Origin of the sequence: Elongatibacter sediminis, from assembly GCF_037892215.1 — a bacterium.
In the GTDB taxonomy this organism is placed as follows: Bacteria; Pseudomonadota; Gammaproteobacteria; order Xanthomonadales; family SZUA-36; genus Elongatibacter; species Elongatibacter sediminis.
Genome location: NZ_JAZHOG010000001.1, coordinates 403700 through 461370, shown reverse-complemented (window position 1 = coordinate 461370; position 57671 = coordinate 403700). Strand labels below are relative to the sequence as shown.

General features: G+C 64.4%; 48 protein-coding genes (2 of these 48 running past the window's edge). 23 read left to right on the top strand and 25 right to left on the bottom strand.

From position 1 onward, the window contains the following. The 3 genes in view from V3330_RS01790 to V3330_RS01780 are tightly spaced (at most 26 nt apart) and all read left to right on the top strand, a layout consistent with a single transcriptional unit that may run on beyond the window. Positions 1-688, top strand: partial view of a replication-associated recombination protein A gene (locus V3330_RS01790; protein WP_354693663.1) — the 3' portion only. Its footprint begins 614 nt before the window's first position; 688 of the gene's 1302 nt are visible here — the last part of the coding sequence; the start codon falls outside the window, past its left edge; the stop codon is at positions 686-688. A 26-nt stretch (positions 689-714) separates the two neighbouring features. Then, the gene (locus V3330_RS01785; protein WP_354693662.1) at positions 715-1218 is read left to right on the top strand and encodes a cupin domain-containing protein; all 504 of its coding nucleotides are present in this window, start codon (positions 715-717) and stop codon (positions 1216-1218) included. Next, a complete protein-coding gene (locus tag V3330_RS01780; protein WP_354693661.1) occupies positions 1215-2246 on the top strand; it encodes a TauD/TfdA family dioxygenase in 1032 nt (343 codons plus the stop codon). Before V3330_RS01785 ends, V3330_RS01780 begins: the two co-directional genes overlap by 4 nt. Before the next feature lie 9 nt (positions 2247-2255). On the opposite strand, the gene V3330_RS01775 is transcribed toward V3330_RS01780, so the two are convergent. Further along, positions 2256-3623 (bottom strand): LbetaH domain-containing protein, encoded by a 1368-nt coding sequence (locus V3330_RS01775; RefSeq protein WP_354693660.1) that lies wholly within the window; start codon positions 3621-3623, stop codon positions 2256-2258. 131 nt (positions 3624-3754) lie between these two features. Here V3330_RS01775 and V3330_RS01770 point away from each other — a divergent pair, with 131 nt between their 5' ends. The 11 genes from V3330_RS01770 (at position 3755) to V3330_RS01720 (ending at position 25369) form a co-directional block, all read left to right on the top strand. Next, positions 3755-4822, top strand: a complete 1068-nt coding sequence (locus tag V3330_RS01770; protein WP_354693659.1) for a sulfotransferase family protein — start codon at positions 3755-3757, stop codon at positions 4820-4822. 79 nt (positions 4823-4901) lie between these two features. Beyond that, the gene (locus V3330_RS01765; RefSeq protein ID WP_354693658.1) at positions 4902-6113 is read left to right on the top strand and encodes an efflux RND transporter periplasmic adaptor subunit; all 1212 of its coding nucleotides are present in this window, start codon (positions 4902-4904) and stop codon (positions 6111-6113) included. After that, the gene (locus tag V3330_RS01760; RefSeq protein ID WP_354693657.1) at positions 6110-6820 is read left to right on the top strand and encodes an ABC transporter ATP-binding protein; all 711 of its coding nucleotides are present in this window, start codon (positions 6110-6112) and stop codon (positions 6818-6820) included. Before V3330_RS01765 ends, V3330_RS01760 begins: the two co-directional genes overlap by 4 nt. Beyond that, a complete protein-coding gene (locus tag V3330_RS01755; RefSeq protein WP_354693656.1) occupies positions 6817-7968 on the top strand; it encodes an ABC transporter permease in 1152 nt (383 codons plus the stop codon). Before V3330_RS01760 ends, V3330_RS01755 begins: the two co-directional genes overlap by 4 nt. A gap of 10 nt (positions 7969-7978) precedes the next feature. Then, positions 7979-9175 (top strand): ABC transporter permease, encoded by a 1197-nt coding sequence (locus tag V3330_RS01750; RefSeq protein WP_354693655.1) that lies wholly within the window; start codon positions 7979-7981, stop codon positions 9173-9175. 135 nt (positions 9176-9310) lie between these two features. Continuing rightward, positions 9311-16231 carry an SDR family NAD(P)-dependent oxidoreductase gene (locus tag V3330_RS01745; RefSeq protein WP_354693654.1) on the top strand — a complete coding sequence of 2307 codons (6921 nt, stop codon included), beginning with the start codon at positions 9311-9313 and terminating at the stop codon, positions 16229-16231. Further along, a complete protein-coding gene (locus V3330_RS01740; protein ID WP_354693653.1) occupies positions 16224-20558 on the top strand; it encodes a beta-ketoacyl synthase N-terminal-like domain-containing protein in 4335 nt (1444 codons plus the stop codon). The genes V3330_RS01745 and V3330_RS01740 overlap by 8 nt, the downstream gene beginning before the upstream one ends. Then, positions 20555-20842, top strand: coding sequence for an acyl carrier protein (locus V3330_RS01735; RefSeq protein ID WP_354693652.1), 288 nt, complete (start codon positions 20555-20557; stop codon positions 20840-20842). Before V3330_RS01740 ends, V3330_RS01735 begins: the two co-directional genes overlap by 4 nt. After that, a complete protein-coding gene (locus tag V3330_RS01730; RefSeq protein ID WP_354693651.1) occupies positions 20830-21582 on the top strand; it encodes an alpha/beta fold hydrolase in 753 nt (250 codons plus the stop codon). Before V3330_RS01735 ends, V3330_RS01730 begins: the two co-directional genes overlap by 13 nt. Then, positions 21575-23497, top strand: a complete 1923-nt coding sequence (locus V3330_RS01725; RefSeq protein WP_354693650.1) for an alpha/beta fold hydrolase — start codon at positions 21575-21577, stop codon at positions 23495-23497. The genes V3330_RS01730 and V3330_RS01725 overlap by 8 nt, the downstream gene beginning before the upstream one ends. A 144-nt stretch (positions 23498-23641) precedes the next feature. Then, positions 23642-25369: an NAD-dependent epimerase/dehydratase family protein gene (locus V3330_RS01720; RefSeq protein WP_354693649.1), complete on the top strand. Its 1728-nt coding sequence runs from the start codon at positions 23642-23644 to the stop codon at positions 25367-25369. A gap of 40 nt (positions 25370-25409) precedes the next feature. On the opposite strand, the gene V3330_RS01715 is transcribed toward V3330_RS01720, so the two are convergent. The 3 genes from V3330_RS01715 to V3330_RS01705 form a co-directional block, all read right to left on the bottom strand. After that, positions 25410-25694 (bottom strand): hypothetical protein, encoded by a 285-nt coding sequence (locus V3330_RS01715; protein WP_354693648.1) that lies wholly within the window; start codon positions 25692-25694, stop codon positions 25410-25412. 128 nt (positions 25695-25822) lie between these two features. Then, the gene (locus V3330_RS01710) at positions 25823-26935 is read right to left on the bottom strand and encodes a mechanosensitive ion channel family protein (RefSeq protein ID WP_354693647.1); all 1113 of its coding nucleotides are present in this window, start codon (positions 26933-26935) and stop codon (positions 25823-25825) included. A 97-nt stretch (positions 26936-27032) separates the two neighbouring features. Beyond that, complete coding sequence (locus V3330_RS01705; protein ID WP_354693646.1) at positions 27033-30020, bottom strand: hypothetical protein; 2988 nt, start codon at positions 30018-30020, stop codon at positions 27033-27035. 439 nt (positions 30021-30459) lie between these two features. Between V3330_RS01705 and V3330_RS01700 the strand changes: the two genes are divergently transcribed. Further along, on the top strand, positions 30460-34005 hold the full coding sequence (locus tag V3330_RS01700) for a hypothetical protein (protein ID WP_354693645.1): 3546 nt from the start codon (positions 30460-30462) through the stop codon (positions 34003-34005). Positions 34006-34216: 211 nt separating this feature from the next. On the opposite strand, the gene V3330_RS01695 is transcribed toward V3330_RS01700, so the two are convergent. The 3 genes from V3330_RS01695 to V3330_RS01685 are packed head-to-tail and all read right to left on the bottom strand — an operon-like array spanning position 34217 to position 37159. After that, positions 34217-34528: a cupin domain-containing protein gene (locus tag V3330_RS01695; RefSeq protein ID WP_354693644.1), complete on the bottom strand. Its 312-nt coding sequence runs from the start codon at positions 34526-34528 to the stop codon at positions 34217-34219. A gap of 42 nt (positions 34529-34570) precedes the next feature. Next, positions 34571-35512, bottom strand: coding sequence for an alpha/beta hydrolase (locus tag V3330_RS01690; RefSeq protein WP_354693643.1), 942 nt, complete (start codon positions 35510-35512; stop codon positions 34571-34573). 51 nt (positions 35513-35563) lie between these two features. After that, positions 35564-37159: a thiamine pyrophosphate-binding protein gene (locus V3330_RS01685; protein ID WP_354693881.1), complete on the bottom strand. Its 1596-nt coding sequence runs from the start codon at positions 37157-37159 to the stop codon at positions 35564-35566. Here V3330_RS01685 and V3330_RS01680 point away from each other — a divergent pair. Continuing rightward, entirely contained in the window at positions 37079-37366 is a 288-nt protein-coding gene (locus V3330_RS01680; RefSeq protein ID WP_354693885.1) for a hypothetical protein, read from the top strand. The genes V3330_RS01685 and V3330_RS01680 overlap by 81 nt on opposite strands. 420 nt (positions 37367-37786) lie before the next feature. Here the strand turns inward: V3330_RS01680 and V3330_RS01675 are convergent, their stop codons facing one another. Both V3330_RS01675 and V3330_RS01670 read right to left on the bottom strand, forming a co-directional pair. Beyond that, positions 37787-39838: a prealbumin-like fold domain-containing protein gene (locus V3330_RS01675; RefSeq protein WP_354693642.1), complete on the bottom strand. Its 2052-nt coding sequence runs from the start codon at positions 39836-39838 to the stop codon at positions 37787-37789. A 195-nt stretch (positions 39839-40033) separates the two neighbouring features. Continuing rightward, positions 40034-40258 (bottom strand): hypothetical protein, encoded by a 225-nt coding sequence (locus V3330_RS01670; protein WP_354693641.1) that lies wholly within the window; start codon positions 40256-40258, stop codon positions 40034-40036. A gap of 214 nt (positions 40259-40472) precedes the next feature. Here V3330_RS01670 and V3330_RS01665 point away from each other — a divergent pair, with 214 nt between their 5' ends. Further along, a complete protein-coding gene (locus V3330_RS01665; RefSeq protein ID WP_354693640.1) occupies positions 40473-41450 on the top strand; it encodes a quinone oxidoreductase family protein in 978 nt (325 codons plus the stop codon). 6 nt (positions 41451-41456) lie between these two features. Here the strand turns inward: V3330_RS01665 and V3330_RS01660 are convergent, their stop codons facing one another. The 4 genes from V3330_RS01660 to V3330_RS01645 all read right to left on the bottom strand — a co-directional run bounded on the left by V3330_RS01660 (position 41457) and on the right by V3330_RS01645 (position 44921). Continuing rightward, positions 41457-41888, bottom strand: a complete 432-nt coding sequence (locus tag V3330_RS01660) for a hypothetical protein (protein WP_354693639.1) — start codon at positions 41886-41888, stop codon at positions 41457-41459. A 90-nt stretch (positions 41889-41978) separates the two neighbouring features. Further along, a complete protein-coding gene (locus tag V3330_RS01655; RefSeq protein ID WP_354693638.1) occupies positions 41979-42566 on the bottom strand; it encodes a P-loop nucleotide/nucleoside kinase family protein in 588 nt (195 codons plus the stop codon). A gap of 241 nt (positions 42567-42807) precedes the next feature. Continuing rightward, positions 42808-44487 carry a pyridoxamine 5'-phosphate oxidase family protein gene (locus V3330_RS01650; RefSeq protein ID WP_354693637.1) on the bottom strand — a complete coding sequence of 560 codons (1680 nt, stop codon included), beginning with the start codon at positions 44485-44487 and terminating at the stop codon, positions 42808-42810. A 26-nt stretch (positions 44488-44513) separates the two neighbouring features. Beyond that, positions 44514-44921 carry a VOC family protein gene (locus tag V3330_RS01645; RefSeq protein WP_354693636.1) on the bottom strand — a complete coding sequence of 136 codons (408 nt, stop codon included), beginning with the start codon at positions 44919-44921 and terminating at the stop codon, positions 44514-44516. Positions 44922-45036: 115 nt separating this feature from the next. On the opposite strand from V3330_RS01645, the gene V3330_RS01640 reads away from it, so the two are divergent. After that, the gene (locus V3330_RS01640) at positions 45037-45945 is read left to right on the top strand and encodes a LysR family transcriptional regulator (RefSeq protein WP_354693635.1); all 909 of its coding nucleotides are present in this window, start codon (positions 45037-45039) and stop codon (positions 45943-45945) included. A gap of 297 nt (positions 45946-46242) precedes the next feature. On the opposite strand, the gene V3330_RS01635 is transcribed toward V3330_RS01640, so the two are convergent. The 5 genes from V3330_RS01635 to V3330_RS01615 all read right to left on the bottom strand — a co-directional run bounded on the left by V3330_RS01635 (position 46243) and on the right by V3330_RS01615 (position 49256). Further along, positions 46243-46539 carry a hypothetical protein gene (locus V3330_RS01635; RefSeq protein ID WP_354693634.1) on the bottom strand — a complete coding sequence of 99 codons (297 nt, stop codon included), beginning with the start codon at positions 46537-46539 and terminating at the stop codon, positions 46243-46245. A 75-nt stretch (positions 46540-46614) separates the two neighbouring features. Then, entirely contained in the window at positions 46615-47274 is a 660-nt protein-coding gene (locus tag V3330_RS01630; protein ID WP_354693633.1) for a class I SAM-dependent methyltransferase, read from the bottom strand. 14 nt (positions 47275-47288) lie between these two features. Beyond that, complete coding sequence (locus V3330_RS01625; protein ID WP_354693632.1) at positions 47289-47801, bottom strand: hypothetical protein; 513 nt, start codon at positions 47799-47801, stop codon at positions 47289-47291. Between the two features lie 74 nt (positions 47802-47875). Then, positions 47876-48349 carry a DUF6152 family protein gene (locus V3330_RS01620; protein ID WP_354693631.1) on the bottom strand — a complete coding sequence of 158 codons (474 nt, stop codon included), beginning with the start codon at positions 48347-48349 and terminating at the stop codon, positions 47876-47878. Between the two features lie 43 nt (positions 48350-48392). Further along, positions 48393-49256: a hypothetical protein gene (locus tag V3330_RS01615; RefSeq protein WP_354693630.1), complete on the bottom strand. Its 864-nt coding sequence runs from the start codon at positions 49254-49256 to the stop codon at positions 48393-48395. A gap of 143 nt (positions 49257-49399) precedes the next feature. Here V3330_RS01615 and V3330_RS01610 point away from each other — a divergent pair, with 143 nt between their 5' ends. Then, positions 49400-49708 carry a DUF1244 domain-containing protein gene (locus V3330_RS01610; protein WP_354693880.1) on the top strand — a complete coding sequence of 103 codons (309 nt, stop codon included), beginning with the start codon at positions 49400-49402 and terminating at the stop codon, positions 49706-49708. 40 nt (positions 49709-49748) lie between these two features. On the opposite strand, the gene mtnC is transcribed toward V3330_RS01610, so the two are convergent. Genes mtnC through V3330_RS01595 form a run of 3 tightly spaced genes read right to left on the bottom strand, consistent with a single transcriptional unit; the run spans position 49749 to position 51621 of the window. Beyond that, positions 49749-50435: an acireductone synthase gene (gene mtnC / locus V3330_RS01605; protein WP_354693629.1), complete on the bottom strand. Its 687-nt coding sequence runs from the start codon at positions 50433-50435 to the stop codon at positions 49749-49751. Further along, a complete protein-coding gene (locus tag V3330_RS01600) occupies positions 50432-50992 on the bottom strand; it encodes a 1,2-dihydroxy-3-keto-5-methylthiopentene dioxygenase (RefSeq protein WP_354693628.1) in 561 nt (186 codons plus the stop codon). Before V3330_RS01600 ends, mtnC begins: the two co-directional genes overlap by 4 nt. Continuing rightward, the gene (locus V3330_RS01595; protein WP_354693627.1) at positions 50989-51621 is read right to left on the bottom strand and encodes a methylthioribulose 1-phosphate dehydratase; all 633 of its coding nucleotides are present in this window, start codon (positions 51619-51621) and stop codon (positions 50989-50991) included. Before V3330_RS01595 ends, V3330_RS01600 begins: the two co-directional genes overlap by 4 nt. 172 nt (positions 51622-51793) lie before the next feature. On the opposite strand from V3330_RS01595, the gene V3330_RS01590 reads away from it, so the two are divergent. After that, positions 51794-53038, top strand: a complete 1245-nt coding sequence (locus tag V3330_RS01590) for a NupC/NupG family nucleoside CNT transporter (RefSeq protein ID WP_354693626.1) — start codon at positions 51794-51796, stop codon at positions 53036-53038. 93 nt (positions 53039-53131) lie between these two features. On the opposite strand, the gene V3330_RS01585 is transcribed toward V3330_RS01590, so the two are convergent. Together V3330_RS01585 and V3330_RS01580 are read right to left on the bottom strand one after the other, a co-directional pair. After that, entirely contained in the window at positions 53132-53734 is a 603-nt protein-coding gene (locus V3330_RS01585) for a hypothetical protein (RefSeq protein ID WP_354693625.1), read from the bottom strand. A 12-nt stretch (positions 53735-53746) separates the two neighbouring features. Next, positions 53747-54196 carry a pyridoxamine 5'-phosphate oxidase family protein gene (locus tag V3330_RS01580; RefSeq protein WP_354693624.1) on the bottom strand — a complete coding sequence of 150 codons (450 nt, stop codon included), beginning with the start codon at positions 54194-54196 and terminating at the stop codon, positions 53747-53749. Positions 54197-54325: 129 nt separating this feature from the next. Between V3330_RS01580 and V3330_RS01575 the strand changes: the two genes are divergently transcribed. From V3330_RS01575 to V3330_RS01565, 3 genes are all read left to right on the top strand, one after another. Next, complete coding sequence (locus V3330_RS01575; RefSeq protein ID WP_354693623.1) at positions 54326-54772, top strand: cupin domain-containing protein; 447 nt, start codon at positions 54326-54328, stop codon at positions 54770-54772. A gap of 139 nt (positions 54773-54911) precedes the next feature. Beyond that, complete coding sequence (locus V3330_RS01570) at positions 54912-55334, top strand: hypothetical protein (RefSeq protein ID WP_354693622.1); 423 nt, start codon at positions 54912-54914, stop codon at positions 55332-55334. Between the two features lie 47 nt (positions 55335-55381). Continuing rightward, positions 55382-56119: a prolyl hydroxylase family protein gene (locus V3330_RS01565; RefSeq protein WP_354693621.1), complete on the top strand. Its 738-nt coding sequence runs from the start codon at positions 55382-55384 to the stop codon at positions 56117-56119. Positions 56120-56186: 67 nt separating this feature from the next. Here the strand turns inward: V3330_RS01565 and V3330_RS01560 are convergent, their stop codons facing one another. Continuing rightward, positions 56187-57176, bottom strand: coding sequence for a metal-dependent hydrolase (locus tag V3330_RS01560; RefSeq protein WP_354693620.1), 990 nt, complete (start codon positions 57174-57176; stop codon positions 56187-56189). A 134-nt stretch (positions 57177-57310) separates the two neighbouring features. Further along, positions 57311-57671: the end of a pseudouridine-5'-phosphate glycosidase gene (locus tag V3330_RS01555; protein WP_354693619.1), read on the bottom strand. Its footprint extends 581 nt past the window's final position; 361 of the gene's 942 nt are visible here — the last part of the coding sequence; its start codon lies off the right edge, out of view; the stop codon is at positions 57311-57313.

Genomic DNA, 57671 nt, shown 5'->3' with positions numbered 1-57671 from the left:
CGGACGGTATGTGTTGTCGATGGCGGAGTTGCTGATCTCCCAGACCGGCCCCCTGGATACCGAGGCGATGCTGCGCCTGGTACAGCGCCGGGCACCGCTCTACGACAAGAACGACGACGCTCATTTCAATCTCATTTCGGCCTTGCATAAATCGGTGCGCGGTTCCGATGCCGATGCGGCCCTGTACTGGCTGGCGCGCATGCTGGCCGGGGGTGAACAGCCGGAATACATCGCCCGCCGGGTGGTGCGGATGGCCGTGGAGGACATCGGGCTGGCCGATCCTCAGGCCCTGCCGCACTGCCTTGCCGCCTGGGATGCCTATGAACGGCTCGGCAGCCCGGAAGGCGAACTGGCGTTGGCGCAGGCGGTGGTCTATCTCGCCACCGCGCCGAAATCGAATGCCGCCTACACCGCATACGCAGAGGCCCGGCGCACGGCGGCGAAAACCGGTTCACTGATGCCGCCCCGGCACATCCTGAACGCGCCTACCGAACTGATGAAAGCGCAGGGTTATGGCTCCGGTTACCGCTACGATCACGACACGGACGAGGGCTTTTCCGGGCAGGATTACTTTCCCGAAGAACTGCCCCGGGAACAGTTCTACGACCCGCCGGAACGCGGTTTCGAACGCGAAATCCGCAAACGGCTTCACTACTGGCAGAAACTGCGCGAACAGGCGCCGTCCTGAACCGCGGTGCCGCACGGAGGGATTTAATGAGCAAGAAACCCACGGTAAACCTGGACGAACTCGAGTACATGGACTTCGGCGACGGCGGTCGCTTCGAGGCGAGGCTCGGCCGCATTTCGTCCCTGATCGGTGCTCGCAAGCTGGGCTACAACATCACCCGGGTGCCGGCCGGCAAGCGGGCGTTCCCCTGCCATCTGCATCACGCCATCGAGGAAATGTGCTTCATTCTCGAGGGCGAGGGCAGCCTGCGCCTCGGTGACGATGAGTACCCGCTGCGCCAGGGCGACTTCGTCGCCTTTCCGCCGGGTCCCCACGGCGGGCATCAGATCACCAACAGTGGCGACGCCGAACTGGTCTATCTTGCCGTTTCAACCCTCGACAGCCCTGACGTGGTCGAATATCCGGACTCGGACAAGGTCCTGGCGGTGGCCGGAGATCTCTCCGGCCATGAACGCGATCTGCGGCTCATGGTGCGCAAGTCGTCCGGTGTCGACTATTTCGACGGCGAAAGCGACGAATCGAAGTCTTGAAAACCGCTGAAGCCGAATTCCCCAGCATTCTGCACCCGGCCGATTTCGGCCTGGCCGGCGGCGTCGATGCGGTCGAATTCGGTCATGCCGAACGCGACCGCCTGGTGCGGGAGGTCTGCCGGCATGGCGCTGTTGTGCTGCGGGGATTCGAGTGGCAGGACGCCACCGCATTCAATGCCCTGGTCAGATCCGTGGCTCCCGAATCCATGGAGTACGAGGGCGGGATCACGCCGCGCCGACGGGTACAGGGCGTTGTCCACACGTCGACCGATGCGCCGGCTTTCGTGCCGATTCCGCTGCATGCGGAAATGTCGTACCTCGACCGGATTCCGCGCTGGGTGTTTTTCTTCTGCGAAACCCCGGCCCGCCGGGGTGGTGAAACACCCGTCGTGAATCTGACCCGGGTTTTTCACGCGCTGCGTCCCGAGGTGCGCGAGCCCCTGGTGCAACGGGGGATTCGCCTGATCCAGAACCTGTCCGGCAAGAAGTCACTTCTCGCGCCCCGGACCTGGCGCGACATGTTTCCGGATTCCGACCCCGGCCAGGTGCGGGAAGTCTGCGAACGGCGTGGGATCGAAGCGGTTTTCAGCGGTGATCGCCTGACTCTCGTCTCACAGCGTCCCGCCGCCCGGGTGCATCCGCAGACCGGTGAACCGGTGTGGCTCAACGCCGTCACCTTGCACGATTCGTTTTCCTGGGAACTGGGTCATGGCGGGCGAAAACTGCTCGCCGCCGGTCTCGCGGCGCTCGAATCCCGCCGGGATGAGCGGGTGAGTGCGGAGGATCGGCCGGCCCATGCGTTATACGGCGATGGCGGTGAAATACCCCGTGATCATGTGCTGCATATTCGCGAAACCCTCTGGGACTGTAGCGTTTCCCGTGCCTGGGAACGCGGCGATGTGATGATGCTGGACAATACCCGGGTCGGTCACGGGCGCAACCCGTTCTCGGGGCCGCGGTGCATTCTGGCCGCCTTGGCTGAGCCGTGCATTCCGGCGGCCTGGCCGGGAGCGGTCCGTTCAGCCTGACCGCTGCCGTTAATTGTCCGCAGAGTCCGGCGGGTTTCTTCCCGCTTCGTCCACCAGACACGCTTCGGAATTGCGTACCGCGGCCGCGCGTCCTGGCGGCAGGTCGGCGGGTATTTTCGAAAGGATGTCCCCGGGCGGTTTGACCAGCAGCGCCCCGTTGGGGATTTCACGGCCCGCGGCCACCCAGACATCCGCACCGACTACTGCTTCGTGGCCGATGCAGGCCCCGAGGAAATTCATGCCCGTGTCGACGATTTCGCCCTGGTGCGTGACCTTGATCGTGCCCTGGAACTTGAGGTCGATGAAATGGGCCGGCGAGGCGAGGAAAGCCTTGTGTCCCACCATGCAGGCCTGGATCTTGCCGGCCACCGCAGCGGGATAAATCACGCAGGCCTTGGCCCAGCCCCGCGGGGAGCAGGTCGCGGCTTCTCCGAATACCGACCCGGTGACAATGCTCTGTTCATTGATCCGCACACCATCGCCCAGAATGCACCCGCGCACAATGCTGTAAGCGCCGATGGAGACGCGATCGCCGAGAACACAGCCTTCGACAGTCGCCGTCGGGTGAATCCTGCAGCCCTTGCCCTTGATGACGAAGCGCCGGGCGATCTTCTGGCGGTTGAAGGACAGGGCCGACAGCACGCGCCATACCAGGGCCAGCCGGTTTGCGGTGAATCGCCGGAGCAGGGTGGTGCCCATGACCAGCAGATTGATGAGCCACAGGTGCGTCCAGTGCCTGACGTGCATCACCATGGCGTCGGAAATCGCCGGCGTGAAGCTGATGCCAACCGACGTGGGAACGAAGTCCCCCGGTGCGATCTCATGCGCCCGTTGCCGGGCCGGAATCTTCAGCGGCCGGTACGACCCCGGCAGGGTTCGGCTGCCCGCCGGTGCGCGGCAGAAGTACATGCCGTAAAGGACGAGTGGATCGCCGCTGTCCGGATCGGTGTCCCCATCCAGGTTTTGCAGAAAGGCCGTGAATTCCGTGAAAGGGCCCTGTTCCAGGGCGCAGACGACGGACTCGTCAGCCTCGCGCGCCCGATCCAGAAATCGCTTCGCGGCCGTCTGGTTGAAGTAGAGGTCGTCGCGAACGAGCAGAAACTCGCGATCCGTGATGGCGTCCGGATCTTCGGTCTCGTGGACTGTCAGACCCAGTTTTTCGAGCGTGCGGCGTTGTCGCTCCCGCAGCGTTTCATTGGCGATGAGTACGTCGGATACGGCGTCGCCGAAGGGGGCGATGACCGAGTTGGATTTCCACAGGTAGGCATTCATGGGCTCATCGTAGGGGCGGCCGGGTGTCGTTGACAACACATCATGGTCCGGCAACGCACTTGCGGCCATGGGGGCGCGGGCAACCCGCCCCACGATTGTGGGCACTTGTCGCTATAATCGTCGGTTCGTCTGCCGTTGACGTAGCCGTAGCCGTTCCGCGCCTGATGGATTCGGCATCCGGACTGCACGAACTGCACACGGAAACATGCGGACCGATTGCTGCCAGGGAGTAAGTCATGCAAGGAGCGAAGCACACCGATCCGGATCGCTCTCCGATCTTCATCGTTGGTTGCGGCCGGTCGGGCACGACCCTGCTGCGCCAGATTCTCAGTTCGCACCCGCGCATCCACCTGACCCACGAAGCGTTCTTTTACGCTTACGAGCAGTACACGCCCAAGGCGTTGTCGTCCCGGCAGTGGCTGGAGCGTTATTTCGATACGTTCTCCTTTCGCTGGCTCGGATTGAAGGCCGACGAACTCAGGGAAGCGGTACCCGAAGACCTGCCGCGAGACCAGATACACGAAGTGTTCCGCACCATCATGAAACGGTGTGCGGCGCGGCACGGCAAGGTGCGTTACGGGGAAAAATCTCCGCTGGACTCCAAGAACATCGAGCGGATTCTTAAGGATTTTCCGGATGCCAAACTGCTGTATATCGCTCGCGATCCCCGGGCGATCGTCGTTTCCTTCACACGCATGCCGTGGGGTTCGAACAGCTTGCTGTTGAGCGGTATCGGGTGTGCCGGCCAGCATGAAGCGGTGGCTCCGCACCTGAACCGCATTCATACGCTGACCCTCGAAGAACTGATCGCCGACCCCGAGTCGACCCTGCGCGGCGTTCTGGACCACATTGGTGAGCCCTGGGACGATGCGGTGCTCGATCACGTGGCCAATGGCCCGCAGGACGATGTGCCGCCATTTCCCTGGTTTGAATCGGCCACCCGGCGGAAGCTGGCGGCGCCATCCGGTCGCGAGCCGCTGTGGCGAAAGACCCTGTCGCCGGCCTGGATCCGGCTCCTGGAACGGCGCAATGCGGATTACATGGCCTACTTCGGTTACGAGCCCGCCCGGCTGGAACGGGAGCCGTCGGCATGGGCCCGCGCCGGCGCGTTGATGGGCGATTTGCCGGCTGCCCTGCGTATCATCGGACGTCGCATTCGAACCATGCCACTGATGTGGAATTTCCGGTCCAGCGAGAAACGCCGCACCGATCCCCAGCTCGCACTCGAAGCGCATCTCGAGGTCAATCCGCAGGCCTGGGAGCACTATCCCGAATTCAGCGTGCCCCGGGTGCCCGACGCGTGATTTCGTTCGCCATGAGTTTGAACCTATACTTCCGTCGGCATTCCATTCCCGAACACCAACGAGTATCCAATACCTGCCCATGAGCAAAGCCGCGCTGGACCAATTGCGAATCGAACGTGAGCCGGAGGGCTCTGAAACGCGCTCGCGCGCCTGGATCTGGCTGATTGCCGTGCTGGTCGTCGCTGGCGCCGCGGCCGCCTGGTACGGATTGGGGCGGGATCAGACCACTTCGGTCACCACCGCTTTGGTGCAGGAGCTGGAGGGAACGGCTGCCGACACGGTTCTGAATGCTTCCGGATACGTGAATGCCCGGCGGCAGGCGACGGTTTCTTCCAAGGTCACCGGCAAAGTCGTCGACATTCCCATCGAGGAGGGCATGGCGGTCGAGGAGGGTCAGGTGCTGGCGCGCCTGGACGACACCAATGCGCGGGCCGCCCTGGCGCTGTCGATCGCCCAGGTGGAAACCGCGCGGACGGCGGAGAAAGAAACCCAGGCTCTGCTCGAAGAGGCTCGGCTGAATCTCGAGCGTGCCGCCAACCTGGCGCAACGCAACCTCGCCAGCGACGCCGAACTCGACCGCAACCGGGCACAGACGCAATCGCTGGAAGCGCGGTTGGAGCGTAACCGGGCCGACGTCAAGGTGGCGCAGCGGCAGGTTGAGATCTACCGTCAACAGCTCGAAGACACCATTATCCGGGCGCCGTTCACCGGCGTCGTCGTGGGCAAGAACGCCCAGCCGGGTGAAATGATTTCGCCGGTATCGGCGGGTGGCGGGTTCACCCGCACCGGGATCGGCACCATTGTCGACATGTCCTCGCTGGAAATCGAAATCGACGTCAATGAGGCATACATCAACCGGGTCACCGCAGGGCAGGAAGTGGTGGCTACCCTTGATGCCTACCCGGACTGGCAGATTCCGGGGCACGTCATCGCCATCATCCCCACCGCCGACCGCCAGCGCGCGACTGTCGGAGTGCGGGTGGGGTTTGATGAACTCGATCCGCGCATCCTGCCCGACATGGGCGTGAATGTCGGTTTCCGGAACCCGGGCGGAGAAGTGAAAGCGGTGCGGAAAATGGCCGTTCCGGTGGCGGCCGTGCGCGATCCGGATAATCGTCCTTATGTGCTGGTCGTCAACGACGGCGTGATCGAACGGCGAGCGGTGAACACGGGTGGACGGCGTGGTGACAAGATATTGATCGATGCCGGTCTGGCGGCCGGTGAACGGGTGGTCGTGGACGGCCCGGATGATTTGGCCGAGGGAATGAAGGTCGTGGAGGCAGCATCGTGAATTCGCCGGAAGAGGCTGGGGCGGATCCACTGGTTCGACTGCGGGGCGTGGACAAGGTCTTCACCCGTGGTTCGGAACGCATCCACGTGCTGGGCGGCCTGGACCTGGAGATCCCCCGCGGTGAATTCCTCGCCCTGATGGGGCCGTCCGGTTCGGGCAAGTCGACCCTCCTGAATCTGATCGGTGGTCTCGATCGGCCGACCACGGGCACGGTGGAAGTGGACGGACGGGAAATCAGTTCGCTGTCCGACCGGCGGCTGGCCGCCTGGCGTGCCCGGCACATCGGCCTGGTGTTTCAGCTCTACTACCTGATTCCTGTCCTGTCCGCGCAGCGGAACGTGGAACTGCCTTTGTTACTGACCCGGCTGTCCCGGGCCGAGCGGCGCAAACGGGCCAGACTGGCGCTGGAAATCGTCGGGCTGGGTCACCGCACCGACCACTATCCGCGCACCCTGTCCGGCGGCGAGCAGCAGCGTACCGGCATCGCGCGGGCCATCGTCACCGATCCCAGCCTGTTGTTGTGCGACGAACCCACGGGTGACCTCGACCGCAAGTCCGGCGATGAAGTGCTGGATCTGTTGCAGGCGCTGAACCGGGAACAGGGCAAGACCATCATCATGGTGACCCACGACATGCATGCGGCGGAGCGGGCGACGCGCACCCTGCATCTGAACAAGGGGCGGCTGGAACTGGAAGCGGTCACGTGAAATACCTCGCCTTCATCTGGAGCAACCTGCGGCGCAGCAAGACCCGCACCGCACTGACCATGCTCTCGGTGATGGCGGCTTTCGTCCTGTTCGGCTATCTGACCGCGATTCGCACCGCGTTCGGCCAGGGTATCGAGGTGGCGGGGCTGGACCGGCTGATCGTGCGCCACCGGGTGTCGATCATCCAGTTGCTGAACGAGACCATGGAGCGGGATATCGAGCGCATCGAAGGAGTGGCTGACGCCACCCACCTGACCTGGTTTGGCGGCGTGTATCAGAAGCCGTCGAATTTCTTCGCGCAGATTCCGGTCAAGCCGGAAGAATACCTGCGCATGTTTCCCGAATTGCTGCTCGACGATGCGGAAAAACAGGCCTGGCTGAAGACGCGCGCCGGTGCCGTCATCGGCCGTGGCCTGGCTGAGCGCTTCGGCTGGAAGGTCGGTGACCGGGTACCCATCCGTTCCGGCATCTGGAGCCGCAAGGACGGCAGCGATGTGTGGGAATTCGACATCGTGGGCATTTACGACGTCGCGGAAAAAGGTGTTGATGACACCCAGATGCTGTTCCACTACGATTTTCTCGAGGAATCCCGCCAATGGGGTTCGGGGCTGGTCGGATGGTACGTCGTTCGTATCGAAGACCCGCAACACGCGGCGGAAATCGCGGCGGCGATCGATGATGAGTTCGCCAATGCGCCCATCCAGACGAAAACGGAACCGGAAGGAGCGTTCGCGCAAGGCTTCGCCAACCAGATCGGCGACATCGGTCTGATCATGGCGGGAATCGTCTCGGCCGTGTTTTTCACGATTCTGCTGGTAACGGGCAATACCATGGCGCACGCGGTGCGGGAACGGACCAATGAATTTGCAGTGCTCAAGGCCATCGGCTTCACCGACCGCGCGGTGCTGGGGCTGGTGCTCGGGGAGTCGGTGTTCCTGGCCGTAATGGGAGGCGGAATGGGTTTGGCGCTGGCGTGGTTCGTGGTCTCCCTGGGGGACCCGTCGGGTGGAGCCCTGCCCGGTTTCTACATTCCGGGTCGCGACCTGGTGGTGGGATTGGTGCTGGTTTTGGCGCTGGCCTTGGCCGCCGGGATCGTGCCGGCGCTGCAGGCCCGGCGGCTGCGCATCGCGGACGCACTCAGGCGCTGAGGGAGATCGGATGAGGGGATTCGGAGCATTTTCCCAGGTGGTCGCGGTCGCCGTGTTCAACCTGCGCAACATTCCCCGGCGGCTGGGCTCGTCGCTGACGGCGGTGGTGGGCATCGCCGGCGTCGTGGCGGTGATGGTGGGTGTGTTGTCGATCGCCGAAGGCATCATGCGCACCATGGAACGTTCGGCGGCGCCCAACAATGTCATCGTGCTGCGCAGCGGCGCCACCACCGAAATGATGAGTGGTTTCGGCGGGGATTCCGTACGCCTGATCAACGAAGCGCCGGGCATCGCGCGCACGGAGCAGGGCTTGTTGTCGTCGCCTGAACTGTTCGTCATCATCAACCTGCCGAAGAAGTCCACCGGTACCGATGCCAACGTACCGCTGCGGGGCGTGACGCCCACCGCTTTCGCCGTGCGCGATCGTTTTTCCATGGTCGAGGGCCGTCGGTTCCGCCCGGGACTCAACGAGGTCATTGTCGGGGTGGGCGCGGCCGATGAATTCGCCGGACTGGACGTGGGGTCGTCGGTCACCGTGAGTCGCGAGCAGTGGCCTGTCGTGGGCATTTTCGAAGCGGGGGGCGGCCTGGCGGAATCGGAAATCTGGGTGGACGCCGCGGTATTGCAGCAGGCCTATCGCCGAGGTAACTCCTACCAGTCCGTGGTGGCGCGGCTGGATTCCGGCAGCGAATTCCAGGACTTCAAGGACGCACTCACCACCAACCCCCAACTGAATGTGAAGCCGATGCGCGAGGCGGACTACTACATCGCGCAGTCCTCGACCCTGTATCGGGTGATTACCGGAATCGGGACCGCCATCGCCATCGTCATGGGGTTGGGCGCGGTGTTCGGGGCCCTGAATACGATGTATACCGCGGTTTCGGAGCGGCGGCAGGAAATCGCGACCTTGCGGGCGCTGGGTTTCAGTTCCGGTCCGGTGGTGTGTTCGGTTCTGCTCGAATCCCTGGTGCTGGCCTTGATCGGAGGTGCGATCGGAGCACTGCTGGCGTGGTTGGCGTTCGACGGATTTCGCGCCGCGACGATGAACTGGGGCAGCTTCAGTCAGGTCACGTTCGCCTTCGACGTGAATTTTCCACTGCTGGTCCGCGGGATCACGTTCGCCACGGTCATCGGATTGATCGGCGGCCTGTTCCCGGCGATTCACGCGGCCCGGCAGCCCATTGCCAATGCGTTGCGAGCGCTCTAGACCATGTCAGGCCGCTCGCAGCCCCGTCTGGTACCCGGTGGCCGCGCATGATTTATACTCAAACCACTCCCGTTTTGGCGCACTCCGGGCCTGGGGTAAAGGAATTACCCGGAAACAATTGCTAGGCCGAGTCCAATGCCGAAAATCATAGCCTGTACGCCTTTCGATAAGCCCGACCCGGCGCTGGTCGCCGCGCTTGCGGCCACGCCCGCCATGCCCGTGCTGGATCTCGGGCGTGACCGGGAAAAAGCGCTCGCGGTGCTGGCGCGGGCGCGTTCACTGGTACCCGGGGCTTTCGCGGTGCGGGTCACCGACGACGCGATCGTGCGGCCGGGCGAGTTGCCGGCGATTGTCGACACCGTGGTGCTCGAAGCGGGTTGTACGGTTTCCCGGTGGCGCCCACGCCAGGTGCTGGTTCAGGTGACGTCGATGGAAGAAGCCGCTGAAGCCATCGCGGCGGGCGCCAACGGTTTGATCGCACGCGGCAACGAGGCCGGCGGACGTGTCGGGGATGAAACCGCCTTCCTGCTGACCCAGCGATTGGCTGCGGCCAGTCTGGATGTTCCTTTCTGGGTGCAAGGCGGAATCGGGCGGCACACGGCCGCGGCCTGCGTGGCCGGTGGAGCGGCGGGTGTCTACCTCGACGAACAACTGGCGCTGGTGCAGGAATCGCAGCTCGAATCGTCCATCGCGCGTGCCGTCGCCGGCATGGACGGGTCGGAAACAGTCGTTATCCACGGCCATCGTGTTTTCAGCCGGCCGGATTTGCCGGTCGCGCGCCACCTGGCGGACTACAGCCCCGATGAAGTCGCCGGCCTGCTCGGGGCTTCGAGTCTGCAGGACAGCCTGATACCGATGGGGCAGGCTGCCGCTTTCGCCGGACCGCTGGCCCGTCATTACCGCACCGCCGCCGGTCTGGTTCGCGGCTTCGAGTCCGCCATGCGCGCCTTGCCAGCCGCGGCGGCCGCCGCGCCGGCCCTGGTTCGGAACGGCGATCTGGCACGTGAATTCGCAACCGAGTTTCCGGTAGCGCAGGGCCCGATGACCCGGGTCAGCGACCAGGCCGGCTTCGCCGCCGCGGTCGCCGAGGGCGGCGGCCTGCCATTCCTCGCCCTGTCCCTGATGCGCGGTCCGCAGGTCGAAGAACTGCTGAGCGAAACCTCGCAACGGCTGGGCTCGAACAGTTGGGGCGTGGGTGTTCTGGGTTTCGTTCCTCCCGAATTGCGCGAAGAGCAACTGGATGTGATCCGGCGATTCAAACCACCGTTCGCGCTGATCGCGGGTGGGCGGCCGTCGCAGTCACGGGTGCTCGAAGACGAGGGCATCCGCACCTTCCTGCACGTGCCATCACCGCGATTGCTCGAAATGTTTCTCAAGGAAGGCGCGCGCCGATTCGTATTCGAAGGGCGTGAATGCGGGGGTCACGTGGGGCCGCGCAGCAGCTTCGCCCTGTGGGAAGCGCAGATTCAACAGTTGCTGGCCTGCGATGCGGTCGCCGAAGTTCAGGCGCTGTTCGCCGGTGGCATCCACGATGCCCGCTCCGCGGCCATGGTGAGTGCGATGGCGGCACCGCTCGCGGACCGTGGTGCGGCCGTGGGTGTCCTGATGGGCACTGCCTATCTCCTCACCCGGGAAGCCACGGAGACCGGTGCCATCCAGCCCGGATTCCAGCAGGCGGCCCGGGACTGCACCCGAACCGTGTTGCTCGAGACCTCGCCCGGACACGCGACCCGTTGCGTGGATTCGGAATACGTGCGCACGTTCGAACGGCGGCGGGATGAGCTGGTGGCCGATGGCGTACCGCAGGACCAGGCGTGGATGGAACTGGAGTCGCTCAACCTCGGCCGGCTGCGTATCGCCTCCAAGGGCCTGCAGCGCGAGGGTGACGAGCTGGTGTCCGTGGACGCGCAGACCCAGGTCCGGGAAGGCATGTACATGATCGGTCAGGCCGCAGTGCTGCACGATGAGGTCTGTACCATCGCGCAACTGCACGACGATGTGGTCAACGGCAGCGAAGCCCTGCTGCGGGCCGGGACGGACACGCGCATTGCGGGTGGTCCGCGCATCGAGGCCGGCCGGCCCCGGCCGGCCCCGGCGGACGTCGCAATCGTCGGCCTGGCCGGCATTTTTCCCGGCGCGCGGGATCTCGCGGAATACTGGTCCAACATCATCGATGGCAGAAACCTGATCACGGAGGTGCCGGCCGAACGCTGGAACACGGACTTGTACTACGACCCCGAGGCTGTCGGTGAGTCGGCGGGTGCGAAAACGCCCTCCAAATGGGGGGGCTTCCTGCCCACTGTCGCGTTCGACCCCCTGAAATGGGGCATTCCCCCGAATTCGCTGGCGGCGATCGAACCGGTCCAGTTGCTCAGCCTGGAAGTCGCCGCCCGGGCCCTGGCGGATGCGCGGGTGGACGAGCTGAATTTCGACCGCGAACGCGCGTCGGTGATTTTTGGCGCCGAGGCCGGGGCCGACATGTCCGGTGCCTACGGCTTTCGGGCCCTGTTCCAGCAGTATGTGGGCGAGATACCACCGGAACTCGACGCGGTGCTGCCGTCTCTGACCGAAGACTCGTTTCCCGGCGTGCTGGCCAACGTCATCGCCGGCCGTATCGCCAACCGTCTGGACCTGGGGGGGGTGAACTACACGGTCGATGCCGCCTGCGCCTCCTCGCTCGCCGCGGTCGATGCCGCGGTCAAGGAACTGAACCGGGGGGGCAGTGATCTGGTGCTGTGCGGTGGCGCCGATCTGCACAACACGATTTACGACTACCTGCTGTTTTCCAGTGTTCACGCGCTGTCGCCGACCGGACAGTGCCGCACGTTCGATGCCACCGCCGACGGAATCGTGCTTGGCGAGGGAATCGCCTGCATGGCGCTCAAGCGCCTGGCCGACGCGGAACGTGACGGTGATCGGGTTTACGCGGTGATCAAGGCGGTCTCCGGCTCCAGCGACGGGCGCAGCCTGGGTCTGACCGCACCGCGCAAGGAAGGACAGAAACGGGCGCTGGAACGGGCCTACGGACAATGTGGCGTGTCGCCGGCGGAAGTGGGCCTGATCGAAGCACACGGTACCGGAACCGTGGTCGGAGATCGCACCGAACTGGCCACCCTGACCGAGGTTTTCAGGGAAGCCGGCGCCGAACCCGGTCGATGCTCGCTGGGATCGGTTAAATCCCAGATCGGCCACACAAAGTGCACGGCCGGGGTCGCCGGGCTTATCAAGGCCGCGCTGTCGATCCATCACGGCGTTCGTCCGCCGACCCTGCATGTCGACCAGCCCAATTCGGCTTGGGACCCGGCGCAGAATCCGTTCGAATTCCGCCGCGAAGCGCGGCCCTGGCTGGAATCGCGCCGCATGGCCGGTGTCAGCGCGCTGGGGTTTGGTGGAACCAATTTCCACGTGGTGCTGGCCGGACAGGAATCCGCGGCACTGCCGCTGCGTGCCGCCGACGAATGGCCCGCCGAGCTGCTGCTGTTCCGTGGAGACGCCGATGAGGCACGGTCGCGAGTGGCGCAGGCGCGCACCTGGCTGAACGGCAACGGCCGGATTCGCCTGCGTGACCTTGCGCGCACGCTGGCGGCGTCCGGCGACGGGCCGGTGCATGTGGCCATCGTGGCCCATGGGGCCGAGGATGCGAAAGCCCGTCTGGACGACCTGTTGGACGGTCGGGAACACGCCCGGGTGTTCATCACCGATCGTGAAGTCACGGGCGGCAAACTCGCCTTCGTTTTTCCCGGCCAGGGCAGTCAGCGCGTGGGCATGTTGTCCGATCTGTTCGTGCGAATGCCTCCGCTGCGGCGCGTGCTTGGCCTGGGCGAAGCCTACCTCGACCGGATTTATCCGCCGCAGGTGCATACGGCGGAACAGCGTGCGGCACAGAAGGCGGCGCTCACCGACACCCGTTGCGCCCAACCGGCGCTGGGCATGATGTGTCTGGCGGTCGCGGAGTTTCTGGAGCAACTGGGAATCCGTCCCGATTACCTGGCCGGTCACAGCTACGGCGAGTTGGTGGCGTTGTGCCGGGCGGGTGCCTTCGACGAGGAGACCCTGATCGCGCTGAGCGAGGCGCGCGCTTCCTACATTCTCGAGGCCGCCGGCTCCGAGCCCGGAGTGATGGCTGCCGTGAACGCGGCGGCCTCCGATGTCGCACCCGTTATCGAGCGTGAAGACGGCGTCATCATCGCCAACTACAACGCACCCTCCCAGGTGGTGATATCGGGTCCGGAGGATGCCGTGGATCGTGCCGTGGAGCGGTTGGGCGATGCCGGCATGAGTGCCCGCCGGATTCCGGTGGCCTGTGCGTTTCACAGCCCGCTGGTCGCCGGAGCGCAGGACATGCTGGCCGAACGCCTGGCGCAATGCGACGTTCACGAATTGTCCATTCCCGTGTTTTCGAACGCGGCCGCCGCCCCGTACCTGCACAGCGCCGACGGGGTGCGGTCGCAACTGGCGGCGCAGGTGGCGCGGCCGGTGCGGTTCGCGGACCAAATCGAGGCGATGTACCAGGCCGGTGTACGGATTTTCGTGGAAGCCGGGCCGGGACAGGTCTTGAGCGGGCTGATCGCGGCCACGTTGCGTGACCGGCCCCACCGGGTGATCCGCTGCGATGATCCGGCTGGCCAGTCGTTGCCGGCCCTGCTCGGCGCGGTGGGCCAACTGGCGGTACTGGGCGTCGAGGTGCATCCCGAAGCGCTGTTTCTGGGCCGTGACGCCGACGTGGTCGATCTCGGACAGCCGCCGGCGCTGGCCCCCTCGGCCTGGCTGGTCAATGGTCAGATGGCGCGGCCGGCCAGTGGCGAAGCGCCGCCGCACGCCTATGTCGCGGTCAGCGAGCCGGTGATCCGGCCAGGGCAATTGCGTCCCGCGGCGGATGTCGCCGCCGGCACCGCGCCGGATGCCCGCGAACAGGCCATGATCGAATATCTGCACGGCATGCGCGAAATGATTGCCGCGCAACGCGATGTGATGATGCAGTTTCTCGGGGCGGATGCGGCGGCGTCACCGGGCGTGTCGCGGCCGGCCATCGAGGTGACGCCGCGGTCCGCCGTGAGCGGGCCGGCCGAATCCGCCGAACCGGCCGCCATTCCGGCTGCGCAGGCGGCTTCGGGCGCGCCGCCCGGATCGCACGAAACCGGAAATGCGGCAACCGGAGTCGACATCACGGGTTTGCTGCTCTCCATCGTCAGTGAACGCACCGGCTATCCGCAGGACATGCTGGATCTCGATCTGGACCTGGAAGCGGAGCTGTCCATCGATTCGATCAAGCGGATTGAAATTCTGGGCCAGTTGCGCGAGCAGGTCGCACTGGGAGAAGCCCCGGGCCAGTCCGAGGACGAGGTGATCGAGGAATTGGCCGGTCTGAAAACATTGCGGGCGCTGGTCGACTGGCTGGAGAGTCATCGGCCGGGGGAGGACCCGGCGCCACGGGACAGCGCCGCTGAATCGACCGCCGAATCCGTTCCCGCGTCGAAGCCTGAATACGGAGCACAGCCGGAAACCGCCTCCGCCGACACGGAGGCTCGCGTACGTTGTTACGGCTTTCGGGTCGTGGATGCCCCGCTTGGGGATGCGCCGGCCCTGAATGCAGATTCGGATGCGGAGTCGGCCACGTGCCGGCTCGCCATCGTCGACGATGGTCGCGGTATCGCTCGTCTGCTCGCCGACCGTGTGAAGGCGGCGGGTGGAGAGGCCGAAGTGATTGGCCGGCTCGATGCCGTGGACGACGTGGCGGATCTGATCGATCTCTCCTGCCTTGCCGAAGCGGCGGATCACGAGGTCGTGCCGGCCCTGTTCAGCCGCCTCAAGCGTGCCGTGGCCAGCGGTATCGGCACCCTGATCGTGGCCAGTCCCGCAGGGGGTCGGTTCGGGCTGGGTTCGGGCGCCGATACGGCGGGGGCGGGTCCTGGCGGAGCGGCCGGCCTGGTCAAGTCCCTGGCGCACGAATTTCCGTCCCTGCGAACGCGGGTCGTCGACCTGGATCCGGAGGAGGCCCCGGAACAGTTGGCGCAAGCGCTGGCGGCGGAATGGCTGGCGTCGGGAGATGATCGGATCGAAGTCGGTTACCACGACGGGCGACGGGTCGCATGGTCGCTGGAAGCCCTGGACGCGAGCACCGACGAGGAAGAATCCGGCGAACCGGCGCTGGATACGGATTCCGTGGTCGTCGTGCTGGGGGGTGGGCGCGGCATTTGCGCCCGGCTTGCCGCGGCCCTCGCCGATCGCTACGGCTGCCGGCTGGAACTGGTCGGACGAACCGCGGAACCCCGGCCCGAAAGCGACGAGACCGCGGCTGCCCGGACCCTGGCCGAATTGCGCCAGGTACTGGTCGCCCAGGGCATGTCACGGCCTGCCGAGATCGAGGCGGAATGCAGCCGTCTGATGGCGGCTCGCGCGGTGAGTGAAACCCTCGATAACATCCGTGCGGCGGGCGGGCAGGTTCGTTATCACGCTTGCGATGCAACGGATGCCGGGGCCCTGGAGTCGCTGATCACGCGGCTGCGCGATGAGTACGGCCGGATTGACGGCGTGATTCACGGAGCCGGGATTCTCGAAGACAAACTGATTTGCGACAAAACCGAAGCGTCCTTCCGGCGCGTTTTCGACACCAAGGTGGTGCCGGCACGGATCCTGGCCGGAATGCTGGGCCCGGACACGCGGTTCGTGCTGTTTTTCTCCAGCGTCGCCGCGGTTTTCGGTAACCGCGGTCAGGCGGATTACGCCGCCGCCAACGATGCACTGGACAAGCTGGCCGGGCAACTCGCCGGGCGCGGTCCGGCACGGGTCTTGTCGGTCAACTGGGGACCCTGGTCCGGTGCCGGAATGATCGGACCTGAACTGGCCCGTGAGTACGCACGGCGCGGCATTCCGCTGATCGAACCCGAACAGGGTGTGGCGGCGGCCATGGACATCCTGCAGGGCGGGTTCCCGGACGCCGTTCAGGTCCTGGTCATGGCCGGTGACGCCGCAGGTTACCTCAAGGCCGTCAGCGGCCAGAACCCCAGGGAGGCCGCCGGTACGCGGTCAACGGAATCGCATAGCGTGCATGAGTGAAAGGATTGCCATCGTCGGGATGGCAGCCACCTTTCCCGGCGCACCCGACCTGGACCGGTACCTCGACAACCTGCGTGCCGGTTTCGACGCCATCCGCGAAGCGCCCACCGGACGCCTGGATGCGTTGTTCCACGATCCGGAGTCCGGACGCCCGGACCGGCTGTACTGTCGCCGTGGCGGGTTCCTGGGTGAAACCTACGACTTCGACCCGGGCCCGTGGGGCATCATGCCGGTGGCGGCGGACAGCGCCGATCCGGATCAGCTGATCACCCTCGATCTCGCGGCCCGGGCGCTGGAAGACGCGGACATCGATCCCGGCCAGCTCGCCGGCGGCCGCAGCGGCATCGTGCTGGGCCGGGGGGGGTACCTCACGCCGGGCATGGTGCGCCTGGAGCAGTTCGTGCGCACCACCGGTCAGCTCGAACTGACCTTGAGATCCGTGTTGCCGGAGATCACCGCGGATCAGTTGGAGCGGATTCGCGAACGTTTCCAGCAAACCATCGGATTCCGGCCGGATGCCTCGATTGGCCTGGTGCCCAACCTGGCCGCGTCGCGGGTGGCCAACCGCCTCGATCTGCACGGACCCGCCTATACCGTGGATGCGGCCTGCGCCAGTTCCCTGTTGGCGGTCGATCAGGCCTGCAGGGAATTGCTCAGTGGACGCTGTGACACCATGCTCGCCGGCGGCGTGCACCTGTGCAATGACGTGTCGTTCTGGAGCGTCTTCACGCAGTTGGGTGCACTGAGCCGCAACGAATGCATCCGTCCCTTCGACCGGCGCGCCGACGGATTGCTGATCGGCGAAGGCGGGGGACTGGTCGTACTGCGCCGGCTGGAAGACGCCGAGCGCGACGGGCAACCCGTCCATGCGGTGCTGCGGGGCGTGGGCATCGCCAGCGACGGGCGTGGAACCAGCGTAATGAGCCCGCGACCCGAAGGGCAACGGCGGGCGATCGAACAGGCCTGGACCAACGCCGAACTGGATCCGGAGACGGTCGGATTCGTCGAGGCGCACGGCACGGCCACTCCGGCCGGTGACCAGGCTGAATTGAAAACTCTGGCTGCGACGTTCGGCCCCCATGGCACGGGAACCCGGCCGGCCCTGGGGTCGGTCAAGTCCATGATCGGACACACGATGCCTGCTGCCGGCATCGCCGGTCTGATCAAAGCGGTCTTGTCCGTCCGGAACGGCGAGATCTACCCCTCCCTGCATTGCGACGATCCCCATCCTATGCTGGCGGAAACCCGGTTTCGCATCGCCACCGAATGTGAGTCCTGGGATCAGAAAACAGGCCCGCGCCGCGCCGGTGTCAGTGCCTTCGGGTTTGGTGGAATCAACGCCCACGTCGTGCTGGAGGAGTACAACCCGGCCGATGCCACGGTGCTCGTCGCGCCGCGGCCGCGTGCACGTGCGCCGTTTTTCGCCGCAGCGGCCGACCCGACCGGCGTGCTGGCGCGGTTGGCGGCGGGGCAGCCGGGAGGAGAAGGCGAATGCCGCATCGCCGTGTTCGACCCCACGCCGGAGCGCCTGGCCCGGGCGGCGCGCATCGTGGAACGCGGTCAAAGCTGGGACGGGCGCGGAGATGTGTTTTTCGCCAACAACGGCCTGGCGCGGCAGGGTGGAAAGATTGTCTTCCTGTTTCCCGGGATCGAAGCCGAATTCGAGCCACGCGTGGAACGCCTTGCCCGCTCCCTGGACCTGTCGGCGCCGGAAGCCGCGGAAGTCGGTGATCTGAAGCGGCAGGGGCGTGGTGTGATCATGGCCGGGCTGATTCTCGATCGGGCACTGCGTGAGCAAGGTGTGTTGCCCGACGCCATCGCCGGACACAGTATTGGTGAGTGGGCCGGCATGGTGGCCGCGGACATGGTGCCGGCGGAAGCGGTTGAAGGTTTCGCCGACCGTATGCTGGGATTGAGTGTGGACTTTCCCGACGTGGTCTTCGCCGCGCTGGGTTGCGGTGCGCAAACCGTGGAGGGTCTGCTAGGCGACGATGGCGAGGTCTGTATTTCGCACGATAATTGTCCGCACCAGTCCATTGTATGCGGGCCTGAAAAACCGGTCCGGGCGCTGGTGGACAAATTGCGCGCCGAAGGCATTCTTTGCCAGGTTCTGCCGTTCCGCTCCGGGTTTCATGCACCGTTTCTGGAGCCGCAACTGGCGCGTCACCGGGACGTGGTCGATGGCCTGACCCTGCAGCGCCCGGCGATTCCCTTGTGGTCGGCGACCACCGCGGCCCCGTATCCGGATGCAACCGGGCCGGTGCGGGAACTGGCCAATGAACACCTGGTCAGCCCGGTTCGGTTTCGGGCGCTGATCGAGGCGCTGTACGCGGACGGGTTCCGGGTGTTTATCCAGACGGGGCCGGGCAGCCTGAGCGGTTTCGTCGAAGACACCCTGCGTGGCCGCGATCATCTGGCCATCAGCGCCGGGAGCACTCGGCGCGATGCCGTCGAACAGGTACAGCGGGTCGGCGCGGCCTTGTGGGCTCATGGCTATCCCGCGCGGCCCCGGGGATTGCGGGCTACCGGAACGACCGTGGCGCTTCGCCTCGGTGCGCCGCTGGTCGAACCGGCGGATCTGCCGGTTCTGGGCGGGCCGGTTCGCGAACCGGGTCATTCGGCCAGTGACCGGACGGACCGGGTCACGTTTCCATCCGCCGATTCTCCGGACCCGGTGTTGCGGGAACTGGCGGCCACCCTGGATCTGCTCACGGACACGCAAAAGGATATTCAGGCACAGTGGCTGCGCTACCGGTCCGAAAATCCTTCAGGCCGTCAGCCCGACCCGACACCGGCCAGGCGGGAATCTTTCGAGTTGACCCGGGTACTGCGGCTGGGTCTGAAGGAATACCCCGAACTCATCGATCATTCGTTTTTCCGCCAGCCGGAACGCTGGAGTGGCCCGGCCGAACGGTTTTGCGTCGTGCCCATGACCATGCACCTGGAACTGATGATCGAGGCCGCCGAGGCCCTGGTGCCCGGCAAGCGGGCCGTCGGAATCGAAGGGGTGCGCGCGCTGCGCTGGCTGGCCGTGGTTCCGTCCGCCGAGGTCACGGTTTCCGCCCGGCTTGAAGCCGACAGCCGGGTGGCGGTCAAAGTGGGTGAATACTCCTCCGGCACGGTGATATTGGCCGATGATTACAGTCCGGCGCCGGAAGCCAGGGAGGCGCCGGCGGGGTGCGAAGGGCCCGCGCCGATCGACGGTCCGGAACTCTACGGTGGCCGCTGGATGTTCCACGGGCCTGCCTACCAGTCCGTTGCGGGTTTTACGGGTATCAGTGAGCAGGGCATCGTGGGAACCTTGCGGGCCTTGCCGGCCAAGGGCTCCCTGCTCGACGGAGCCGGTCAACTCACCGGCTACTGGATTGTCGCGCATGCAGACCGGGACCGGCTGGCATTTCCGGTAAAAATCGATCGGATCGAGTTTTTCGGCCCGGCTTTGCCGACCGGCGCCGCCGTGGACTGCAGCGTCTGGGTGCGTGACTTCGGCGATCCGTGGGTGACTGCCGACCTGGAAATGCTGCACGGCGACCGGGTCTGGGCGCGAATCAGCGGCTGGACGGATCGCCGCTTTCAGACTGATGACGCGCTGTATCAGCTGTTGCGCTATCCGGAGCGATCCCTGCTCGCCGAACGGCGGCCGGGCGGATGGTATCTCGCACGCGAGCACTGGGACCAGGTGGCTTCGCGGGAGCTGATCGCGCGGCGTTTCCTGAGCGCCGGGGAGTACGAACAGTTCCAGGCACAGAATCCGCGGCGGCAGCGGGGCTGGCTGCTGGGACGCATCGCGGCCAAGGACGCGGTGCGTGACCTCATCTGGAGCCGCGACGACCGGCCGGTGTTTCCAGTGGAAGTCCAGGTCGGCAATCTGGAAAGCGGGGCTCCCGTCATCGAGGGTCCCTGCGGCGCCGGCGTACAGGTCTCGCTGGCGCATAAAAAGGACATCGCCGTTGCCGTGGTTCGCGAAGGCACGGCACCAGGCATCGACATCGAACGGATCGAAGAACGTGAGCGTTCGTTCTATGATCTCGCCTTCGAACCGGAAGAGCAGGCGCGCATCGAAGCGGCCGCGGGCACGCCCGATAGGCGGGCGGAATGGATGACCCGGGCCTGGAGTGCCAAGGAAGCGTTCGCGAAATCGACCGGTGCGGGGCTGGGCGGCAATCCGCGCAGCTTCGAGGTGACCGAAATCGATGGCGAACGCATACGGGTCCGGGGGGCAGACGATCAGCCGGTCCGCTGGATTGAAACCGTGCGCGAGGACGAATACGTTGTCGCGGTGACGTGCGAAATGAAGAACGGGGAGCAGGCTGAGGCCAAAGCATGAATACGCAGGAATCGGAACAGGAAATTCTCGAAGTCATCCGCCAGATGCTGGTAGACGTCGCGGGTGACGAATTATTGCTGGACGAACCCATTGGCATGGAGACCTCGTTCAACGAGGATCTCGAACTGGAAAGCATCGAGTTCGTCCAGCTCGCCGAACAGGTGCAGATGCGCTACGGCGGTTCGGTGGATTTCGCCGGCTGGATTTCCGGCAAGGACCTGGATGAAATCATCGGGCTGAAAGTCGGTGACCTGGTGCGGTTCATCGCGTCGTGCCGTACCTGAACGCGCCCGGCGTCCGCCTGCATGTGCAGGAACTGGGCGCCGGTCCGCCCGTGGTGATGCTGCACGGATTGCTGCTGGGCAGTCTGGCGGCCTGGTATTTCACCGCGGCGCCGGTTCTGGCACGGGAGTCGCGGGTGGTTCTGTACGACCTGCGCGGGCACGGCCGCAGCGAGCGGGTCGGCGGGGGCTACGACAGTGACACCCAGGTGGGTGACCTGGAGGCGGTTACGGCCGAACTCGACACGCCGCTCACCCTGGTGGGTCATAGCTTCGGCGCGTTGGTCGCACTGAAGTTCGCTCTGCGTCACCCGCGCCGGGTGGCCCGGCTCGCACTGGTGGAATTGCCGCTGCCGCCCGGCAGTGCCGGCGACATCGACGGTTTCCTGGCCCGTAGCCCTGAAGAGGCACTGGATGCCCTGCCGGAGGCGGTGCTCAAGTCCGCGCAGGGTGGAGGACGGGCGGCCCGCCGCCTGCTGGAGCATCTGGATTTTCTCGCCTCCCGGTCGACCTTGCTCGCCGACCTCGCGGCCGAGCCGGACATTCCGGACGCCGTACTGGCCGGGCTGCACTGTCCGGTGCTGCTGGCCTACGGCAAGGACTCCGCCTGCCGCCCGGTGGGTGAACGCCTGGCCGGCGTACTGCCCGATGCCCGGCTGGCCGTCCTCGAAGGGGGACACTATCTGCACCTCGACGCCACCGAAGCCCTGACCGATCTGCTGCGGGATTTCTGCCGTGCCTGAAGTCACCGCCAACGGCGTGCGTTTTCATGTGCAGTGGCTGGGTGCCGGGCCGCGTACCGTGGTTTTTCTGCACGGGTTGGTGATGGACAACCTGTCGAGCTGGTATTTCACCGCGGCCAACCGCGTGGCGCGGCACTGCCGGGTCATGTTGTACGACTTGCGCGGACATGGGCGAAGCGAACGGCCGCGGGAAGGCTACCGGGTGGAAGACATGGTCGACGACCTGGCCGCCCTGTTGGACGCGTCGGGCATCGACTCGCCTGTTGCCCTGGTGGGTAACAGTTTCGGAGGATTGCTGGCGCTGGCCTTCGCCGCGCGGCATCCGGAGCGGGTCGGGCGGATCACCCTCATAGACGCCCATGTCAGCGCGGCGGGCTGGGGTGAGGAAATGGCTGCCACCCTGAGTCTTCAGGGGGAAGAGCGGGACCGCTTGATCGCCGAGTCGTTCAAGGACTGGCTGGGGCGTCACCAGGAGCGCAAACGTAACCGGCTGGCCGAGAATGCGCGCGAACTGGTGTATGAAACCCGCCTGGTGGAGGACCTGCGCCGTTCGAAACCGCTGGACGACAGCGATCTGAAGGCCATCGATTGTCCGATTCTCGCACTGTACGGCACCGAGTCCGATGTGCTGGATCACGGCGAGCGGCTGCGCCGCAACGCGCCCCGTTGCGAGCTGCGCCTGCTGCCCGGCTGCACGCATTCGGTTCTGTGGGAAGCGACCCAAGAGGTGGTGGGTACGATCGAGGCGTTCCATGCTCCGCGGCGCTTCCTGTTTGTCGTTCCGCCACTGACCGGCCACATCAATCCGACGATGCCGATCGCCCTGGAACTCGAGCGGCGCGGTCATGCGGTGGCCTGGGCCGTGCACCCCGGGGCGGCAAAGGGCCGGTTGCCCGGGGCGGCGAAGATTCTGCCACTGGACGATGATCTGCCGGGTGGCATGCAGGATGAATTTCTGCAGCGGGCCCGGCAGTTGCGCGGTCCAGCGCGACTCAAATTCCTGTTCGAGGACTTTTTCGTACCGTTGGCGCGGGCAATGCGCCCCCAGGTGGAGGCGGCCATCGAAGAATGGAATCCGGACGTGATCGTATCGGACCAGCAGGCACTGGCCGGCGGACTGGCGGCGCGACGGCTGGGTCTGCCATGGGCCAGCCTGTCGACCACTTCGGCGACCCTGACCGATCCGTTCGCGGGGCTGCCCCGGGTCGCCGAATGGCTGCAGGAACTGATGGCGGAGTTGCAACGCGAAGCGGAGCTGGAGCCGGTGGCGGACCCACAACTTTCGCCCCGGCTGGCGCTGGTTCTCAGTGCGTCCGAGCTGGTTGGGCCGGATCAGGAGTATCCGGGTTCGGTGCGTTTTGTCGGCCCGGCCCTGGGGCACCGGCCCGGCGTGGAGTTTCCCTGGGACTGGCTGCAGTCCGGATCCCGGAAATTGCTGATATCCCTGGGTACGATCAACGCCGATCTGGGCCGGCGGTTCTACGCGGAAGCAATGCAGGCTTTGGAGGGGTGCGACGTCCAGGTGATTGTGGCCGCTCCGGCGGATTTGCTGCCCGAGCCGCCACCGAATTTCCTGGTCCGGGATTTCGTCCCCCAACTGGAGTTGCTGCCGCGTCTGGATGCGGTGCTGTGCCATGCCGGGCACAACACGGTCGCGGAATCCCTGGCGCACGGCGTACCTTTGGTGGTGGCGCCGATCAAGGACGATCAACCGGTTGTCGCTCAGCAGGTCGTGCGGGCCGGTGCCGGGGTGCAGATCAAGTTCGGCCGGGTTCGTGCGGCGGGTATCCGGGCGGCGGTGGAACGCGTGTTGGACGACCCGGATTACACCGACGCCGCCGTTCGGGTCGGGGCGGCTTTTCGCCAGGCCGGAGGCCCGGTGCGGGCGGCGGATCTGCTGGAGATGCTGGATTGAGACCGCGCATTGGGGCACAGTATGCGGATGGGGGAATTACCTGATCTGATTGTGCGGCCTGATTTGCCGTCTCCGGCACGTGATGCCGGGGATGCAGGCTGCGTGCAAGCCCCGGATTGTCAAACAGGCCGCGGCTGACCGCCCGTGAAGATTCTGCTGACCGGCGGTTCGAGCCCCATAGGCTCTGTCGTTCTCAACCGCCTGCAGGCGCTCGGGCATTCTGTTCACGCACCGTCCCATGAAGAACTCGACCTGTCCGACCAGGCGGCCATCGACCGCTTGAAGGGCACCCGATGGGACGCCGTGGTGCACCTGGCGCGTCTCCCTGGCAAGCGCGACGAGGTGGCCGCGGCGGAAGCTCTGCTGTCCCTGGATACCCCGCGCTTCGTGTTCATGAGTTCATGGGTGGTCGAATGGGCGGATCGTGCGCGCTTCGTTGACGGCTATACGGCCGGCAAGCGAGCCGTCGAGGCCCGGATCCGGGAATCGGATGTGCCTTATCGGACGGTGCTGCGCCCGTCGCTGGTTCTGGGTGACCACCGCCTCGTGTGGGACAGGCTGATCGGTCTGTTGGCGAGTTGCCGTGGGCGCAGCGTGTCGCTGGTGAGTCTGGAATCGGTCGTCGACGCGCTGGTTGAACGGGGCCTGGACGGCGAGCCGGGCCTGCAAGTGGTTGATTTGAGGGGTGAGTCTTGCGAGGCCGCCGCGGCCAGCCGCGTGTTCGGCGGTCGGGAAACGATCAGAACCCGTATTTTCGCGTCCCTGGCGGTACCGTTGCTGCGCCAGTTGGCCGTGTTCGCTTTTCTCAACGCGGGAAAAAAGGTCGATTCAGCCGCCGCACTGAGTGATCCAGCCCTGTTCCGCGCCGTCCATCCCCGGCGTCTGCTGCGGCCGGAAACCTCTGGCCAGCTCGAGTCCATGGCCCGCTGTGGTCGGAGGATTCGCGCCTATGGCCGCGGCTGGAGCCGCATGCCGTTCTTCCAGGCCGACCGCCCGGCGGACTCCACCCCGGTGGTCGAACTCAGTGTGAGCGGTATCGAGGAGCCCAGCCACTACGATGCCAAGACCGGCCGTCTGACCGTCGCGGCCGGTACGACGTTCGCCGGTCTGTTCGATATTCTCGACCGGTACGACCGCACGATCCGCTGCGTGCCGGAGTTTCGGGATGTCAGCCTGGGCTCGGCGGTGATGACCGACATCCACGGATCCTGCGCGCGTTGCCACGTGTTCGCGGACCAGATCGAGTCGGTTCGAATGCTGCGCGACGGCGCATGGATCGATGGCGTAGCCGTGGCCGAGGCGCGCCAGGCCGGGCGGGACGCCATCGTCTCCCGCGTAGTGATCGCCACGCAGGCCAACATCGGCATGACACGCACCAGTGCCCTGCGCGACGCGCCGGATTCGGCCGGAACGTGGCTGGATCTGTTGCGGGACGGCGAATCGGTCACGATTCACTGGTATCCTCGCGCCGGACGTATCCTGGTGTGGACACATCGCCACGCGCCGGAACCGGCCGGCACTCCGAGGTATCGGGATGGGGCCTGGCTTCGCCGCTACCTCCCTTTCGCCGGTCGCCTCCACCCGCCACATCTGTGGGCCGCGAGCGGGCATCGCCTGCTGGCGACGTGGCCCCGGCTCAGGGGCCTGGAACGCATGGCGTTTCAGTCGGCGGGAGAAATGCGCAACCTCGAATTCTGCGTCCCCTTTGACGACTTCGGAACCGCGCTTGAGCGTCTGCGTGCGGACCCGCCGGGTCCGGTTGGCATTCGGTTGTCACCCCGCGGCGTGTGGGTCGACCTCAGCTCCAGGTGTCCTCAACGCTATGCCGACTGGGGGTTTCCATTGAACGAGGGAAAATGGCTGCCGCGATAGTGCCCGGGTATCGGCCCGTTACCGTTGGGCCACGCATCGATCAGCGGGCAGGCCGGTGGGCCAGCAGTTCGGCCGCGCGTTTCTGCATCGCCCGGTAGGTGGCGGCGAATTGACCTTCACGCGGTGTGGTTCGCGCCAGTTGCAGAACCAGTTCCCGCAGGGCCCGGTAGTCTTCGACCAGGGCCTGGTGAGTGGTGGCTTCGACCAGTTCAACCACGCGGTCTTCGCAAATCCCCAGGCAGGGCGCCGGAGCTTCGATGCGTCCGCAGCCGATGCACCTCCAGGCCTTGATCGGAGCAATGTCGGTTTCGCCGATGGCTATCACATTCGTGCCCCTATTGAATTCGGGACGCGGCGTTTCTCCCCTCGCGCGTCACCGTCTGGCCTTCCGGAAATCGCATGATACGGCCCGCGGCCGGGACCGCATATGATCCACGACAAGTCGGTGGGTGGTCAGGACTCCAACGGTGCAGACGTGTCGCCGCGTGGTTCGCGGAGCCAGACATCACGCTGCGGGAACGGAATGCTGATGCCTTCACGCTCGAACGTCTTGTAAATTCTCATGTTGAGTTCGTGGGTGACCCGTCCGCGCTGAGCGGGGCGGTCGACCCAGCACAGCAACTCGAAATTCAGCGAGGAATCGCCGAAGGTACGCATGCGCACACGGGGCCGCGGATTGCGGCAGACGGTCTCGTGTTCGTCGGCGATGGACTGGAGTACTTCGACCACCTGGTCCAGGTCACTGCCGTAAGCCACACCGATCTTGATGCGGATGCGGAATCGCTCCCAGTTGCCTCCGGACTGGTTGACGATTTTTGAATTCGCCATGATGGAGTTGGGCATGGTGATTTCGACATCGTCGCGGGTCAGGATACGGGTGGAGCGGATGCCGACCTTGGTCACCTCGCCGCGCTCGCCGGTGTCGAGCAGGATGTAATCGCCGTTCTTGTAGGGCGCGTCGGCAATGATGAAGAACCCGGCGAACAGGTTGGCCAGGGTATCGCGCGCCGCGAAACCGACCGCGATGCCGAGAACGCCGGCCGAGGCCAGCCAGGCCGTGGGGTCGATATTCCAGACCTGCAGCAGCGCGTAGGCCGAAACCCCGATGACCAGCACGGTGGTCAACATGTCGAACAGGGGAACGGTGCGATCCTCGACCACCGGGAACCGGTCGCGTATCGATCCGAGTACACCGATCGCCAGGTGAGCCGCGCGCAAGGCATGCCGCGTGAGCTGCAAAATCAGGATCGAAACCATCACGCGGATGGTGATCTGCTCGACGGGCCCGGGCAGATTCAACACCTGAACCGCCAGCGCCAGCGCCAGATACACGATAACCAGGGCCAGCACCGTGGCGGCGATTTCCAGCAGACGGTCCGCCATCTCGCCGGGAAGCTTTCGAACGATGTCGAGCCCGGGTTTGAGCATGATCCAGCGCAGGGTCAGCGCCAGGGCGACACCGGCCACCGCGATGCACAGCGCCAGCACCAGGGGGTAATCAGCCAGAAATAACCACGCCGGCTCCACGGTTCGCGGCAGCCAGACGGGTGCTTCGCTGCTATTCATGGTTCACGGAGAAATCCATCCAATCCCGATTCTACCCGCGAGGCGTCGCGTCGCAACATCCACCGGGTCGATGCATATGATTCCGCCAAACGAACGCTCAGTCAGCCGGTGGAAGCAGTGTCGGGTCCGAGCGAATCTTGCCCGACACGAAGGGGAACAGGGGATCCAGGGTGAAGGTGATCTCCAGTCCGTCTTCGCTCAAAGTACCCTCGACAATGACCTCGAAATTGTCGTCTTCGCCCAGGCCTTCCACCTGGGTTCCGTTCACGGTCAGCGGAATTTCGAAGCGATCCACGGGGTAGACGCCGGAATTGTCCTCGCAGTCCTCGGGGGGAATGCTGGGGTCCGGGTTGGAGGCCACGGTTTCCTGGCTGCCCTGGAACGCGATCCACGAGTCGCCACCATCCGAGATCAACGCCTCGGCGGTCAGATCCATGGTCGTGCTGGCGGTACAGGTGGAATTGTTGTCCTGGGGAATGGTGATGTCCCCGTCCGCGTTCAGGTCGCCGGCGTAGGTCCCGAAGTAACTGACCGGGCACATTTCAACGCTGAAAGCGCGCTCGGCATCGGGCGGGGCGCTGGCTTGGCCCTGCGCGTCGATGGCCCAGACACGCCAGGTCCAGTCGGCCGTCTGACTCGCCGCGATGGGGCCGTCGAGTTCGATGTCGAACACAACGGTCGGGTCGGACGACCGCAGGGGCTCAATGCCGGTATAAAGCCAGGCATCGTCGCCGGACCAGGCGCCGTCGTTACCGACTTCCAGACTGTACGAGGCGGCGCCGTCGACGGTATTCCATTCGAACGTCCACGTTACCGCGTCGGATTCGCAGCGGTTCGGCAGCAGCGCGTCGGCTTCCGGACTCACCAGCTCCGTTGCCGGCAGCGGGGGAGCCGATTCCGAACGGAGCGAGCGTCGATGGGCGAATTCCAGGCCGCCCGGGCCGGAGATCTGATAGTGGTCCTCCGTCATGTCCTGGGTGGTTTCCAGGCTGAACCGGCAGAGGTGGTCCGTGTCCACCGAGCACGATTTCGCGGATTCGCCCGGACGTTGCAGTTGCACGATCTGGTTCGGATCCAGGCAGGGCACGTGCAACTCGAGGTCGTAGGATTCCCCGGCGTTCAGGCCGGACGGACTGGCGGTCAGGCCGGCCAGGCCCGTGCCGTTGCTGTCGATGGCACCGAAATCGACATGACTGCCCGGGTCACCCAGTGGCATGGGCCCGGGCACGGTCGTACCGGCCACGAAACGGGTGCGGGTCTGGGCGTACAGGTCCGGCAATGCCGGGTCCGGTTCGCGGTTCTGGCTGCCCGCGGCAGCGCAGGTGTTTGCGTCCAGGTCGCTCCAGGCGCGGCAGAATGCGAGTTGCTCCAGGTAGGCGGCTTCGCAGCGGTTGAACGCTTCGATCCGCTGCGCCGAATCACCGTCACCACTGGCCGCGAGGTCGGCGCATACGCCGCGCAGGTCGTCGTCGCCCAGCGCGGAAATCGTGGAGCAGGCATCCGCGGCGGCGTCGCCAAGGGCGTTGCAGGCCGCGGCCAGTTCGCCGGGCTGCAGGGCCGCCGAGGCTTCGGGCATGGATGCGTCGAACTGCCCGGCGGCTGTCCGGGTGGCGGGAACGATCAGGGCGCCGGCGAGATCGAAATCCGGTTGCGCGGGGTTACTCGTGGCCGAGCCGGAATCACCCAGCACGAAATCGACCTGGGCGCCGGCGGCAGGCCCGGCGCAGAAATCCACGCCGGCCGCGGCGGTGGTGCCGGCGGTGGCCTGCGGCACGGACCCGGCGTCGTCGTTACCTGTCGGGCTATTGCGATGTTTCGGGGACGCGGTTGCCGATGGGTTGCCGCCCGGGTCGGGCGACCAGCGCGCGGCGCTGGCCGACCGCAGTGGGTCGACGGCCGTCACTTCGGTGCCCCCGTCGGCATTACGACCGATGACGTGGGTGCTGCCGGACAGGTCCCGAACCTCGCTGCCGTTCAGCCCATCGTCCAGCCAAAGGCGCCAGGCATCCGTACCGCGGGTAATCAGACCGCCGCTCAGAACATGGGGCAGGCCTGAGGCGGTACGGCTGCCGAACAGGTCCATCCGACTGCCATCGGGATGCTGGATGCGAGCGAGCACAGGGTCGGTGGGATTGCTCATCAGGGTGACCGCAGCATCTGCGGGCAGGAGGTCGGGGCCGGAGCAGGGCAGTCCCTGGAGGCGGCTCAGGCGCTGGATGGGCCAGATGCCGCGCAAGTCTCCCTGCGGTGTATACCAGGTGACCTGCCCCGTATCGCAATCGGAAAATTCAATGCTGTAGGCGCCGAACGGGTCGAGCGATACGTCCGCCGCGTCGAATTGCGCCCCGAATCCGGTACCGGTGCCGGCCAGGGCTTCTCGCACCAGGATGGCGTTGCCGATGATGTCGCCGATGCCGAGGTTCCAGGCCTGGTTGCCCAGCGCATCGTAAGTGAACCAGTACACCAGGGCCCGGGTCGCCGACAGGATTTCGACGAACCAGCCCTGTCCGCTGGTCTGCGGGTCGAACCAGGCTGCGGAGAGCCCGGCCGGCAGGCTGCCCGCCTGTTCCGGAGTTGCAAGCCGGCTTAACCGGGAGACCTCGAAGCTGCCCTGGCCGTCGAAACCGTCGTAATCGACGCGGGCCGTGTCTTCATCGATGAATTCGACGGTGAACGATCCCCAGGTTTTTTCCACCACGTCGTTGGTGTCGTAGTTCGGGCCGAAGACCGGGCCCTCGGTCCGAATGGCCTCGTCGACCGTGGCGGTGGTGCCATTCAGGGTGCCGACGCCGAGTACGAATGACTGCTCGGCGGAGACCGGATCGCCCGCGCCCGGATACGTATACCAGATGATCAGGAATCCGCCGTTTTCGAGGACCTGAAATTCGAAACCCTCGCCGGAGCGTGCCGGGTCGAACCAGGAGCCGGACAGCACTGTCGGGTCGATGGCACCCTGCGCCTGTGCGGTGGGTGCGAACAGCCACGGCAGGGCCAGCACGGCCAATAGCGCGGCGAACGCGCCGCGACGGGTGTTGGCAAATCTTGCGGTGAAGCCTGATGCCTCTTTGATCCCTGAGATGATCATGGTGGTGGCCGGTCTCCCTTTGGCCCTGCGGACAAGGAGACATGATAGCCGTCGCGGCGGGTAAATAGAACGGGAAAAGCACGACGGCGCGGATTGCCGGTCCGGGAGGAGGGTTTCGTGGTCCGGAAGCGCATTTGCGACGAACCGTGTCGGTTTTACCTCCACCCGTTCGTCAGTGCTGGGTGAGACGGACGGTCAGGGCCATTCCGGCCTCTGTGTCCGTTTCAGGGTCGGGTCCCGGTTCGCGGTCACTCGGCATCCGGTGCCGGCGATTGTCACCGGGCGCTCGCGAACCGGGTTCCGGCCGATTACGGGATCGTCACAGAATCTCCCATGATCCGGATCCCGCGGGCCAGGATGGACCGCCTGCTTTTCAGCGGCCGGGCCGGGCCTGTGCCATACTGATCAGTAAGGGAGAGGCGATGAGGGAGTAAGGCGCATGGGTTCCATACGGCTTGTCGGTGTTCTGTTTGTGGTCGCGGCACTCGGGTCGCTGGTCTACCTGGAATCGACCGAAGTGGGTTTCGCGGAAACCCGGACGCAGGCTCCGGATGTGTCCGATTCCCGCGTGAATCCCCACGGGCCGGATTCGCAGGGTGCACAGCCGGCGCCAAAACCCGCCGACGCGCTGGGAGATCTGAAGGAGATTCCGGTTCGCGATACGACCCCGAGTTATCCGCCGCCTCCGCTTGAAAATCCTCAGGGCGTCGCGCCGAACAATCAGCCGGACATTCCACTGGGCAATGTCGGCGGATTCAATTTCGACGAACCGCTGCTGCGGGTCAATCCCACCAATCCCGCGAATATCGTTGTCACTTCGCATCGCGGCATCCTTACGTCGACCGACAGCGGAGCCACCTGGTTCGGACCGACCAATTATCCGAATGCGCTCGGCGGCAATGGCGGTGACACGGGTATGACCTTCGACAGCCAGGGGCGTCTTTTCTGGACCACCCTGGTCAATCGGCCGATGCCGTCGACGGTGCGCGCGCTGCAATTCATGGAAATCAATCCCACCACGCGGGCGACGATTCAGGCGCCGCTGGACCTGCAGGTGGCATCGGGCGACCCGAATCCCAATTCGGAGGACAAGGAATACATCGTCGCCGATGAGTACCCGGGTAGCCCCTTCACCGACAACCTGTACGTGATCTGGACCAAGCTCAGCGGTTCCTGGAGCGTGCTGGTGACTACATCGACCGACAACGGCGCGACCTGGTCGCTGCCGCTGACGCTGTCGAACGGAATCGTCGATAACCAGCCGTGGCCGTCGGATATTGCGGTGGCGCCGAATGGAGATGTATACGCGGCCTATCATTCAGGTGGAGCGGCCGGCGCGACCGGTTTTACCTCGGTGCTGCGTTCAACCGATGGTGGTGTCAGCTTTCCGCAGAAAACCAGTGCGTTCACGGCGGGGCAGAGTGACGTATCCACCAACGTGGTCGGACAGGCAGGGGCGATTCCCGGCCTGCAGTTCTGGATGCTCGGTTCGGGTCAGCCGTGGGTGTTGCCCGACCCGGCCCGTGCCGGCAATGTCTACGTCGTGACCAACGATGATCCGGACAACGCGCATGGCACCAACGGTGATGACGCGGACGTCGTTTTTGCCCGCTCCACCGACAACGGCAACAACTGGGCGGTGACGACCATTCCGGACGGTTCCGGTGGCGCTCACCAGATTTTTCCCTTCGCCGCCATTGACCAGTTCGGCAATATCGCCGTGGCGTGGTTCGACACCCGCCGCGGCCAGACCAACGGCTTCGGCAACCTGCTGCTGGACGTGTTCGCGACCTACAGCACCGACGGCGGCCTGACCTGGGCGCCCGCGTTCATGGTCAACGACGCCAACAACCCGTTCGATCCCGATTTCCCCAACAATCAGCGGCGTTTTCCGACGCCGCAGCAGACGCCGTGCGCCAAGACCATGGCGACCAATACCGAGACCTGCCGCATCGGCGAGTATTTCGGCATCGACATCGACCGCGGCGCGGTCTACCTGACCTGGATCGGCAATACCTACGACATGGTGGGCAACGTGGCCGGCGACCAGTTGTGGTTCGACTCGTTCTGGCTGCCCACCGACCTGTCCATCAGCAAGACCGACGGCCAGGCCAGCGTGGTGGCCGGCGAGCAGTTGACCTATACCGTGACGGTGGACAACAACGGCGCGGTCGACGCGGGCAACGTCACCGTGGTCGACACCCTGCCGACCGCGGTCAGTTACGTGTCCAGCACGGTAGCTTGCGTCGAATCGCCGACCGATACCCTGACCTGTGATCTGGGCACGCTGACGCCGAGCGAACAGGTGCAGTTCGACATCGTGGTCGATGTCGGCCCCGGCGCCGCGGACGGCGCCGTGCTGACCAACCAGGCGGTGGTGTCGGCGAATAATCCCGACACCGATGGCGACAACGACACCGCGACCGACGACACCTCGGTGACGCGGGTGGTCGATATCGTCATCACCAAAGAAGATGATTTCGATCCCATCGTCGCGGATTCCGGCGTTCCGAACGGGCGTTACACGGTCACCGCCATGAACAAGGGTCCGTCCAATGTGACCGATCTGGTGGTGTCCGACATCCTGACCCTGCCGCCCAATGTGACCCTGCACGAGGTCAATCCCCTGTCCGGTAGCTGGAACGACGCGACCGACGAATGGACCGTGAGCGTGCAGGCGGGCGCGCAGGCCTTCCTGGTGGTGTTCGTCACGGTTCCGCTGGAAGCCGATGAGGCCGATGTCATCACCAATACGGCGTCGGTGGTCGGTTCCGGCGGCGGAGAGTCCATCATCAACACCGATGACGATTCCGATACCGAGGTCACCGCCATCCGCTGGCCGACCGCGAACTGGGACGTTTTCAAGGAATACACCGACGGCGGCGCCGGGCCGGTGGACGTGCGGCTGGAATGCTCGGAGGGCTCCGGGCTGGCGTTCGGCAATCCGGGCGAGGACACCACGCCGGCGGCGCTGCAGTGGCGGCGTTTCGACATTGGCGAGACCCAGTGCTCCGTGATCGAGGAAGTACCGGGCGGCTATTACGAACTCGAACGCACCGAGGACTGCGACGTCGACGACGTGGAAGACATCGACCAGGGCGGGAACTACGCGTGCACCATCACCAACGCACCGACCCGTGCGACCTTTACGGTGCAGAAGCTCTACATGGACGGCAACATCGAGGCGCAACCGGAGCTGAATATCAGCTGCAATACCGGTTTGCCGCTGGACCAGTCCCGTACGGCCGACCTCGTGCCCGGCCCGCTGGGCTCGCCGCAGACCTACGAGGTCAAATTCGTCGTCACCGAATTCGACGACGGCGAACTGGACTGCGTGGTGTGGGAAACCGGCAAGACGGGCTACCACGCCTCGTACAACTGCAACAGTTCGAACAGCAGTTGTACCGCCGGCGGACCCTCAGGTATTCCGGACGATGTCTTCTTCGAAGGCCCCTGCCAGTTCGACGACGTGGTCAGCCTGCTGCCCGATGACGGGCCGCCGTGGCACAACCTGTGCGTGATCCGCAATTACGCGGAACCCGTTGCGGTGGACGTTACCAAGGAATGGATCTTCATCGGCGAGCCCTCCGGGGTCGACACCGACTACGAACTCACCCTGTACTGCGATGCGGAAATCGTCGGTGGCCAGGAGAACTGCCCGGCCGGCCCGAAGGAAGGCATTGCAGGCGGAAACGGCACCACGTGGTGCACGCTGTTCGAGGGTGATGACACCGAAGTGTTCTCCGCGGATGTGATTCCGCAGTGGCCATCGTCGCATTGCTGGGTGGACGAGCGCGTGTTCGACAACGCGGTTGAAATCGAGAATGGCTGCACCGACCTGGAAATATCGGCCGGGGAGGGTACGGCCTGCGTGGTCACCAATACCGTGTTCTTCGAAGGCATACCGGCGCTGGGCCGTTACGGTCAGTTGCTGATGGTCCTCGTGTTGCTTCTCGCCGGCCTGGTGGTTTACCGGAGACCGTAAGCGCCCGAATGATCAAACCCCGCCAGCGGTGGCCAACCGCTGTGCGGCCTCGGCGCACCGGACAGGCGACAGGTAACACGGTTCAACCGCGATTGCCGCTGCGGATGCGCGGCAACGTTCGCTCAAGTAATGGGTATCCAGGAGTGTCCCAGGAGTGTCCCAGGAGTGTCATGAAGAATTGGCATCCGGACGGATTCCCATGATTTTCTGACTACTTCAACTCCACCATGATCTCTCGGTAGGTTGCCGTGCTGACGTTTTCCGCGTTGTGCACCGCCGTGGTTTCGAGCTCTCCGGAAATGGCCCGATCACCGCGAATCTGAAAGTGAAACGTATCGCCCGCGGACAGTGTAACGTCCGTTGCATCCTCGCCGTTGCCGTCGGTTGCCCTCAGGGTGGCTCCATCAATTACATAAACGACGTAGTCGAGTTCGTGTCGATGTTTGCCGGTGCTCTCGCCGGGTTCAAGCACCAATTCCGACACGATGACCTTTTCGTTTTCCAATACTCTTCTGGTTCCCATGGTTGCTCCCAGGTCTTTAACAAAAATGTCCTTGACAGAAATTCAGTCCAAAGCATCCGCCAACGAGCGCAGGAAGCTACGCTGCAGACGTTGGCTGATTTTCGCCTCGGGCACGAACAGATCGCCGCCGTGGTACAGACCGGGAAAAACAGCCAACTCGACCGCTACCCCGGCGGCCATCAATCGGCGCGCGTAATCAATGCACTCGTCACGAAACAGATCTTCCGCACCGACACAGATGCAGGCCGGCGGGAGGCCGGTGAGGTCCTGTGCTCGAGCCGCGGCTGCATAGGGCGAAGCTGCGGTCCCCGGCGCACCGTTGAGGTACATCTCCCAGGCGTCCAATGAGGTTTTTCGATTCCACACGGGATGATCTTCGATGGATCCGGAAGCGGTGTCGTGCAGATTATCGATCATCGGGTACAGGAGCAGTTGCAATGCCAGCGCCGGACCCGAGCGATCCCGATTCAACAAGGCCAGCCCCGCCGCCATGCCACCGCCACCACTTTGTCCGGCGATGGCGATGCGTTGCGGATCGATGCCGAGGGCCAACGCCTCATCGACCATCCAGAGCAGGCTGGCATGACAATCCTCCACCCCGGCGGGAAACGGGTTCTCGGGCGCCAACCGATAGTCCACAGACACCACTACCGCGTCGATCTGTTGCGCAATCTTCAGTGCACGATCGTCCTCAGCCGTGCCCAGAACGTAACCTCCACCGTGAACCCACAGCACGCCGGGTGCGGGCGTATCCGAGGTAGCCTGTGCGGATGGCCTGTAGACGATCACCCGCACGCTACCGCTTTGGGTTGGGACCTGGTGCTCGGTGGTCGACACTGCAGGCGTCGATACCGGTTGGAACATGCGCGCGCGCTCTGCCCGCACCTGCATTACGGTGTCTCGCGTCAGTTTGTCCAAACCCTGGGGTTGGTTCGCCAGACCGGCACGTAGCTCCGGATCAATCTTGGCGGGGTCGAACTTCATGGGTTTGCATTTCGCTGAAGCCGCCGATGCGGGATGAATGAACTCATGCCCTCAATTTTCCTTGTGCGTGAACTCGGTGATAAAGGGCGCGATGACATCGACGTTGACCTTGACGTCGATGAAGACGGGACCTTCGGGCTTGGCGAGTAGCGGTGCGAGTTGGTGCAAGTCGTCCATGGTGCGCACCGTGTGTGCGTCGAAGCCGAGCGGTTCCACCATGGGTGCGAAGTCGACATCGAAGAAGGTTGCCATGGCCGGAGACATGTTTTGACCTTTGAGGATGTGTGCCTCGGCACCGTACGCTGCGTCATTCATGCAGATCACGACGACAGGCAGGTCTTCGCGAATGATTGTTTCGATTTCGCCCAATGTCATCAACAAACCGCCGTCACCAATGAGCAAGACAACGGTGCGATCGGGCCGGGCGCGCTTTATGCCAACGGCCGTTCCGAGCCCCAGCCCGACTGAGCCGGAATCCGATGTATGAGTGAAATGGCCGGGGTCAGGCACGGTGATGTAGGCCCAGTTGGCCATGAAATTTCCACCGTCGAAGACCACATGCCGGTTTTCCGGCAGCATCCTGGAGAGCTCGAGGGCGACAACCCGCTGGTCCAGCGTATGGGCGGTGTGCTGTGTTTGAAAATCCATGGTGTGTTCGAAGTTCGAAATCCGTTCACGAACTTCGTCGGCATGGAACGGCTTTTCCGCGGCAGCGCGATCGGGTAAGCCGGCGACGAGCTGTTGTGCGGTCAGCCTGGCATCACCCACCACGGCGATGTCCGCGGGCGACCACCGGCCAATGTGGGTGCGTACCGCGTCGATGTGAATGAGGGGTACGGGGGGCAGGGCGGTGCCGGAGCTCATGGTGAGTGAATTCAATGCGGCGCCGATGGCAATCACGCAATCGCATTGTTCGATGTAGCGGCGGGCGAGCGAATGTGAGGAAGAACCGATAATGCCGAGGTCCCAGGGACTGCCGCGGAACAGATCCTTGGCCTTGACGGTGGTAACGCACAGCGCGCCGATCCGCTCGGCCAACGCATCCACAGCCTCCCGCGCACCGCCGCGATGCACCCCAATGCCCCCGACGATGAGCGGCCGCCTGGCGTTCTTGATGGTTGCGATCGCGGTGTCGACGGACTGTCGCCGTGCTGGCTGTGGCTCTGGCCCCTCCGGCAGCGTTAATGGGGATGGCAGGGTTGGCGTATCCACAGTTTCCAGCTGCACATCCATGGGTAGCAGCAGCGCTGCGGTGTGACCCAGTGAGGCTTCTGCAAACGCATCAGCGAGTGTCTGCAGTGCGGACTCGGCGCTGGCAGGCACGAAGGTGGCAATACCCATGTCGCGAAGGACGTTTACAGCGGGGAAGGCCTTCAAGTCGGGTCCCATGAGATGGGTCGCGCCCCGCATGACCGGCGCTTCACCGCTGATGATCAGCACCGGCATACCGGTGCGGCTGGCCGATACCGCGCCGTGTACACCGTTGGCCAGGGCCGGTCCGCGCCCGATCAGGGCGACGCCGAGCTTGCCGCAGGCGGCGGCATAACCTGTCGCGGCCATGACGGCGTGGCTCTCCTGGCGCGCGCCGATGAAGCGCACACCGATGGCATCCAGGCTGGCGACGAGTTGGCAGATGTCATCACTCATCAACCCGAAAACCGAGTCTACGCCGAGTCCTTTGATGTGCTCGGCGAGGACCTGGTAAACCGGTTTGCCGCTCATGTGCGCAACTCAAGGCGGTGCAGGGAGGTCCTGCAGCACAGAAGAAAGATATTTGATGCCATGACCACGGCGACCTCGGATAAGGGTTTCTCTGCCAAAGGCGCCTCCATACAGCTCGCATTGGCCCCATAAAAACCCGTTGCCGCTGCCTGGTGAGTGACGCAGGGAGTTGAACTTGTATCAAAATCAAAAATAACAGTCAAATTCATCAGCGATCTATGTGCGTCGGCGGCCCGCGACAACATCAAATGATCAGATCGGTCTGCAGGGTATCCCCGACATTCGGTGTAGTTCGGAATGGGATCTTCGCTCTGGCGAGCGTTGCACGGGTGAGTGGGAACCGCAGGAAATCGCACACCAAAAGCGGCCTTTACGGTGGTTCTGTTCACGTGTTTTCGGTGGTGTGCATGGCCACAGGATCAGCCATCCGGCACCACCCGTTGATCAAAGCGATCTGGCTGCGTTCTGGCTGCGTTTTGGCAGCGTTTGGTGGCGAGAGGCCGTTGCGATACTTGGGGTCCGCGCAAAATCGTCCGGGGATGAGTTTTATTCTTACCCCAAATATCTGCTCCGCGACAGGGTGAGTGTGATGATTGCGAGGATCAGGAGCAGGGCGCTCCAGCCGCTGAGGGCTGGGATTTCGCGGGGGTCGGCTGCGACGGATGCCGTGCCGCTGTCGTTGGCCGGTTCGGGGTCGGTCTGGTCCATGCTGAATGTGGCCTGGTTGACGAAGGCTTCCTGTACCGCATCGATCACCCACAGTGTGCAGGTGGCCTGCTCGCCCGGTGCCAGGGTGTCGATGGACCAGGTAAAGGTTTCGGCCTCGTCTTCGGCGGTGATGATGCCGCCGCAGTCGTTGTGCTCGTGAATCAACCCGGGCTGCAGGGGGTCGGTGACCACCAGGTTTTCCGCCGGGGCGGGTCCGTGATTGGTCACGGTGAGGTGAAAGCCGAGATCGTAGGAACCGGGCTCCTGTTCGGCGGTTTTCACCATCCCCAGGTCGGTCATCGCCGAGTGGTTGCTGAACCGGCAGCCGACCCGCTCACCGGGTTCGAGATGGATGGTGGCGCTGGCATCGTCGGCACTGGAGTTGTCGTCATCGCAGATGACTTCGGACACGGCCCAGCCGGCCGGGACGTTTTCCTGCACCGTATGGTTGCCAGCCATCAGGTGTTCGAACGTCACGCTCGCGGGCCATTCCGGGTCGGCGCTGTCGGCATCCAGTATGAATGCACCGAGATCACCGGCGAACGGGAATGTCTGGTCCGTTGCCGGCAGGGCCTCGAGGTCAATGGTGATGGCGCCGCGCTGCTGGTTGCGAAAGGTGCAGGTCACGGTTTCGGCGGTTTCCACCGTCAGGGTCGCCGTGCGTGCCGCTTGATCGATCACCGCCTGCGCCGAACCGCAATCGATCGACATCAGATCGAAATCCGCAACCGGTGTCTGGCTTACCGCATACGTTCCGGCCGGAACGTATGCGCTGGTGCTATTGGCCAGAACCGGATCGGCGTCGTCGTCCAGGATGAATGTGTCCAGGTCGCCGGAAAAGCTGAAGTCCTGCGAACCCTCGGGCACGGTTTCCTGCACCACGGTGATCTCGGCTTGGCGCACGTGTTCGAATGTGCACACCACGTCCTCGCGCGCCTGCACGGCCACAGTGAGAACGCCACTGGCCAGTACGCCGGGGTCGCCGCCGCCGGTGCAGCTTGCGGTCGCGCGCCAGCCGTCGGGAAGCAGGTCGCTGACCTCGTAGGTGCCGGCGATGATGTGGCTGAATACATGGGTGTCCGTTATCGTGTCGGTATCGTCCGGTGACGCATCGTCAAGCGTGAAGGCGGCCGGTTCCGGCTCGCCGGCAAGGCCGCCCGTGAACGCGAAGTCGGTGCCTGCGGCCGGGAATTCTTTCAGCACCACGGTCAGCGAAGCGGTGGCGATCGTGCGGATGGTCAAGCCGTGTTGCAAGGGAACACGGCCATCCCAGCGGACCTTGCTCTCCACTCCGGGAATGATGCCGGTGGATGCGAAACTGCCTTCGAACAGTGCGGTGGCGCCTTCGGCCCAGCAGGAAGGTTCGCCGGTTTGGGTGAAATAGGCGAATCCTCCTCCCTGAGCCACCTTCAGTGCCCAATGGTTTCTGAACAAACTGGTACGTCCAGGTATGCAGGGCTGATCATCTGGACCATCCCAGGTTCGCGAAATGGCGGGGGTGCTGAAGCCATGGGTGGATATCCTGCGAAAACCGGATGTGTCTGCGGTGCGCGTAAAGCGGAAAACCAGACTTCGGCTGCCAGCCGGAGCCACGTTCAGGACGATTTCCGAATCATCGCCGGATTCACTCATCCCGGGTTCGGCCACCGAGGGTATGTTCGAGTTTCTATCAGCCCCGGTAATGCCGATGAAACCGGCCTCCACCACTGTCCAGCGAATGCCGTCCGGCTCCTCGGTCACTTCGAACACGAGTGTGGTCGGTTCGTCGGCTGCCGTTGCGGCCTGCAGCGACGGCGAGACACTGATCAGGGTCACCAGACCCATCAGGCAGAACGCCAGCCAGAGAGCAACGCGGCGTGTGGGTGTGAGGTGAGTCAACGGTCCGGGCACGGCCATGGCTGCTGCTCCTGGAAAGCCTCGGCGCAGCGGCGGCGGGCAGGTTATGGTTATTGTTGGGCCCGGGCCATGAAACCGCCCTGGATGTGACGCTTCGAGAGTATAACCGTGGTAATCCGGGTGCCGCCAGTGGATGGTTCAATGGCTTGGAGCGGTTGCCTGGAGTGGGCGCCCTCGGCGGGCGGCGAAGCCTGGTCAGCGGCAGAAACCCGTGCCGAGCATGGATTCGGTGATCGACGCCGACAGCGCGTTGCAGATGTTTTCCTCCGAGGCGATGCAGGGGCAGACGCAATCGCGCACGGTTTTCCGTGCACAGGTGCCTGCATCGGCAGGTTGGTCGTAATCCTGTTCGCTGCAGCGTTGCAGCCGGTATTCGAGCCAGCGGTGTTCGATGGCACCCGCGTAGTCGTCGTAGCGCATTGCCGTCTCCGTGTACGTGGAAGATCCACGGCTGAATCTTACCGCAAATGAGAATCATTCGCAATTGAAGAAGGATTGACGCGACCTGTCATTGTGGTGACTGGCGTAACGGGGTCATCCTGCGCGATGATGGTCTTTCGGGGCATCAATCGGCAAGGTCCGGTCAATCACTCCAGTCCGAAAAGCCAAATCTCGCAATACATCAAGGTGACAAATGAAGACCCGCGCAATCCGAATTCATGAACATGGCGGACCGGAAGTGCTCCGGTTCGAAACCGTCGAACTAGCCGAGCCGGGCCCCGGCGAGGCCCGCATCCGTCATACGGCCATCGGGCTCAACTTCATCGACACGTATCACCGCACCGGCCTGTACCCGGTGGAATTGCCGTCGGGACTGGGCAGCGAGGCGGCTGGCATCGTCGAGGCAGTGGGCGCGGGCGTGGACTCGATTGCGCCCGGTGATCGCGTGGTTTACACGGGCCGGCCCGCCGATGCGTATTCGGAGCAGCGAAATTTCGCCGCCGACCGCCTGGTGCCGATACCGGATGCGGTCAGCGACGAGCAGGCCGCGGCCGGCCTGCTCAAGGGGCTGACCGCCTGGTACCTGCTCAAGCGCAGCTACCCGGTGCGCGACGGAGATGCGATTCTGTTGCACGCGGCCGCGGGCGGTGTCGGATCCCTGGCCAGTCAGTGGGCGCGACACCTGGGGGCGACGGTCATCGGTGTGGTCAGCACGGAGCAAAAAGCCGGGCTGGCCAGGACTCAGGGCTGTCACCACGTACTGATGTCCGATCACGATGACCTGCCTGGCGCCGTGCGCGAACTGACTGGCGGCGAAGGCGTGGCTGCGGTTTATGACTCGGTGGGCCGGGACACGTTTTTCGACTCACTGGATGCTCTGCGCCCGCACGGGGTCATGGTGAGTTTCGGCAATGCCTCCGGGCCGGTCGATCCGTTTTCTCCGGCCGAACTGGCGAAACGCCATTCCCTTTATGTGACCCGGCCCATTCTGTTCGATTTCATCGACACGCGGGAACGCCTGTTCGCCGCCTGCGATGAGTGGTTCGAGGTGGTCGGCAGCGGTGCAGTGAAAATCTGCGTCAACCAGCGCTATCCGCTGGCCGAAGCCGCACAGGCCCACCGCGACCTGGAGGCGCGCAAAACCACGGGTTCGACGGTGTTGCTGCCCTGACGGGTGTCAGCGCAGTACGTGTCGCTTAGCCATGGTTCTGGCATAGAAAAACAGGAACAGCGCCACGGCCCAGATGGCCGCTGTGATGTAGATGGCCGCAGCGCCCATAATCTCAGCGCCGTCGGTCAGAATAAAATTGTAGAGCGTGCTCGCGGCGAGTCCGAGCAGCGATGCGCCGAACAACCACACCGCCCAGGACTTGCGCAGCAGCAGGGCGAGTGAGCCGAAAAAAGCGCCCCAGACACCGAGACCCCAGGCGGCCTCCATCCAGGTCGGGAAACTGTTGAAGTACTCGATCTGTTCGGCTGTGAAATGGCTCATGTACGACGCCAGTTGTTTCTGCGTGGCGAGGTAATCGAACGCGCCGAACGCGTTCCACAGCAATGAGATCATGCCGATGATCCACAGGTGCGCGGGTGTTCTGACCGTGTTCTGCATGGCTGTACTCCTTCGCATTGTTGTATGCACAGAGTAGCAGTAATTCCGCACCATGGCTGTCGATGGCGCTTCCGTGTGGCGGGTTGCGCTTTAGCGGTCCTGTGCTGGGCCGTTCTCGTTCGAAGGGTCTCTGCGCAGGTGAGGTTGGGACAATAAGCGGTCGATCTCTTTACCCATGCGATCCAATTCGTCGGGAGTATTGTTGGTGTACCGCGCGTGCTCGTCCACTTCGCGAATCTCTTGCGGGGTGACACTCTCGAATCGGTCGCGGTAAAAACCCAACTGCGCCAGGTCGCGCCCGGCGTCCCGCTGCCGTTGTTGCCAGACGGCGTCGTCGACATCCAGCGAAATCAGGAGGCGGCGGGCGTTCAAGGGATATACCTTGCCGAGCGAGTACACGCTCAAATCGAAAAACAGTCTGCGCTGCGCGCGGAACATGCCGGTGGTGTCGACCACCACATCGCGGGCCATCATCAACCCCTCCATCGCACGGTAGTGCACCACGTGGTTCACCACGGACTCACGCGAGTCCCGGGTTCCCCACACCATGCCGTATTCCTCCCGCAGGTCATCAGAGCAGACACGGATGAAGCCGTGCCGTTCGGCGAGCAGAGCGGCGACGGTGGACTTGCCACTGCGTGGCAATCCGGACAGGACGACGAGGCGAGGCAGGTCCATCGGTTCAGGTCATGCTTGGGACAGGGCCGGGTCATGGGCCGCGACGCAGAACGCGCGGTGACTGGTTGTGACAATGGCCATTCGCATGGGATAACGGACCATGACCGAGTGCTCCTTTCGCTGCGCCGGCAAATGCTCCGGCCGAACACTAGCAGATGAACAGTCTACCGGGCCAGCTCTGGACAGGAGGCGGTGGTTGCTGCGGGCGGTGTTGCTACCGTGGACCTTGATGAACGGCCGGCTAGAAGGTTTCGAAATGAATGCACGTTGAATCCACGCCGTTATCCTCCAGCGCGGGAATCAGATCTGCCAGGAATCCCGCGGGTCCGCACAGGTAGAACTCGGCATCGAGATCGGGTACCCGGCTTCGGACCAGTTCGATGTCGACGCGACCCTGGCGATGGTAGCGTCCCGCCTCTTTATCCTTTGAGCTTGGGCGGCTGTAGGCAAACGTGAGTTCCACGTTCGGGTTGCGGTCTGCGATGGCGCGGATTTCCGCCGCCAGTGGGTGGTGGTCGCCGTCACGTACCCCGTGGATGAGATGGACGGGCCGCCTGCCCGGTTGATGACCGAGGGCATGCAGCATGCTGGCAAGGGGCGTTATGCCGATTCCGGCGCCGGCCAGAACCAAAGGGCGCCGGGAACAGCGCAGGATGAAATCACCCGCTGGCGGCCGCGCAGCGACAAGGTCGCCCGTCTGAAGGGTGTCGTGCAGCAGGCGGGAGGCGGCGCCCCGGGCTTCCCGCTTGACGCTGATGCGGTATCGCGGGTCGGCCGGATCGCCGGACAGTGAATACGAGCGCGAAAGGGTCTGGCCGCCGGGTGCCGCCAGTTCGATGGGCAAGTGCTGGCCGGCCTGGAACTCCGGCAGCGGCCCGCCGTCGCGCGCCTCGAAGACGAAGGATGTCACATCCTCACTTTCGCGCTTGCGCTCCACCAGGCGTAAAGACCGGGTCGCAGCCCGAGGGTCGCTCCACCGCAGCGGCAGAACTTGATCCAGCCGCACGATGCGCTCGATGTTCACGGTTATCAGCCGCTGCGCGCCGGGGTGTCGGGCGATCTCGGGCGAGTCCCAATCGATCTGCGCGCGCCCGCTGATCTGGAGTAGGCTACCGCGTTCGAAGTCGACGAACAGCAGGCCCACTCGCGGGTCCACCTGGATGTTGCCCAGAGTATTGAAATGGTTGTTGCCCGCATAGTCAGGAAAAACCAACCGGGTGCTGCCGGCCACGTGGACGAAACCCGGAGGGCCGCCGCGATGTGACGCGTCGAGGCCGTGGCGGACGTCGGCCACGTTCGCCGGAGGCCGGCCGGGCCGGGTTTTGCCGTGGCCGGGTCCGGCATACCCGCTGGCGATGAAGAAAGTATCCGCGGCGGCGATCCAGTCCATCATGTCGCGGTCCAGTTCCAGGGCGCGTTGTGGGGTTCCGGCATCCCTGGCGGTGTCCACGCGGCGCCAGTGGCGTTCGCTGATGTACTGGGGGCAGTTGCCGAAGGACTGACCCACGGTGAGTTCGAGGCCGCCCGGTCCGGCGGCGGTGATGTGGCCGTTGACCCGGTTGCGGCGACGGGTTTCGAGTTCGATGCCGAGCAGACCCAGCTCCGCACCGACGTTCAGGCTGCCATCCAGCGCGTCGCCGGTGAGCGGATTGCCTTTCAATACGAGCCGGCCCGGATCGGGCGATGCGATGAAACCCGGCGCCCCGGTCAGCAAGGTCGCCCAGGGCCGGCCTTCACCGTCGCGGGCCGCGGCGACGATGAACGGAAGCCCCGCATAGAACTCGCGATGCTGTTCCGGCAGATAGGGGCGCACGATTTTCCGCGCCCACGGCTCGATGGCTTCGCGAACGCCCACGCGCTGCTGGACGGAGCGCTCGCCCTCGTGAAAGGGCGATGCGTCGTTGGCGGCCGGGGACAGCATGGCGAAACAGCGGCGGCGGGCGCGGCTCAGGCCGCGACCAGCTCCAGGCGGATGTTGCCGGGAATGCGCACCATCATGTGCTGCAATCCGGTGTCACCCAGGGCTTCGGGTGCAAATTCCACACTGGCGTCGTCGCGCACCGCCAGCGCATCGTGCAAGCGTGCCAGAGCGGCCGCATCGCCGGCGCGCAGGGCGAGGTGGTGCAGGCCGATGTTGGCGCGCCGGTCGAAGGGGGTGGCCTGGTCAGGGTTTTCCGCCTGCCACAGGGTGATCATGATCTCGCCGTCACTGAGAAAAGCGGCGGGGTAGTCCGGCACCTCGCCGACCGTGTCGAAGCCCAGGGCCTCGGCGAAGAAACGCCGGGCGGCCCCGAGGTCGGGAACGGTCAAGCCGATGTGGTGGGCGCCCTGGGTTCGGGGGTGGGTGGGGTTCATGGCACGGTCTCCTGTCGATCGGGTTAAGGTGTGGGAGAGTGTGAAGGATTCATAAAGAGAAATAAATATAGGAAAAAGCATATGATTCCTGCATAAAGTGAATTAATATGCCTGCATGGACCGACTGGCCGCCATGCGCACCTTCGTGGAAATCGTTGACCGTGGGAGTCTGACGGCGGCGGCCGTGGCGCTCGATCGCTCGCAGCCCACCGTGGTTCGCGCGCTGGCGTCTCTGGAGGAGCACCTGGGCGCGACGCTGCTGCGCCGGACGACGCGGCGCATGTCACTGACCGGTGAAGGGCGGGATTACCTGGAACGCTGCCGCCGCATCCTGGCCGATGTCGAGGATGCCGAGCGGGCGGTCAGCCAGGACGAGGAGGAGCCCCGCGGGGATCTGCGGGTCACGGCCCCGGTGCAATTCGGGAAACGCTACATCGCGCCGCTGGTGACCCGTTTTCTCGACCGGCATCCCCGCGTTCGGGTCGACCTCATTCTGGTCGACCGGCTGGTCGACCTCGTGGACGAAGGCATTGATCTGGCGTTGCGTATCGGGCCGCTGGCCGATTCCACGCTCGTCGCCAGCCGGGTCGGTCACGTGCGGCGTGTGGTGTGCGCCAGTCCGGGCCGTCTGGCCGAGTCGGGCTGCCCGGACCATCCATCCGAACTGTCGCAACTGCCGTGCATCCGTCAGGAGAGCCTGGCGCCGGGAACCGTGTGGCGGTTCCGGGAGGCGGGCAGGGTGACAGCGGTGCCGGTTCAGGGCCGGTTTGCCACCAACCAGATCGCCGCGGCGGTCGCCGCCTGCATCGACGGAGCAGGATTCGGGAAATTTCTTTCGTATCAGGTTCAGCCGTATGTCGACGACGGGCGCCTGCGACTGGTGCTGGAAGACTTCGAGCCCGAGCCCTGGCCGATCAGCCTGGTTTATCCGTCCGGGCGCATCCTGCCGACCCGGCTGCGGGCCCTCGTCAAACAGATGCAGCAGAGTCTGCGCGGCCATGCGGATCTCGCCCAGGTGCCTTGACCGGCACGCGGGTCGTGCCGCTTGAAGCAGGCGAAGACTTTCGATCACGCCCGGCCGGCTGCGGGTGACGCCTTGCTTCCTGCTGAAATGTTTTGCAATCAGTTCCAGGCAAGCCGCCAAACGGCGTGATGTCATTAGCTAAAAGATTTCAGTAAGCTCTTGGTTTCGCGCATATTTAAATTCAATCCTGGAATCCACTTCAGGTTTGATCCGTTTGGGGGGCGGAGTTCAAACCGTTCAGGATCAGGCCCGGCGCGACGAGCCCGCCACGGGCTTGGCGGCGGGCGTTGAGCGGGTTCAGGCGCGGGCGACGTTGGAGTCGTTGGGAGAATGATAGTAGTCGCTGGATTCGGCCATGTCCGAGACCAGTTTGCGCAGGGTCTTCATGCGCAGTTCCGCCGTCTTGATCGGCGCGCAATCCTCGCAGTTGGGGTCGTCGCAGGGCATATTCGCGTACAGCCACCAGTGAATGGCGCCTGACAGCAGACCGTCAGCGATTTCCCAGTAATCGGCGTCGGGGTTGGCCTCGGCCAGTTTATTGGCGAGGTCGACGATCTCGTCCGCGACGGCATCCTGGATATTGTGGCTTTCCACGGTTTGGCTCCGGCTGGAAATGACTGCGCGATTCGCTGGCGGATTCTAGCAGATTTGACCCCGGTTCCCCGGAGCTCAGCGCACCCGCGCCAGGGTCAGGCCGTCGCCGACTGGCAGCATGGACAGGGAAACCCGGTCATCGACCGCCAGTTTCTCGTTCAGTTGACGAATGGCCAGGGTGTCGGCATCCGTCTTCGCCGGGTCGATCACCGAGCCGCCCCACAGAACGTTGTCTATGGCGATCAGGCCGCCGGGGCGGACCAGACCCAGCAGCCGTTCGTAGTATCCGTCGTAGTTTTCCTTGTCGGCATCGATGAAGGCGAAGTCGAAGGACTCGGCGGATTGTTCCAGCAGCGTGTCGAGGGTGTGCAGGGCCGGGCCGAGGCGCAGCTCGATGCGATCGGACAGACCCGCCCGTGCCCAGTAGCGCCGGGCGATGGCCGTGCTTTGTTCGCTGATGTCGCACGTGATGACGGTGCCGTCTTCCGGCATGGCCAGTGCGACCGAAAGTGCCGAATAACCGGTGAAAGTGCCCACTTCGAGGGCGCGCCGGGCGCCCGTCAGCTCGACCAGCAGCCGCATGAATTGTCCCTGCTCGGGGCTGATCTGCATGGCGGCGCCGGGCAGGGCGGCGGTCTCCTCGCGCAATTCGGCAAACAGCTCCGGTTCGCGTAGCGACACGCGCAGCAGATAGTCGTACAGATCGTCGCCAAGGTTGAGGGTCTGGCGTGACATCGGCTGATCTGTGGTCAGTGAGGCCGGTCCTGGCCGGCGAGCAACTGGTTGATTTTCTCGTCGGGGTAGCTCAGCAGCTTGCCCACGCCCCAGGCGATTTCACGTCGGGCCTCGCCTTCGTATTCGCCGGCCTCGACCAGTTCGGCCTTGCGCGCCTTCAGCGCGAAATAGTCTTCCAGCGTGTCGCCGCGGTAAATGATGAGCACATCCTTGTCGGCCGTGGCGGACTCGGGAAACAGGTCGCTGACGAGGAACTCGGGTTCCCGATAAATCTCGACGGACCAGTCGCTGCCGATCTGTCGAACCTCCCGCTCGAGCTGGTCCATGTCTTCTGGTGGGAGAGCGCTGCTGAGCGCCATTTTCTTCAGGCCGATATCCACAATTTCCGCGAAGGTGCTGAAATTGCCGATGTAATAAGACAGTCGATCGAGTTTCCAGTCATCGCCGCCGATCTGATCGTCGGCCAGGGCGGAACCACTACCAGAAACCATAAACACGAATAAAAGTACACCTTTCAGATTTCGCATGTTTACTCCGGAGCCGCGAGGGCTCGTGGCAATTGAATGGTGAAGCGGCGGGTGGCCGTGGCTGACGACGGGCGTCAGGACGACTCGTCGCCGGCTGCGGACCCTTCCGCGGACTGTTGCTGTCTGCGCCGTTTGTCGATGTCGTCGAGGAGCATTTCTTTTTCGGCGCCGACCGTGTTGCCGCCACGGAGGACCGTGCCGTCTTCGAGCTCGATGACTTTCCAGTCCAGGGCGTGTTTGCCGTCACGCGCCGGGTAACCGGAAATCTTGATCGGGGTGCCGGGGGGCAGGGAATCGTTGGTCCAGCCGCGGCGTTTGAGAATTCCGGCGGCATTACCCTCGGCAAACCACTTCTGCACCTCGCCTTCGGGCGTGGTGACGTCGAAGTAAATGCGCGCGTGGGGATTGATCAGGCGGAATTTCGTGACCACGCCATCGACGGTCACCATGTCCTTGATCACGTAGTGCGAGGACGGGTTGTGATGCGCCTGCACCGGTGTCACGCAGAGCAGGCCGACGGTCAGGAGTGCGGTGTATCGGTTAAGCATTCGATAAGTTTCCCAGTTCTTGGTCATTCAGAGAAAAGGTGGCTCAGAATTCGCCGGTGATGGACTCGCACACGAAGGGCTCGAGTTCCCATCCGGGCGCCAGCAGCATTCTGCGGTAATTCTGGAAAGGCCGGGTGAAATTGGCCGGGTCGATGATGTTCAGCACCACGTCGAGGGTCTCGCCGTCCTCGGACAGCGTGTAGCGTTCTTCGACGTGGGCGTCCGGGCTCAGCATGAGAGGCGTGCTGACCGGAATGCCGGTTTCGCTTGGTATCAGTCCACGGGTTTCAACCACCAGGGTGCGGCCTTCATAGTGGCCGATGGAATGGCCGAGCCGCGTCGGTTCGAGATCCGCCGGATGCGCATCCAGGTCGAGGTGGACGGTTCGCTCGGCATTCCAGTACTCGTAACGCAGGGTGACCGTGTCATCTTTCTGTTCGATCTGCAGCGGAAGCGGTGCCAGGATCTGGTGGCGCAGACTGTCGCCTTCCGGCGTGCAGTCCAGCGACGCTTCCTTGGACGGATCGAATGCTTCCTGGGACTCGCGGGCCAGCGGCGTGAGCAGCGTTTGGTTCATGCGCCGCTGAAAGTCCTCCATGTCGCTGACCAGTTGTCGGGTGCCGCGGTCGGCGTTGGCCGGGTCGTCGAGCAGCGACTGCAGGTATTCGAAGCCCTCCAGCGAGCAGCCGGTCCGCGCGCAGACCAGGTCGGCGATGCGCCAGCGCGGGTCATCAAAGGCGACCAGTACCGTGATCCACACGCCTTCGAAGTCGGGCGGTGACGAGTCCTCGGCAGTTGCTGCCGCCGGAATCAGAAACAGCGCCATGACAAGCAGCAGGCCGGGAACGGCGGCATGCAGGCCGCGGCGACTGGCTGGAGAAATGGTTCGTGCGGAAACGGGATGCATAAGCGATTTTTGTTTACAGGTGAATTGAAAGGAATGATACAGGATAGTACAGCGACCGGATCATGATAAAGGGACTGGACAGCGATGTCGGACGCAAATTAGGCTCTTGGCACTAAATTTCGGAAACCGTGATCATGACCGAGATAGATTCGAAAACCCGCACCGAACTGGAAGCCGAAGTCCTGCGCACCCTGATCGGGCACCTGAACAAGCGATCGGATGTCCAGAACATCGACCTCATGAACCTGGCGGGCTTTTGCCGCAACTGCCTGAGCAAATGGTACGCGGCCGCCGCCGAGCGGCGCGGCCTGGAGCTTTCGAAGGACGAGGCGCGCCAACACATCTACGGCATGCCCTACGGGGAGTGGAAGGAGAAATACCAGAAGGAAGCCTCGCCGGAGCAGCGCGAGGCATTCAGCCGCGTGATGTCAGATCCGGACCTCACGACCTGAGCCTGCGGCGCGAGATGGGCGCCGGGCGCAGCGCGTTCGCTCAGGGGCGGACCTCGTCGAAATTCGTGGCCACGGGGTGGCCCTCCGCGGCACACTGGCCATCCCGGTTGAGCAGGGTGGTGCGCAGGCCGGCGGCGGCCGCTGCGTCCAGTTCCCGATCGATATCCGACAGGAACAGGATTTCGTTCGGCGGCAGTCCGATTTCGCCAGCAATCCTGCGGTAGGCTTCCGCTTCGTGCTTGGCGCCGATGCGGGTATCGAACCAGCCGCTGAACAGCGGCGTCAGATCGCCCGCCTCGGAGTGTCCGAACAGGAGCTTCTGGGCCTGAACCGACCCGGATGAGAACACGCACAGGCGCAGACCGGCATCGGCCCATTCGTAGAGCCGGCGGGCGGCGTCCTCGTATACGTGACCTTTGAAGTCTCCCTGGCGGTAGCCGTGTTCCCAGATCATTCCCTGCAGGGCCTTGAGCGGGGTCGCCTTGCGATCCTCGTCGATCCATTCGAGCAGCTGCGCGGTCGCTTCACGGTCGCTGAGCGGCTTGCCGGCGAGCTCACTGACGGCCCCCAGTTCGCGCCGAACGGGCGGCTCGTCACCGTGCTCGCGGATGAACTCGTCCATGCGCTCACGGGCGTAGGGAAACAGCACATCCTTGACGAACGACAGCGAGGACGTCGTCCCCTCGATGTCGGTCAGTATGGCGCGAGCCGGTGCGGAGTCACTCACGCGCACTGCTCCAGGAAGCGCTCCATTTTCGGCAGCCCGTCGGCGATGTCGTCTCCGGTGTAGCGAGCCACCCAGCCTTCCGGATTGGTGAACAGACGGATGGCCTTGAGGTCCGGTTCGGCGCCGGTGTCGAACCAGTGCTTCATGTTGGCGGGCACACTGAGCAGGTCGCCTTTCTCGCACAGTACCGCATACACGTCTTCGTCGGGGTGCAGGAAAAACAGGCCCCGGCCCTCGACGAAAAAGCGCACCTCGAATTCGCTGTGGGTATGCTCGGAGAGGAACTTGTGGCGCAGGGCTTCGCGGTCGGGAAAGTCCGGTGCGACGCTGATCACGTCGGCGGTCTTGAAGCCGTGACTTTGCATCAGGCGGTCCACGGACTCGCGATAGGCATCCAGTACCGCATCCTGGTCGGCATCCGCGTTCAGGGACCGGTTGGCCGACCAGCGTTCGAAACGCACGCCGATACGGTCGAGTCGCTTGCCGATGGCGTCGGCATCGCGTATCACTTCAGGCTGTTCCGGCCGGGCCTGGGGGTAAATGGCGAGTACACTCATGGTTGCAGGTCTCCTTGGGTTCGGCTGTGCAGCCGGACCTCGATGTCGAACAGGAATTCCAGTGCTTCGGCGTGCCTCAGTGCGTCGTCGACCGTCGCGCCCCAGGTATAGAAACCGTGGCCGGCTATCACATAGCCGGGGCAGTCGGGCTGACGGTCGAGATAATCGGACACCCGGGCGGTCAGCCGGTTCATGTCCTGGTCGTTCGCGAACACGGGGATGCGAACACGTGTCTCGTGCGTGGTGATGCCGGGCAGGGCCTTGAGCAATTCGTGATCACTCAATTCCAGTCCGCCGGGAAAAACCCGTGATGCCAGGATGGAGCCGGGCGAATGCGCATGCAGCACGCTGCCTGTTTCCCCAAAGCGCTGGTACAGGGACGTGTGCAGCAGGGTTTCGGCCGAGGGCCGGCTACCGTCCAGTGATGTGCCGGCCAGGTCCACCCGCATGATGTCATTGGGTTCCAGTCGTCCCTTGTGGCGGCCGGATACCGTGATCGCGATCTCTCCGCTGCGCAGGCGCGCCGAGAAATTGCCACTGGTCGCCGGCACCCAACCCCGGTCATGCATGTAGCGGCCGGCCCCGATCAGTTCGGCGCTGCGCTGGGCAAAGTCGTCGCTGTGGTTCATGCCGGTCGATTTTACGGAAGCGCGAAGGATTTTTCCCGCTCGGTGTCCACAATCATGGTGCGAGCGCCGGAGGAGAGCGATCACGGGCCCGGCTCGGCCGGCCCCCGTGGTCAGGACGACTGACGGGATGCACTATACTGCCGGTCGATCGAGCGCAGGGGTCTTGAAAACGATGGAAAATCTGCAGGGAATACTGGGGCTGGTGGCGATCACGCTGGGCTGCGCGGCCTTCAGCTTCGACCGGAAATCGATCCGCCCGGGCCTGGTCGTCAAGAGCCTCGCCCTGCAGTTCGTATTCGCTCTGCTGTTGTTGAAGCTGCCCGGCTCGCAGCATCTTTTCCGCCTGCTCAACCAGGGAATCGCGGTGCTGCAAGACGCAACCCGGGCCGGGACCTCCTTTATTTTTGGCCACCTGGGGGGCGGCGCGGTCCCGTACGATGTGGTGGACGAGGGTGCCGGGGTGATTCTGGCGTTTCAGACCCTGCCGCTGGTCATCGTGATCAGTGTGCTGTCCGGCCTGCTGATCTATTCCGGAATCCTGCCGGTGATTCTGCGCCTGATGTCACTGCTGCTGGAAAAAACCCTGCGCATCGGTGGCGCTCCCGGCTTCGCCATCGTCGCCAACGCCTTCCTCGGCATGGTCGAGGCACCGTTGCTGATCCGCCCCTACCTGGCGCGGTTGAGCAGCAGTGAACTGTTCTCGGTGATGGTGGCCGGCATGGCCACCATCGCCGGTTCGATGATGGCGATCGAGGCCGCGGTGATCAGCGATGTCGTGCCGGATGCCGTCGGGCACCTGTTCAGCGCCTCGCTGATTACCTTGCCCGGCGTGGTTTACGTGTCGCATCTGCTGATGCCCAACACGGGCGCAATCACCTCGCGCGAGGGGACGGTGGATCGTGGCGGCAGCAGCGTCATGGATGTCGTCGCGCGCAGCACCCAGGTGGGGCTGCAGATTTTTCTCAACATCATCGCGATGGCGATCGTGGTGGTGGCCCTGGTGTATCTGGTGAACGCTTTTCTCGGCCTGTTTCCCGGCTTCGGCGGGCGACCGGTCACTTTGGAGCGCCTGCTGGGTTACGTGCTGGCGCCGATGACCTGGCTGATGGGCATTCCGTGGCGGGACGCGCTGGTGACCGGCGAGTTGCTGGGCGCCAAGACGGTGCTGACCGAATTCATCGCCTACGTCCGTCTCGGGGAACTGTCGCCGGACACGCTTGGCCTGCGCAGCCGGACCATCATCGCCTATGCGTTGTGCGGCTTCGCGAATTTCATCAGCCTTGGCATCATGGTGACGGGCCTGATCACGATGGTGCCGGAGCGGCGAGACGAGATCATCCGGTTCGGATTCCGCTCGCTGATCGCCGGCAGCCTCGCGACCTTCAGCGCTGCCTGCGTGGTCGGGATTTTGCTGTAACGTCGTTCCCGCTTCCGTTCAGTGACGGGCTCGGGAGCGGGTTGGCCGGTAAGCCGTGATGGATTCGGAGTGGTGGTTTTCGTGGTCGCGGCATCACGGGCGCGGAGCGCGGCTGAACGCACTTACATAGAACAGCTCGCAGGCGCCGTTGCCGGTATCCTCGCGTGACAGCGAGGTTGTCCAGGTAAAGCCCGCGGAATCCCGCGCATCGACGAGAAAACCCTCGAGCCGAACCACGTCACCGGGACGCAGGTCCAGCAGTTCGTCGTGGATCCATGGCTCCGCCGGCACCATGTGCATGTTGCTGCTGTTGCGGATGATTGCCCCGTCGGGCAGGGGTGCGGGTAACGTGTAATGCGTGAAATACCATCGGTTGCCCTGGGAGATATCCATCCGGTCCAGGACCGCCTGGTCGGACATCGGGCCCCAGCCCAGCGCCAGGTCGACCGGTGCCAGATCAGCTTCCCGGCCCCAGCGGTAGCGGCGGGTGGACAGCACACGGGCGTGCACCTGGAAAGCCGCCCGGGGCTGGAGCTCAAACTCACCGAGCGTCAGTGGTGAATCGGGCGTCAGTGCCTGCTGTATCGGTGGGCGCGGCGAAAGTTGGCCGGGCGGATGGACGATTTCACGCTGCGACCACTGGCGCCATGCGAAGATCGACAGCAGGGCGAGCAGTATCCACAGGTAGCGGGGCATCGCGATGTAGCCCTAGGGCGTCATGCGCGCCGTGAAATCCCATGCGGTCATCCAGCGCGGTTCAATCCGAATGGCGACCTCCTGGTCGGCGCGTCTCAGCAGCCATTGCGCAAACGCGGATTCCCGTCCGTCGAGATAACGGTCGATCAGGAGCTCCAGTTCATGACGCCCCGCGCCCGCGTCGATGTGCGCGTCGGCCTGTCCGCGCACCCCGCGGTAGGGTGCCGACTCGGGCGCGATTTCGAATCCGCAGGCGGGGTATTCAGTCAGGTACCGGACCACGCGTGCATTGTTCTGGGTCGCACACCACAGGGCGTCGTCGTGGTAGCCGTACCACAGCGAACAAACCAGCGGCGCGCCCGAAGGCGTGATGCAGGCCAGGCGAATCGGAATGCGTTGTTCGTTCAGAAACATCTCGATCTGCGCCCGGTTCCAGGCGCTGGTATCACGAATCTCGCTCACTGACTTCTCCATGGAAGTGGGGTGGACGAAGCAGTACACACGGCAATGCCCGTTGCGCTACCATACGGAACGGCCCGGATCACCAAGCTGCGGGCATAACGTATGGTTGCATACGAAAAGGGGGTTGTCATGAACAGATTGTCCGGATACGGTCGTGTCCTCTTCGCCTGTGTGCTCGTCGCCTTCCTGGCGCGTGCCGACGCAGCCGCGCCGGCCGCTGCCGCGAAAAAGGAAATCGGTGTCGAAATTCTGCTGGACACCGATGAAACCGTCCTGGGTCAGGAATTCGAGTACCCGGCGGGGCGCGCGCGTATCACCACCGTGCTGTTGACGGTTCCGCCGCACGGGACCATACCGTTTCATCACCACCCTGTACCTCTGATGGGCTACATCATCCAGGGGGAACTGGCCGTGGAATATCCGGATGTCGGCGTGATTCATTACCGGGCGGGCGACGCGTTTGTCGAGGCGTTCGATACGCCGCACAGCGGCTTCAATGCGGGCCGTGGCGTGGTGAAAATCCTGGCGGTCTACGCCGGAGCAGAGGGGGTGCCCAACTCGGTTGACGGGGAATGAGTTGGGTGCCGGTTGACCCGGCCGTTCGTGCCGTGGCCTGCCCGGAGATTTGTGCCGTGATGGTGATGTGCCTATTCTGTGGGGTGTGGCCAGGAAGCAGACACGGATTGTCATGCGCTTAAAAGGCAGAAAAAAACAGTTGAAGTTACTGTTGCTGGTGTTGTTGCTCGGGTGCTGGGTAGCGGCTTACTTCTGGCTTCCCCACCGGACCTCGCTCGAAGGTCCGTTCGAGGCAGAACCCTTTGGTTTCGATCCGATCGGCCTGCCGGTCATGTCCCAGACCGACTTGAAAATTCTGGGGGTCACCTTTTTTGTTCTCGAGGCCAGGCAGAATCTGGGGCCGGCGCCGGGAACGGTGTTTGTGTTGCGTGGGCGTGATGGCAAGGTTCGGTGGAGCCGCCTGGGTGCTCCCGAACTGGGGCGGATCGAACTGGAGCGGCGTTCGGCTCGCTGGTTTGCACCCGGTGGATGGGTGATCGACATGAAGCCCGAATACACCGGGCAGGGCGAAATCTACGTCTCCCCGCTGGGAAATTTCCGTTTTTTCTTCCATCGCTGGTAAAGTCCGGGGCCACATTCGTTTCAGACCGCCAACCGCGTCGCAACATCATGCAGATCGGATTTCCGGTACCGAATTTTTCCCCGGGCGAACACGAGCCCTGTTTCTGCCGCAGTGGCAAAACCTTCGGCGCATGTTGCGGTTCGAAGGCCGCCGAGCGTTCGCTGCCGGCCGGTGTGCTGGTGTTCCCCGGATTCGTGGACCCCGGGGTCTGCAACAAATGGGTGCGGCGTCTGGAGCGTCAACCGCGGGAGCGGGCCACCGTCACGGACGTCAACACCTCGTCGGGCCGGGCCGCGGGATCGCGGCCGGATCCCGGGCGGGTCTGCTACGACGTGAAGCCGGGTGTGTTGCGCCGGAAAATCGACGATCACGTGCGGCAGGGATTTGTCGAAGGCGCGCAACGCTTCGGTCAGACGCCGGAATGGTTCGAGACTCCGCGGATCCTGTGTTACAAGCCGGGCGGCTTTTATCACCGCCATGCCGATAGCTGCCAGGTCGTCCGTGATCGCAATGCCTGGTACAAGGTGCGCGACCGGGATCTGAGCCTGCTGCTGTACCTGAACGAGGACTTCAAGGGCGGTGGTCTGACCTTCATCCACTTCAATTTCCACTACCGTCCACGGACCGGTGACCTGCTGGTCTTTCCGTCCGACAACCGCTACGAGCACCGCGCCGAAAAGGTGTTCGCGGGGACGCGGTACGCGGTGGTCAGCTGGGCGGCGGTGGCCGGTGCGCGGCGGGTGTTCGCGGGGCCACCCGAGGGGGTCATCCCGTTTTCGGCCTAGGCGAATTCCCGTTTGCAGCGTGCACGGCTGCACTGGCCTGGCGCCATCGTGATTGGGGTCGCGGGGATTACTCGGAAAAAATTCGCCGCCAGGTCAGATTCAACAGGGACGACGGATACGCGGGCTGGCGGGTCTCGGTGACGACGGGCGTCCAGTGCGGGTTGCCGCGCCGGGCCGCGACATGGGTGAAGGCGTAGTAGGGCTCCTGGCCCATTCTCAGGTCCGTGATCAGCAACAGGTCGCCGTCGACGCGCGCGCGATTGAATCCGCGGGCAAACCATTGCAGCCGCGACACCGCGGCCACTTCGGTTGCCGCCTGCAGCGCCGCGGTATCCGAATCGTGGCGTTGCAGGTGCAATTCCGCTTCTTCAATCAACAGGGAATCGAAGCCTTCCAGGTAACCGTCGCCGTCGAGTACCACGACCCGCCACAGCAGGGTGTTGAAATAGGTGGGTGTGGTGAAAACCGGCCGGTTGTGCAGTCCGTGCAAGGCGAGGGCCTTGTCCAGTTCCTGTTGAACCAGCGATTTGGCGACCCACGACCAGCCGATGTAGGCCGTCGACAGTACCAGTGCCGCGCCCATCACCCGTGTGGTCCGTGCTGCGCGCGGACGGAACACTGCGACCAGCACGGCGGCCAGCAGCGGCAGGGTATATAGCGGATCGATGATGAACAGCGTCGACCAGCTGACCGGTGGCGTGTCCAGTGGCCAGAACAGCTGCGTGCCGTATGCGGTGTGTGCATCGAGCAGCGGATGGCTCAGCAGCACCAGGGAGATCGCCGCGAGCCAGTGCCGCGGCGCCGAGCGCACCGGGGCCCACCAGCGACGCAACAGCAACCACAGCGAAACGGAGAAGGGCGCGAGCACGAGCAGTGAGTGGCTGAAGCCGCGATGGCGGGTGAAGTTGGCCACCGCATCGCCGTAGTCGATCAGCACGTCCAGGTCCGGCAGCGTGCCGAGCACCGCGCCGGCCGCCAGGCCAAGCCTGCGCTGTGGAGCGGGCACGCATACACCGCCAATTACAGCGCCCAGCGCGGCTTGCGTGATGGAATCCACCGGGTTCTACCGGGTGGTTCGGCCACGTGGGCCGGGAGGAGCAACGGCGAATCCGTCCGGGTGGGCGATGCTGTATCCGGCGCGGCGTGGTACCGAGATGAACGGCGCGGAAATCAGAATGACGAAGGCCACCTTCAGTCACTCGCCGAGTGATACGCAGTCGCCATTCGGGCGCCCACTCGCGCATTGCTGAGGACCAGCGCGATATTGGTCTTGAGGCTGTCGCCGCCGGTCAGCCGCTCCATGCGGGCAAGGAGAAACGGTGTCAGGACCCGGCCGCTGACTCCCTGGCGTTCGGCTTCGCGCAGGGCCAGGTCCACCGTTTTCTCCACGATTTCCGGTTCGATGGCATGTTCTTCGGGGACCGGGTTGGCCAGGAGCACGCCTCCGCCGAGGCCCAGTGACCACTTCAGGTGCAGGAATTCCGCCACCTCGGCGGGCGTGTCCAGCCGGTGATCGACGGGCAAGCCGCTGGTTCGCGAATAAAACGACGGA

Bases quoted from the DNA above. Each gene is read 5' to 3' on its own strand.
- V3330_RS01590 (WP_354693626.1), top strand. From the start codon at position 51,794: ATGGAAAATCTGCAGGGAATACTGGGGCTGGTGGCGATCACGCTGGGC.
- V3330_RS01750 (WP_354693655.1), top strand. From the start codon at position 7,979: ATGAGGGGATTCGGAGCATTTTCCCAGGTGGTCGCGGTCGCCGTGTTC.
- V3330_RS01640 (WP_354693635.1), top strand. From the start codon at position 45,037: ATGGACCGACTGGCCGCCATGCGCACCTTCGTGGAAATCGTTGACCGT.
- V3330_RS01615 (WP_354693630.1), bottom strand. From the start codon at position 49,256: ATGCATCCCGTTTCCGCACGAACCATTTCTCCAGCCAGTCGCCGCGGC.
- V3330_RS01665 (WP_354693640.1), top strand. From the start codon at position 40,473: ATGAAGACCCGCGCAATCCGAATTCATGAACATGGCGGACCGGAAGTG.
- V3330_RS01745 (WP_354693654.1), top strand. From the start codon at position 9,311: ATGCCGAAAATCATAGCCTGTACGCCTTTCGATAAGCCCGACCCGGCG.
- V3330_RS01735 (WP_354693652.1), top strand. From the start codon at position 20,555: ATGAATACGCAGGAATCGGAACAGGAAATTCTCGAAGTCATCCGCCAG.
- V3330_RS01620 (WP_354693631.1), bottom strand. From the start codon at position 48,349: ATGCTTAACCGATACACCGCACTCCTGACCGTCGGCCTGCTCTGCGTG.
- V3330_RS01710 (WP_354693647.1), bottom strand. From the start codon at position 26,935: ATGAATAGCAGCGAAGCACCCGTCTGGCTGCCGCGAACCGTGGAGCCG.
- V3330_RS01695 (WP_354693644.1), bottom strand. From the start codon at position 34,528: ATGGGAACCAGAAGAGTATTGGAAAACGAAAAGGTCATCGTGTCGGAA.
- V3330_RS01700 (WP_354693645.1), top strand. From the start codon at position 30,460: ATGGGTTCCATACGGCTTGTCGGTGTTCTGTTTGTGGTCGCGGCACTC.
- V3330_RS01625 (WP_354693632.1), bottom strand. From the start codon at position 47,801: ATGCGAAATCTGAAAGGTGTACTTTTATTCGTGTTTATGGTTTCTGGT.
- V3330_RS01670 (WP_354693641.1), bottom strand. From the start codon at position 40,258: ATGCGCTACGACGACTACGCGGGTGCCATCGAACACCGCTGGCTCGAA.
- V3330_RS01585 (WP_354693625.1), bottom strand. From the start codon at position 53,734: ATGCCCCGCTACCTGTGGATACTGCTCGCCCTGCTGTCGATCTTCGCA.
- V3330_RS01600 (WP_354693628.1), bottom strand. From the start codon at position 50,992: ATGAGTGTACTCGCCATTTACCCCCAGGCCCGGCCGGAACAGCCTGAA.
- V3330_RS01785 (WP_354693662.1), top strand. From the start codon at position 715: ATGAGCAAGAAACCCACGGTAAACCTGGACGAACTCGAGTACATGGAC.
- V3330_RS01645 (WP_354693636.1), bottom strand. From the start codon at position 44,921: ATGAACCCCACCCACCCCCGAACCCAGGGCGCCCACCACATCGGCTTG.
- V3330_RS01705 (WP_354693646.1), bottom strand. From the start codon at position 30,020: ATGATCATCTCAGGGATCAAAGAGGCATCAGGCTTCACCGCAAGATTT.
- V3330_RS01675 (WP_354693642.1), bottom strand. From the start codon at position 39,838: ATGGCCGTGCCCGGACCGTTGACTCACCTCACACCCACACGCCGCGTT.
- V3330_RS01740 (WP_354693653.1), top strand. From the start codon at position 16,224: ATGAGTGAAAGGATTGCCATCGTCGGGATGGCAGCCACCTTTCCCGGC.
- V3330_RS01690 (WP_354693643.1), bottom strand. From the start codon at position 35,512: ATGAAGTTCGACCCCGCCAAGATTGATCCGGAGCTACGTGCCGGTCTG.
- V3330_RS01765 (WP_354693658.1), top strand. From the start codon at position 4,902: ATGAGCAAAGCCGCGCTGGACCAATTGCGAATCGAACGTGAGCCGGAG.
- V3330_RS01685 (WP_354693881.1), bottom strand. From the start codon at position 37,159: ATGAGTGATGACATCTGCCAACTCGTCGCCAGCCTGGATGCCATCGGT.
- V3330_RS01565 (WP_354693621.1), top strand. From the start codon at position 55,382: ATGCAGATCGGATTTCCGGTACCGAATTTTTCCCCGGGCGAACACGAG.
- V3330_RS01660 (WP_354693639.1), bottom strand. From the start codon at position 41,888: ATGCAGAACACGGTCAGAACACCCGCGCACCTGTGGATCATCGGCATG.
- V3330_RS01650 (WP_354693637.1), bottom strand. From the start codon at position 44,487: ATGCTGTCCCCGGCCGCCAACGACGCATCGCCCTTTCACGAGGGCGAG.
- V3330_RS01655 (WP_354693638.1), bottom strand. From the start codon at position 42,566: ATGGACCTGCCTCGCCTCGTCGTCCTGTCCGGATTGCCACGCAGTGGC.
- V3330_RS01770 (WP_354693659.1), top strand. From the start codon at position 3,755: ATGCAAGGAGCGAAGCACACCGATCCGGATCGCTCTCCGATCTTCATC.
- V3330_RS01575 (WP_354693623.1), top strand. From the start codon at position 54,326: ATGAACAGATTGTCCGGATACGGTCGTGTCCTCTTCGCCTGTGTGCTC.
- V3330_RS01630 (WP_354693633.1), bottom strand. From the start codon at position 47,274: ATGTCACGCCAGACCCTCAACCTTGGCGACGATCTGTACGACTATCTG.
- V3330_RS01595 (WP_354693627.1), bottom strand. From the start codon at position 51,621: ATGAACCACAGCGACGACTTTGCCCAGCGCAGCGCCGAACTGATCGGG.